The following is a 57,671-nucleotide window of genomic DNA, read 5'->3' as shown; positions in this document are numbered from 1 at the left end:
CTCCCCGGCGCCCGGCGGCTGCGGCGGTGCTGTGCGCCGACGAGCTGCCGGCGGTCCCGCAAAAGTGGCTCCGGGTGAAATCCGCCACTTCATTTCTGACCAACGTTTGCAGAACGAGCCCAACACCCGCTAGCGTCTGACCAACGTTTGCAGAACCATCCGCGACGCAGCGGGTGCGACGAAGGGGTTGCGCGAGTGGGCATCATGCCGAAGGTCGAGGGCGCGTCCGCCCGCACGGAGAGCGCCTGGCCTCCAGTGGTGCAGCTGGCGGCAGCGGGCGTGGCGGTCGTGCTCGCCCTGCCGCAGGACGCACTGCCGGTGGTCGTCCACTGGGGCGCGGACCCGGGCCCCCTCGACGAGCCAGGTCTGGCGGACCTCGAGGCGGCCGCCTCCCCTGCGTTGGCGACCAACGGCGTCGACGGCCACGTGCCCGTCGCGGTCCTGCCCGAGGCATGGACCGGATGGACCGGCGCCCCCGGGCTCGAAGGACACCGCGAAGGCACCGCCTGGACCCCGCGGTTCACGCCGGTGGCCACCGCCGTCCGGCACGACGACGCCGGGGGAGCGGTGACGACGACGGCGGTCGACGACCGCGCCGCGCTGCGCCTCGAGCTCGAGATCGAGCTCCTGCCGTCCGGCCTGCTGCGGCTGCGTGGAGCGGTGACGAACCTCGGCGAGGAGACCTACGTCGTCGACGCCCTGCGTCTGGCCCTCCCCGTGCCGACGTCGGCCGACGAGATCATGGACCTCGCCGGGCGCTGGGCCAAGGAGCGGGTGCCGCAGCGCCGCGCGATGACCGTCGGCACCCACCTGCGCGAGGGTCGCCACGGCCGGACCGGCGCGGACGCCGCGACCGTCCTGGTGGCCGGAGAGCCCGGCTTCGACTTCGACCGCGGCGAGGTCTGGGGCCTGCACGTCGCGTTCAGCGGCAACCATCAGGTGGCGGCCGAGCGCGCGTTCGACGGCCACCGGTTGCTCAGCGGCGGTGAGCTTCTCCTGCCGGGAGAGGTCGAGCTCGCCCCGGGCGAGACCTACTCCTCGCCGCGCCTCTTCGCCGGGCACGCCGTCGGCCTCGACGAGCTCGCCGGCCGGTTCCACACCTACCTGCGGTCGCGGCCGCACCACCCCCGCACGGCCCGGCCGGTGACGATGAACGTCTGGGAGGCCGTCTACTTCGACCACGACCTCGAACGGCTCACCGAGCTCGCGGACCGGGCCGCTGAGATCGGCGTCGAGCGGTACGTGCTCGACGACGGCTGGTTCGGCTCCCGCCGGGACGACTCCTCGGGCCTGGGCGACTGGCACGTCGCCGAGGACGTGTGGGGCGACGGCCGGCTCAAGAAGCTCGTCGAGCACGTCCGCGGGCTCGGGATGGAGTTCGGCCTCTGGTTCGAGCCGGAGATGGTCAACATCCGCTCCGAGGTCGCCTCCGCCCATCCCGAGTGGATCCTGCAGGTCCCCGGCCGCCTGCCGGTCGAGGCCCGCCGGCAGCAGGTCCTCGACCTGACCCACCCCGAAGCGTTCGAGCACGTGCTGACGAGCATGTCCGCCGTCCTGGCCGAGCTGAGCGTCGACTTCGTGAAGTGGGACCACAACCGGGACCTCGTCGACGCCGGCTCCACGCGCACGGGCCGCGCCGGGGTCCACGAGCAGACGCTCGCCGCCTACCAGCTCATGGACGCGATCCGCGCCGCCCACCCCGGGATCGAGATCGAGTCCTGCTCCTCGGGCGGCGCACGGATCGACCTGGAGGTCCTCGAACGCACCGACCGCGTCTGGGCCTCGGACTGCATCGACGCGCGCGAACGTCAGCAGATCCAGCGCTGGACGGCGCAGCTCCTTCCCCCGGAGCTGGTGGGCAGCCACGTCGGCGCCGACCGCGCCCACACGACGGGCCGGCGGCTCGACCTGTCGTTCCGTGCCGCGACCGCGCTGTTCGGGCACTTCGGTATCGAGTGGGACCTCTCGGCCGCCGACGCGACCGAACGCGCCGAGCTGCGCGCCTGGGTCGAGTACTACAAGGAGGTACGCGACCTCGTGCACACCGGCACCACCGTCCGGCGGTCCCTCGAGGCGGGCGACCTCTGGTTGCACGGGGCGGTCCGCCCGGACCGCTCGGAGGCCCTGTACTCCGTCACGGTGAACGAGCGTCACGTCACGTGGCCGCCGGGCCGGGTGCGCCTGCCCGGCCTGGACCGCGACCGCACCTACCACGTGCGGCCGTCCGGTCCCGACGTGGCGAGCCAGACCGGCCCCCGCGTCTATCCGGCGTGGTGGCAGTCCGGCCTCTGGCTGTCCGGCGCGGCGCTCGCGGACGCCGGGGTGAGCGTCCCGGCGCTGGACCCGGACCACAGCGCCCTGATCCACGTGGAGGCCGTGCGATGAGCGCCGTGACGGACGCACCGACCACGACGGCGGCACCCCGGAGCTCGGCCGGCCGACGCTCGCGCAACCTCGGCGACCTCCCCGCCGCGCTCGTGTTCATCCTGCCGGCGACCGTCGGGTTCGTCGTCTTCCTGCTGTGGCCGACCCTCCGCGGCATCTGGCTGAGCTTCACCGACACGACGGCCTTCCAGACCGGCGGGTTCATCGGCCTCGAGAACTACCGACGTCTCGCGGACGACCCGGTGTTCTGGAACGCCTTCGGGGTGACGCTGTGGTACGTCGTCCTCAACATCGGCATCCAGACCGTCCTGGCCGTCCTCGTCGCGGTCCTCATGCACCGGCTGACGAAGTCGATGGTGGTCCGGGGCATCGTCCTCACGCCGTACCTGGTGTCCAACGTGGTCGCCGCGATGCTGTTCCTGATGCTGCTCGACTACCAGCTCGGGTTCGTCAACGAGGTGATCGAGGCGCTGGGCTGGGACCGGGTGATGTTCTTCGGCGACCAGTCGCTGGTGATCCCGACCATCGCGCTCGTCAACGTGTGGCGGCACGCCGGGTACACGGCCCTGCTGGTGTTCGCCGGGCTGCAGACCATCCCCGAGAACCTCTACGAGGCGGGCCGGGTCGACGGCGCGTCCGAGCTGCGGATGTTCCGGTCGATCACGATGCCGCTGCTGCGCCCGTACCTGGGGCTGGTCCTCATCGTGACGATGATCGGGTCGTTCCAGGTCTTCGACACGGTCTCCGTCGCGACCCAGGGCGGCCCGGCCAACGCCTCGAACGTCATCCAGTACTACATCTACGAGGTCGCCTTCAGCCGCGGGTACGACTTCGGCTACGCCTCGGCGATGTCCGTGGCACTCATGGTCGTCCTCGCGACCATCTCGATCGTCCAGTTCCGGCTCACCCGGGCCAACCAGAACGACATGGCGTGAGGCACCGATGACCACCACCGCTCCGTCGCCCACCGCAACCACGGCCCCTGAGCCGTCGTCCGGCGAGGTCCGCCGGCGCCGTCGCCGGCCCTCCGCCGGCCGGTTCCTCGGCTGGCTCGTCCTGGCGCTCGTGATGCTCGCGACGCTCTTCCCCTTCTACTGGATGCTGCGCACAGCGCTGTCCACCAACGCCGCACTGCCCGGCGGCGCGGCCGACCCGCTGCCCGTCGGCCTCAGCGTCGAGGGGTTCCGCCGGGCGCTCGGGCTGGCCACGGCGGCCGAGTCGCTGGCCGACGGCGGCTCGGGGGCCTCGCTGGACTTCCCGCTCTACCTGATGAACTCGGTGATCGTGGCCACGCTGGTCACCGTCTTCCAGATCTTCTTCTCGGCGATGGCCGCGTACGCCTTCGCCCGCCTGCGCTGGCCGGGGAGGGACGTCGTCTTCGGCGTCTTCCTGGCCGGGCTCATGGTGCCGGTCATCTTCACGCTGCTGCCCAACTTCCTGCTGATCCGCGATCTCGGCCTGTTGGACACGCTGCCCGGCATCGCGCTGCCCACGATGATCATGACGCCGTTCGCGGTGTTCTTCCTGCGGCAGTTCTTCGCCGGCATCAGCGTCGAGATCGAGGAGGCGGCCCGGCTCGACGGTGCCGGGAGGTTCCGGACCTTCTTCACCATCATCCTGCCGATGGCGTCACCGGCCGTCGCCACCCTGGCGATCCTCACCTACATGACCGCGTGGAACGACTACCTGTGGCCGCTCCTCGTGAGCCAGTCGGACCAGTCGCGCGTCCTGACGCTGGCGCTGGGCATCTTCCGTGCCCAGGCGCCGCAGTCCGCACCCGACTGGGCGGGACTCATGGCAGCGACCCTGCTCGCCGCCCTGCCCATGCTCGTGCTCTTCGGCGCCTTCGCTCGCCGCATCGTCAACTCGATCGGCTTCACCGGGATCAAGTGATGCGGGCCACCGGGACGGCACCGTGCCGCCTCCCTGCGTCACACCACCACTCCGCACCATCGACGCGGATGACTGCGAAAAGGAGACATCAATGAAGCGCAAGACAGCACCGGCAGCGCTCGTGGGCGTGGTCGCTCTCGCCCTGAGCGCCTGCTCTTCGGGCGGGGGGTCGGGGTCGGGCGGCGACGGAGCCGGGGAGATCACCTACTGGCTGTGGGACTCCAACCAGCTCCCGGCCTATCAGGCGTGCGCGGACGCGTTCACCGAGGCGAACCCGGACACCACCGTGAAGATCGAGCAGTTCGCGTGGGACGACTACTGGACCAAGCTCACCGCCTCGTTCGTCGGCGGTTCTGGTCCGGACGTGTTCGTCGACCACCTGTCGAAGTACGGCGAGTTCGCCACCCAGGGCCAGGTCGTGGCCCTCGACGAGATGATCGAGCGGGACGGGTTCGACACGAGCGTCTACGCCGACGGCCTGCTCGACCCGTGGCAGTACGCCGACGGCTCCACGTACGGCCTGCCGAAGGACTGGGACACCACCGCCTTCTTCTACAACACCGCGATGCTGGACGAGGCGGGGATCACGTCGGAGGACCTGTGGGCCGCCGACTGGAACCCTGACGACGGCGGCACCTTCGAGGAGATCGTCGCCCACCTCACGGTCGACGCGAACGGGGTCCGCGGTGACGAGGAGGGTTTCGACCCCTCGGCGGTCGAGGTGTACGGGCTCGGCATCAACCCGAACTTCGAGGAGACGGGGCAGATGCAGTGGGCCAACTTCACCGGCACGCTCGACTGGGACTACCTCGACACGAACCCGTGGGGCACCCGCTACAACTTCGACGACCCCGAGTTCCAGAAGGCGATCGACTGGTTCTACGGCCTTGCCGAGAAGGGCTACGCGCCCGCCGCCGGCGTCTTCTCGGACGAGACGCCCACCCAGGTCGGCTCGGGCCAGGTCGCCATGGGCACCAACGGCTCCTGGGCGACCGGGTCCTTCATGGAGCTCGACGGCGTAGACGTCGGCATCGCGCCGGGCCCCGTCGGCCCTGAAGGGGAGCGCGCGTCCCTGTTCAACGGCGTCGCCGACTCCATCAGTGCCTCGTCGGACAACAAGGAGGGCGCCTGGAAGTGGGTCCAGTTCCTCGGCTCGACGGACTGCCAGGACATCGTCGCGGAGCACGCCGTGGTGTTCCCCGCGATCCCCGAGTCCTCGGAGAAGGCACTGGCCGCCTTCGACGAGAAGGGCTGGGACGTCTCGGCGTTCTTCAGCTACGAGGAGGAGGGCCGCACCTTCCTGCCGCCCATCACCCTGAACGCGGGTGACGTCAACGCGATCGCGTCCGTCGCCTTCGAGGACATCTATCTCGGCAACGCGGACGCGTCGTCTCTGACGGTCGCCGACGAGCAGATCGACGCCGTCCTCCAGCAGTAGACCGGCCACGACACCACCGGGGCGCGCCGGAACGGCGTGTCCCGGTGACGACAACCATCACGAAGGAGTGAGTTGCATGCATGACCGTTCGAGCAGGAGACGAAGCGACGGGGGCGTGGGCGACCGCGCCCGCAGGATGCGGCGGGGCGTCGCCGTGGCCGCGGCGGCGGCCGTCGGCGCCGCGGGCGCGGTGCTGCCGATGAGCGCGGCGGCGGCCGCCGACCCGGAGGTCATCGAGATCGACCTCGCCGCCACGACGGGGGACTTCCAGGGCGGGGCGTCGGGGATGCTCTACGGCCTGGGTGACGACGGCGTGCCGACCGACGCGATCGTCGCCGGTGCGCGCCCCACCAACGTCACCCAGAAGGCGCCCCACGGGGAGCAGCACCCGAACGGGGATCCGCTCGAGGTCGAGCGGTCGCTCTTCGAGAACGGGGGCGAGTACCTGATGGTCAACATCCAGGACTACTACCCCGACTGGCCCTACAACGGCGGCCAGCGCCCCGAGGACTTCGACACCTACCTCGAGATCGTGCGCACCGTGGTCACGAGCATCGTCGAGGAGTCCGCCTACCCCGAGCGCTACGTCTTCACTCCGTTCAACGAGCCCGACGGCATCAACTGGTACGGCGACTGGGACACCATGCGCGACACCTTCCTCGCCGACTGGGAGGCCGCCTACACCACGATCAAGGAGATCTACCCCGAGGCGCGGATCGCCGGCCCGGGCGACGCCTGGTGGCACGGGGGCAGCACGCGCGAGATCCTCGAGTCCGCGAAGGCCAACGGCACGCTGCCGGACATCTGGACCTGGCACGAGCTCGGGCGCGAGAACCTCGCGACGTTCCGGTCGCACCTCGCGGAGTTCCGGCAGATCGAGCAGGAGGTCGGCGTCGGGCCGCTCCCGGTGAACATCACCGAGTACGCGATGCGTCGTGACATGTCGGTGCCCGGTCAGCTGGTGCAGTGGCTGTCGATGTTCGAGGACGAGAAGGTCGACGCGCAGACCGCGTACTGGACCTTCGCCGGCAACCTGAACGACAACATGGCCAAGAACAACAGCGCCAACGGCGCGTGGTGGCTGCTCAAGTGGTATGCCGACCTCACCGGCGAGACCGTCGAGCTCACGCCGCCGGCGCTCGACGCCGTCGACACGCTGCAGGGCACGGCCACGATCGACACCGAGGGCCGGCAGGCGACCGCGATCTTCGGCGGCGGGAGCGAGGACGTCCGGGTCGAGATCGACGGGATCGACACCGAGGTCTTCGGGGACACGGTGGACGTGCAGGTGCGTGAGGCCGAGTGGTCCGGTCAGGAGGGCGCGGCGCTGAACCCGCCGGTCGTCGTCGCCGACCGCGTGGAGGTGGCGGACGGCTCGATCCAGGTCGACGTGCCGAACGACAACCGCCACTCGGCCTACCAGCTCGTCGTCACCCCGCCGCTCGCCGAGCAGCCTGAGGTCGACTCGACCTGGCGCGACGTCGTCGAGGCCGAGGACACGACCCTCCACAACGCGACCGTGGACCACCAGCCCGCCGACGACAACTGGACCTTCGCGGCGTCGAACCAGCACGACGTCAGTGGTCTGACGTCACCCGACTCGTCCTTGACCTGGCCGGTCGAGGTGCCCGAGTCCGGCACGTACCGGCTGCGTGTGGTGGCGGGGACCACCGTGGCGGGACGCCACGCGCTGTTCGTGGACGGCGAGCACGCCGCGACGGTGCAGTACGAGGCCGGCTTCAACGCCCGGTACCGCGGCAGCGCCGAGGTGCTCGTCGACCTCGAGGCCGGGACGCGGGAGCTGTCGCTGCGCACCAGCATCGACGGGTCCACCGTGCTGCCCGGGTCGAACGTCACCGTGGACAAGCTCGAGCTGTCCCGCGTGGCCGGACCGGACGCCGAGGTCTACCCGGCACACCTCGCCCGGATCGACGGCGGTTCGGTGCTGTTCGACGGGTCGGCCACCGCCGGCGACGTCCGCCTCGACGCCGACGGTGCGGCCACGTTCTACGTCGCCGCACGGGACACCGGCTACCACGACGTCACGCTCGACTATGCGGCGGCGCAGGCCACCGGGCTCGGGCTCGAGGTCAACGGCCGCCCGGTCGAGGGTCTCACGGCGGCCGACGCCGGGCGCTGGAGCTCGACGGTCCGCCTCCACCTGGCCCAGGGCATCACCGAGATCACGGTCCGGGCGCAGGACCAGGTCGACCTCACGTCGTTGCGCACCGTGCGTGCCGCGGAGGGCGACGAGGCCGTCGTCGAGGTCGAGGCGGAGGACGCCCTGGAGCTGCACGGCGGGGCACGGGTCGACGCCGTCGCAGAGCCGACCAACGTCTCGGGCGACAACGTGGGCTGGCTCGGCGGCGGCGCCGACAGCTACGCCGTCTGGCAGCGGCCGGAGGGCGTGCCCGCGGGTGCCTACAACTTCGTGGCCGACTACGCCAACGCCGAGAAGAACACCGGTCACGCCTACAACACCGACGTGGTCACGCGGTTCCTCGACATCACCGAGGAAGGCGGCACGACGACGCGGGGCGCCTACCGGCACAACTACTCGTGGCAGGGGTTCTGGACCCACACGGTCCCGCTCGATCTGACGACCGACGACGGTGCGCTCACCCTGGGGAACGCCTCCGGATGGGCACCGAACCTCGACAGGCTCGCGCTCGCCCCGCTGGTGCTCGACGTGGCCAACGAGTCGGCGGGCTCGCCGCCCGAGGTGTCGATCAAGGAGGGTGCGAGGTTCACGGTCGGCTCGGACGGCACGTACCGCAAGGTGTCGTTCACGCTGGTGGCCGGGGCGGCGGGCCTCGACCGCCTGACGCTGAACGGCGTCGAGCAGGATCTGGGCGGTGCCGAGCGCTTCGACCTGGACAAGGTCACGAGGGGGCGCTTCGGCGCCCAGCGCGGCGAGAACACGCTCGTCGTGTACGACATGCTCGGAAACACCACCGAGACGACGTTCACGCTCATCGGCTGACGACGTCGGATCCGGGCATGGCCACCACGACCGCCGTCGTGGTGGCCATGCCCCTTCCGCGGGCCGACTCGGCCGTGAACGCGAGCAGATCGGGCCACTCGTCGCGGATCGGCCGTACCCACCACGGCGCTCGGCACGGGATGATGGGGACCGTGCGTACCATCCGGCAGTCCCAGAAGCTCCGCGGAGTCCGCTACGACGTCCGCGGCCCGATCCTGACCGAGGCCCAGCGCCTCGAGGCAGAGGGCCACCGCATCCTCAAGCTGAACATCGGCAACACGGCGCCGTTCGGCTTCGAGGCACCGGAGGCGATCCTCGCCGACGTCGTGCACCACCTGCCCGAGGCGCAGGGGTACAGCGACTCGCGGGGGATCTACGCCGCACGCACCGCCGTCGCGCAGTACTACCAGTCCCGCGGGCTGCGCGACACGATGGTCGACGACGTGTTCATCGGCAACGGCGTCTCCGAGCTCATCTCCATGGTGCTGCAGGCGTTCGTCGACGACGGCAACGAGATCCTCGTGCCCGCGCCGGACTACCCGCTGTGGACGGGCGCCGTCACCCTGTGCGGCGGCACACCCGTGCACTACCGGTGCGACGAGGAGAACGGCTGGATGCCGGACCTCGAGGACCTCGAGTCGAAGATCACCGAGAACACGCACGCCATGGTGATCATCAACCCGAACAACCCCACGGGCGCCGTGTACAGCAAGGAGATGGTCGAGGCGATGGTGGACATCGCCCGCCGTCACGACCTCGTGGTCCTCACCGACGAGATCTACGAGAAGATCCTGTTCGACGGCGCCACCCACCACCACGCCGCGGCGGCCGCGGGCTCGGACGTGCTGTGCCTGACGTTCTCCGGGCTGTCCAAGGCGTACCGGGTGTGCGGCTACCGCGCCGGCTGGGTCATGGTCTCCGGCCCCAAGGAGACGGCGGGCGAGTTCCTCGAGGGCCTCACGCTGCTGGCCAACATGCGCATGTGCGCCAACGTGCCGGCGCAGCACGCCATCCAGACGGCGCTCGGCGGGTACCAGTCCATCGACGAGCTGATCGTGCCGGGCGGGCGGTTCTACGACCAGGCGATGCTCGCCGACAAGCTGCTCAACGAGATCCCCGGCGTGACGTCGGTGCGGCCGCGGGGTGCGCTGTACTGCTTCCCGCGCCTGGACCCCGAGATGTACCCCATCGAGGACGACGAGCAGTTCGTCATCGACCTGCTGCGGGCCAAGAAGATCCTCGTCACCCACGGCACCGGGTTCAACTGGTTCGCGCCCGACCACTTCCGTCTCGTCACCCTTCCGGACGAGGAGGTCCTCACCGAGGCCATCGGCCGGATCGCGGAGTTCCTCGCCACGCGTCGGCGATAGGCGGGCTGACCGCAGGCGGTGGGCGAACCGCCTCGTCTCGGGTCGTTGACCTTGACACCGTGTGATGCGGTCTGGTGGGGGTCGACATGTTGAGCATCGGAGAGATCGCGCACAGCACCGGTGTCTCGCGGCGAATGCTGCGGCACTGGGAGGACATGGGATTGCTGGCCCCGGCAGTCATCGAGCCCATGACCGGCTACCGGCGCTACCAGGAGAGCCAGCTGGGGCGTGTTCGAGCCATCACGGAGCTGCGCGCGCTCGGGTTCGGCCTGACCGAGATCGGTCAGCTGCTCGACCCGCAGATCGGGCAGCTCGCGCTGGAATCGCTTCTGGCTCACCAGGCGGATGTCCTGCAGCAGCAGATCACCGAGGCCTCGACGCGTCTGGTCCACGTCCAGCACCGCTTGGACGTCATCCGGAGCAAGTCCCAGGAGATCATCATGAACCTGTCCCTCACGACCCTGCCCAGCCTCGACCTCTGGGGGCTGAGCGCCACCGTCCTCGACGAGACCGAGATCGGTCATGCGGTGAGCGAGCTGTCCCGTCGCCTGCCACGGACCGATGGAGAGATCGTGCTGCTGTACGACGGTACGGAAGACGATCGCATCACTGTGTCGGCCGGGGTCGTCAGGCGCCCTGCCGTCTGACGACCCGCAGCTGCCAGCCGACGGCGCCTGCCGCGACCGCCAGCGCGAGCCACCCCAGGCCGTGGAGCAGCGCGCCGTGCGCCGAGGCCAGGAGGTCCGCGGCGTGGCCGGGGCTGCCCGCGTCGCCGAACGCCGTCGACAGGTACCAGCGGTTGCCCCACCGGAACCCGTCGGCCACCGCCAGCACCAGCGCGACGAGGGTGACGACCCGGGCGAGGGCGTGGAGACGGGGCGTGCGCACGGGTCGAGCGTAGGCGGCTGAGGCGGATCAGCCCTCCGGCACCGCCGCGACGGCCTCGACCTCGACAAGGGCTCCGGGGCGGGCGGGTGCGACGGCGAGCACGGTGACGGCGGTGCGGGAGCGCCAGACCTTCGCGGACGCGGCGTAGGCCGCGTTCGGGTCGACGGACGGGTCCAGGTAGATCGTCAGCTTGGCGACGTGCTCGGCGTCGGTGCCGGCCTCGGCGAGGACGGCGAGCACGTTGCGCAGGGCCTGCTCCGTCTGCGGGCCGAGCCCGCCGTCGACGATCGCGCCGTCAGGCCCGGTGCCGTTCTGGCCGCCGACGTACAGCGTGCGCCCGGCGGGCAGGATCATGCCCCAGGCGAAGGCGGGGTTCTGGTGCAGCTGCGGCGGGTTCACCGGCGTGGGTGCGGTCATGACGTGTCCCTTCGTCGTCGTCTTCACGAGCGTTCCGTGTGCCACCGACACGACCTCGGGGTCCGCGCCTCTCCGACCATTCGCAACTGATGGTTGACGGAGAAGACGCAGGGGACGCCGGCCTCGGCGGCTTCCTGGAGTTCCGGTTCCCGGACGGCGGCTTCGACATGGAGGTCATCCAGCTGCGGCCGCGGCAGCGGGTGGTGTGGCGGGAGCCGGTGTGATCCCTGAGCGAGTTGTCAGGCTCTGTGCGAGGTATACCTCGCGCAGAGCCTGACAACACGCGTCAGGTGCCACCCCTTGTCGTCTCCGGGATGCTCCTGCTATCTTGCTCAAGCGTTTGATCATGAAGATCAAGCGTTTGATCACGACCCGAGGAGTTTCGTTGTCGGAGACCACGTACTACCGCCCGGCCGGCGCCTGGGTCGGTGACGTCATCCCCGTCGGGCGCGACGACGCGTTCTGGCTGTACTACCTGCACGAGCGGCGCGAGACGCCGTCGGCGGGGATGCCGTGGCACCTCGTCGTCACCGACGACCTCGTGCGCTACGAGGACCGCGGCCTCGCCGTGCCGAGCGGAGGCCCGGACGCGCCGGACCTCAACGTCTACACCGGCAGCGTCGTCACCGACGACGACGGGACGCACCACCTGTTCTACACCGGCCAGAATCCGGACCGGTGCGGTGCCGACGGCCGGCCCCTCCAGCTCGTCATGCACGCCGTCAGCACGGACGACATGCGCACCTGGACCAAGCTGCCGGAGGACACGTTCGGCGCCGGGCCAGGGTACGAGACCGGCGACTGGCGCGACCCGTTCGTGCTCCGCGACGACGCGGCCGGCCTGTGGCGCATGATCGTCACCGCCCGCCACGACGCCGGTCCGCAGCGCCGCCGCGGCGTCCTCGCCCAGCTCACGTCCCACGACCTGCGGCACTGGGAGCCCGTGGGGCCCCTGTGGGACCCGGGCCGCCACGTGGCGCACGAGTGCCCCGACGTCTTCCGGTGGGGCGACTGGTGGTACCTCGTCTACTCCGAGTTCTCCGACGCCTTCGCCACGCGCTACCGGATGGCGCGCTCCCTCGCCGGCCCGTGGGTCGCGCCCGAGCGCGACACGATCGACGGCCGGTCCTTCTACGCCGCCAAGTCGGCCGAGCGCGACGGGCGGCGCGTCTTCTTCGGCTGGATCGCCACCCGTGAGGGCGGCCACGACGACGGCCCCTGGGAGTGGGCGGGCACGCTCGCCACGCTGGAGGCGCGCCGGCACGACGACGGCACGCTCGGGTTCGCGATCCCGGCCGAGGTGCTCGACTCGTTCGCCGAGCCTCTGCCGGTCACCCTCGGCGACGCGGGGGAGGCGGCGGTCGGGCGCCCCGACGGGTACGACGCGGTCCTCGCCGACGGCGACGTCCCCGACCGGTACCGCGTCCGCCTCGACGTCGAGATCCCCGCCGACGCCACCGGCCGCGCCGCGTGCGCGGAGACCGGGCTGCTGCTGCACGCGAGCGACGACGGCGACGAGGCCTGGGCGCTGCGCCTCGAACCCCGCCGCGGACGCCTGGTGCTCGACCGCTGGCCCCGCCGCCGGACCGGCGGCGAGCAGTGGCAGATCTCCGGCGACGTCCCGCATGCGGTCGAGCTCGAACGCCCCTGCGACCTGCGGGCCGGCCGCCACCGCCTCGACGTGGTCGTCGACGGCGAGATCCTCCAGGCGACGCTCGACGGTGACGTGTCGCTGAGCACCCGGGTCCACCGCCGCGCCGGCGACCGGATCGGCGTCTTCGCCGCCGACGGCGTCGTGCGCGCCGACCTCGCCGTCACGACCCGCGGCGACCGGCCGGCGCCGGAACCCGTCCCCGCGGCCGTTGCCGCCACGTCCTGATTGACCTGTTCACCCTGACCCCATCCGCTCGATCAACGGAGACGACGATGAACCCCACCCGACTCACGGTGGCCGCCGGTGCGGCCGCGACCGCCCTGCTCCTGGCCGGCTGCTCCGGAGGTGGTCTCGGCGGGGGCGGCACCGACCCCGCCGACGTCGCGCCCGCCGGGGAGGTGGAGCCCCGCGAGATCTCGTGGCTGCTCTCCCGACCTGCCGACGGCGGCGTGATCACCACCATGGAACAGCTCGCCGACGAGTACGCCGCCGAGCACCCGGGCTTCGAGCTCAACCTCATCACCACCCCGGACCGCCCGTCCTACATCCAGCGGCTCGAGACCCTCGCCGCCGCCAAGGAGCTGCCCGAGCTGTTCGACATCGACGCGACCCCCTTCGCCCAGAAGCTTGCCGACCAGGGGCGGATGATGGACGCGGAGGCGCTGCTGACGGACATCGGCGTCCACGACGACTACCGGCCGGCCGCGCTGAGCTACCAGCGATTCGACGACGGGTCGCTGTACATGGTGCCGTTCGAGTTCCAGGTGGAGCTGTTCTGGTACAACACCGCGCTGTTCGAGAAGGCGGGCGTCGAGGTGCCCGCTACCCTCGACGACTTCCCGGCGATGTGCGAGGACCTGCGCGCGGCGGGCACCACCCCGATCGCGCTGGACGGCCAGGACCAGTGGCCGCTCGAGCGGTACATGGCGTACCAGCCGTTCCGCGCGTCCGGCAACGACTTCGTCCGCGACCTCAAGCGCGCCGACGCGAGCCTCGCCGACCCCGTCGGCCGCGACGCCGTGGCGTGGATCGCCGCCCTCGGGGAGGCCGGCTGCTTCCAGGAGGGCTTCTCGTCCACCGGCTACGCCGACGCGCAGGCGCTGTTCACCTCCGGCAAGGCCGCCGTCTACAACATCGGCACCTGGGAGCTCGCGAACCTCGCCACGGACGCGCTCGACGCCGGCGTTCGGGACGACGTGGACTACTTCACGCTCCCGGTGACCGACGGCGCCGCGACCGCGGAGAACGAGTACGTCTCGCCGTCGGGCATCGGCATGGCCGTGAACGCCCGCACCTACGACCCGCTGGTGCGCGACTTCCTCGAGTTCGCCCTCACGCGCTACCCCGAGCTGTACGCGAAGACGGGCGCGATCTCGCCCACGACGACGGCGGAGACCACGATCCCCGACAACGCGACGCCGCTGTACGAGCGCGCGGTCGCCGAGGCCGACGCCGTGGGGGACGTGAGCGCGATGCCGTGGGACACGCAGCTCGACCCGACGTCCAACTCCCGGCTGCAGCAGGAGCTCACCCTCCTCGTCCAGGGTGACATCACCGCCGACGAGTTCGTCACCACCATGGACGCCACGATCGCCGAGCACGGCGCGGCCGCGTTCGAGTGACCGCCGCCCCCGACCGCCGTCCCCCGACCACCCCCTGAGGTCCCATGCTTCCGCACCGATCGAGAGTCGCGGTTCTCGTCTTCCTCCTGCCACCGCTGCTGCTCTACGGCGTCGCCGTGCTGCTGCCCATCCTGCAGTCGCTCGGTCTGAGCCTGTTCCGCTGGGACGGGATCACGCCGATGGAGTTCGTCGGCCTGGACAACTACGTCCGGATGCTCGGCCGCGACGACGTCTTCTGGCAGGCGTTCGCCAACACGCTCGGGTACCTGGCGATCTGCCTGGTGCTCCAGCTCGGCGGCGCGCTCGTCGTCGCGAGCCTGCTCGTCGCGCTGCGGCGGGGCCGCGAGCTGATCAAGACCCTGTACCTGCTGCCCGCGGTGATCTCCACCGTCGCGATCGCCTTCCTGTTCCGGCAGATCTACTCGCTCGACCCGGTGGGCCTGCTCAACCAGGCCCTCGACATGGTGGGGCTGGACGGGCTGCAGCAGGCGTGGCTGTCGAACGTGTCCACCGTGCTCGTGGCCGTCTCCGTCCCCGAAGGGTGGCGGTTCACCGGCCTGTACATGCTCATCATCTACGCGGCCCTCATGGCCGTGCCGGCCGAGCTGGAGGAGGCCGCGCGGCTCGACGGCGCGAGCCGCTGGCAGGTCTTCACCAAGATCCGCTTCCCGTACATCCGCCCGGTGTGGGTCACGACCGCGATCATGGCCACGACCTACGCGCTGCGCGGTTTCGACATCCCCTACCTGCTCACGAACGGCGGCCCGGGGCAGGCGTCCGAGCTCGTCACCACCTACATGTACAAGTCGGCGTTCAGCCACACCGACTACGGGTACGCCAGCGCCATCTCGGTCTTCATCGTCGTCGAGTGTCTCGTCGCCGTGGGCCTGATCATCGCGCTGCTGCGGCGGAAGGAGAACGCATGAGACGCGAGCGTCTCGACGTGCACCGGTCCCTCAACGGGGTGTTCGTCGGCCTCATCGTCGTCGCCCAGGTCTATCCCCTGGCCTGGCTCTTCCTCACGGCACTGCGCCCCGAGCAGGACTTCGCGTCGTCCAACCCGTTCTCGCTCCCGGGCGCGCTCACCCTGGACAACTTTGCGCGGGCGTTCGAGACCGGCAACCTCGGGCTGAACATCCTCAACAGCCTGGTCGTGACCTTCGGCGCGAACCTGCTCATCGTGGCCCTCGGCATGATGGCGGCGTACGCCCTGGAGGTGCTCGGGTTCCGCCTGCGCGGGTTCGTGCGGGGGCTGTTCCTCATCGGGATCATCGTGCCGGTGCAGATCGCGCTGGTGCCGCTGTTCATCGACTACGCGGCAGTCGGCCTGCTCGACACGTACGGCTCGATGATCATCCCGCTGGCCGGGTTCGCGCTGCCGATGTCGATCTACCTGTTCTCGTCCTTCTACCACTACATCCCGCCGGAGACGTACGAGGCGGCGTCGCTCGACGGCGCGGGCCCGTACCGCATCTTCGGGCAGATCACCCTGCCGCTGTCGCTCAACACGATCGTGACGATCGTCCTGGTCAACAGCATCTTCATCTGGAACGACTTCATCTTCGCGAACACGTTCGTGCTCTCCGACGGCCTGAAGACGATCCCGCTGGGGCTGCAGAACTACATCGGGGCGATGGGCAACGTCGACTGGACGGCGACGTTCGCCGCGGTCTGCGTCACGATCACCCCGCTCATGCTGGTATTCCTGGTGCTCAACAAGGCGATGATCCAGGGGCTCGAGAGCGGGGCGGCGAAGGGATGACGGCGATGTCTGGGAGCGAGGGGCGCCGGCGTCCGGTCACTCTGAAGGAGGTGGCGGCCCGGGCGGGCGTGTCGGTCTCGACGGTGTCCCTGGTGGCCAACGGCAAGAAGAACGCGCGCATCGGCGACGCGGCACGCGCGCGGGTCCTCGCCGCGATCGACGAGCTCGGCTACCGGCCGAACGCGCTCGCGAAGAACCTCGTGCACGGCGAGTCGCGGTTCATCGGGCTGGTCACCGACGGCATCGCCTCGACCCCGTTCGCCGGCCAGGTGGTGCACGGCGCCCAGGACGAGGCGTGGTCGCGCGGGTACATGCTCCTCATCGCGAACAGCGAGGGGAACCCCGAGGCAGAGGAGCGGGCGATCGCGATGCTCCTGGAGCACAAGGTGCACGGCATCCTCTACTCGACCTGGTACCACCGCGAGGTCGTGCCGCCCGCCGGCCTGTCGGAGACCGACACGGTGCTGGTGAACTGCTTCGCCGACGGCGGCCCGTTCGCCGTCGTGCCCGACGAGGTCGGCGGCGGGCTCGCCGCCGCGCGGATGCTCATCGCCGCCGGGCACCGCCGGATCGCGTTCATCAACACCACCACCGAGTCGCCCGCCAAGCAGGGCCGTCTCGCGGGCTACCGGCACGCCCTCGCCGAGGCGGGCATCCCCGAGGACCCGGCGCTGATCATGGAGGCCGAGTCCGCCCAGGAGGGCGGATACGCCTGCGTCGAGCGTGTCGTCGCCTCGGGCGCGACCGGGGTGTGCTGCCACAACGACCGCGTCGCGCAGGGGCTCTACGACGGGCTCAAGGAGCGCGGGCTGCGGATCCCCGACGACGTCTCGGTGGTGGGCTTCGACAACCAGGAGATCATCGCCGCGCACCTGCGGCCCGGGCTCAGCACCGTCGCCCTTCCGCACTACGAGCTCGGCGTCGCCGGTGTGCGGGCGTTGCTCGACGGCGTCCCGGCCGGGGCCGCGGACCGGCTGACGATCGAGTGCCCGCCGGTGGAGCGCGGGTCCGTGCTCACCGTGACCGCGTGAACCCGACGCTCCCGGGGCCGGTGCCCGGCACGACGGGCTGACGCCCCGACCGGCCCCGGTGCGTGGGACGCCGGTGTCCCACGCCTGTGATCAAGCGATTGATCACGTGTCCAGCGGCCGACCGGCCGCGATCCCCGACAAGAAAGGCCTTGTCATGACACACCTCTCCCGCCGCTCCCTGCTGCGCTCCGTGGGCGTCGGCGCCCTCGCCGCGGGCCTCGCCCCCGCGATGCACCTCGCCCCCGCGCCCCGGGCGAGCGCTGTGGGCTCGCTGCGCGCCCGCTACCACCTGACCCCGCCGGCCGGGTGGCTCTGCGACCCGCAGCGGCCGATCGACGTCGACGGCGCCTACCGCCTCTACTACCTGCACTCCGACACCAACAACGCCGACGGCGGCTGGGACCACGCCACGACCACGGACTGCGTGGCGTTCACGCATCACGGCGTCGCCATCCCGCTGGAGCCGGACTTCCCCGTCTGGTCCGGCTCCGCCGTGGTCGATGCGGCGAACACCGCGGGCTACGGCGCCGGGGCCGTCGTCGCGCTGGCCACCCAGCCCACCGACGGGGTGCGCCGCTACCAGGAGCAGTACCTCTACTGGTCCACGGACGGCGGAGCGACGTTCACCCGGCTGCCGGACCCCGTGATCGTCAACACCGACGGGCGCACCGCCGAGACCCCGGAGGAGATCGAGAACGCCGAGTGGTTCCGCGACCCGAAGGTCCATTGGGACGCCGTCCGCGGCGAGTGGGTCTGCGTCATCGGCCGGCGCAGGTACGCGTCGTTCTACACGTCGCCGAACCTGCGCGACTGGACCTGGACGTCGAACTTCGACTACATCGTCGACGCCGGCGACCCGGACCTCGGTGGCATCGAGTGCCCCGACCTGTTCGAGATCACCGCTGACGACGGCACCCACCACTGGGTGTTCGCCGCCAGCATGGACGCCTGGGGTGTCGGGCTGCCCATGACCTACGCGTACTGGACGGGCGCGTGGGACGGCACGACGTTCGTGGCGGACGACCTCACCCCCCAGTGGCTCGACCGCGGGTGGGACTGGTACGCCGCCGTCACCTGGCCGGACCGCACCGACCCCGACCACGTGCGGTACGCCGTCGCCTGGATGAACAACTGGAAGTACGCCGCCCGGGACGTGCCCACCGACGCCACCGACGGCTACAACGGGCAGAACTCCGTGGTCCGCGAGATCCGGCTCGTGCGCCAGCCCGGCGGCTGGTACTCGCTGCTCAGCGAGCCCGTGCCCGCACTGCGTGACCACGTCGCGTCGACGACGACCCTGCCCGACCAGGTCGTCGACGGCTCCGTCGTCCTGCCGTGGACCGGCCGGTCGTACGAGCTCGAGCTCGACATGTCGTGGGAGTCGCTGCAGAACATCGGCGTCTCCGTCGGCCGCTCCGCAGACGGGTCCCGGCACACCAACATCGGCGTCTTCGGGGACCGGCTCTACGTGGACCGCGGCCCGTCCGACCGGCCGGAGTACTCCTTCGGAGAGTTCACCCAGGCCGAGGCTCCGATCGACCCCGCCGCGCGCCTGGTCCACCTGCGGGTGCTCGTCGACATGCAGAGCGTGGAGGTGTTCGTCGACGCCGGCCACACCGTCCTGTCCCAGCAGGTGTACTTCGTCGACGGCGACGACGGGATCTCGCTGTACGCCGACGGCGGCACGGGCACGTTCTCCGGGATCACCGTCCGGGAGCTCTGAGCGCGGCCCGGACGTCGTGTGCCCGGCGGGCCGAGTCGCTCGCCGGGCACGCGACCCCGTCGCGCGGGACGCATGCCCTCGACCGCGACGAGAAAAGCCGGGACGGGCGGGGGCGGCGCTCCTACGCTCGTGGGGTGACCGCCACGTCCCTCGACCCGGCCGCGCTGCTGTCCGGGCCGCGCGGGCGCCGGCTGTGCCTGGAGCTCGCACAGCTGCTCGACGACGAGGTCTACCAGGCCGTGTTTCACGCCTCGTACGACCTCGACCCGGGCGCGGGCACGTCGGTCGTCATGTTCGGCCCGGGCACGGAGGCGCGGCCGCGGCTGACCCCGGCCGACGTCGTGCGCCGCCTCGACGCCGTGCCGCTCGCCGACCTCGACGAGCGGGTCGTGCTCGCGGCGCTGGTGGAGATGGTCGCGACGGCGCGCTACTGGCAGGAACCGGACGGCCCGGACGTGCTGGCCGCGATGCCGGAGGTCTCGGCGGCGCTTGGGCGCGTCGCGGAGCACCTGGTCTCGACGGCGTGCGTCGGGTGGTGGTCGGATCCGGTGCCCGCCGGCGCGGACCGCGAGGTGGTCTGGCACGAGGACGGGCGGCCGGACACCCCGAGCGGGATGCCCGACGACGTCGACGGGCTGCTGGCCGCGTGGCGCACCGACGCCGTCGAGGACGAACTGCGCGCGGTGTGGGAGCGCCCCGCCGACCCGACGGCCGGATGGGGCGGGATCTGGTGGTCCGCGCCGCCGCGGGAGCTGCAGCGCAGCACCCGCGACCTAGGCACCGCCGGCCCGGTGGGTCTGTGGCTGGTCGAGGACTCGTTCGGCTGGGAGCGGGCCACGGTCCGGCCGGTCGTGCCGGCGCCGGGCGCCCGGGTCCTGACGGTCGACGGCCCGGACGACTGGGCGGACCTGTGCCGCCGGCACCCGCTCGTCGTCACGGCGTCGCGCCGCCACGACTGGTACCGGACCACCGGCCGCGACGGCGCCTGGGTGCAGCCGGACTGGTCGGCGGTGGCCGGTGAGGCGGACGCCGTTCACCTCACCGTGCGCGGCTACGTCACGACGGCGGGCCTTCCTGTGCCCGTCGCCGACGGCGTCGCGTCCGTGCTCGCCGGATGGGACCCGGACGCGACGTACTGGTTCGCCGCCGCGTCGCCCGCGCCCGGCGCCGTCGAGGGCTGGTGGTACGACCAGGACGGCGACTCCTGGCGGCGGGACGGCACCTGAACCGCGAGGCCTCCGGTTGCGGCCAGGCGAGACCGGGGAAGACTTCACGCACATGGACGACGTGAACTACGACCAGCTCGCCGACGACTACGGGTGGCTCCTCGGCGGCGCCGCCGTCGCCGTGTACCTCACGTTCCTGGTCGTGATCCTGGTCGCGTACATCCGGATCATCCAGAAGGCGGGCTACTCGGGCTGGTGGGTGCTCGTCGGGATCGTCCCGATCCTCAACCTGGTGATGTTCCTGGTCTTCGCGTTCTCGCGCTGGCCCGTGCTGCGCGAGCGGGAGGCGCTGCGCGCCGGGCGGCCGCCCGTCGTCTGACCCGTCCGCGGGAAGGCCCGGAGGCCGGTCGTGTACCCTGGCTGTGCGCACGTCGTCGCGGCCCGGAGCTGCGACCCTCTTCGGTTCCTCAGCATCGAAGCGAGAACCCGCGCACCGACGGCCCGCCCGTCGCACCCGACGATCTCCGCCCACCGTGCGCGGAGCGAGAGCAGTGAGCATCACGACTTCCATCCTTGAACGTCCCGTGCCCGCACCCCGGTCCTCGACCGACCGCGGCACAGGACCGGCCCCCGTGTGGCGCCGCGCCGACGACGACCTCTGGGTCGCGACGGTCGCAGGCGAGTACGCCGGCCTGATCGCCCGACTTCCCGACGGCTTCCGCGCCCACGACCGCTACACGCGGCCGATCGGCGTGGCCGCCACCCTGGCCGAGGCCATGCGACTGCACACGCAGCCCCGCCCCGGCACGGCGTGCGCCCGACGCGCGCGCCGCACCCACCGTCCGCGCCCCTCGGGCGCGACGACCGGACCCACGTTCGCGGGTCCGTCGCATCAACGAGAGAAGACATCATGACCACCGGAACTGTGAAGTGGTTCAACGAGGAGAAGGGGTTCGGCTTCATCGCCCCCGAGGACGGCACGGCTGACGTGTTCGCGCACTACAGCGCGATCGCCGCCGACGGCTTCCGCACCCTCGCCGAGAACCAGAAGGTCGAGTTCGACGTCACCCAGGGGCCCAAGGGCCTGCAGGCGTCGAACATCCGCTCGATCTGACGAGCTTCCGGCCCTGTGCGTGACGCTCGGGGCCGACACCAGGAGGCAGGGCCGCGAATCGCGGCCCTGCCTTCTCGCTGTTCCGGGCCGGTCGGACGTCCCGACCCGACGTCACCGGCCGCGGCGCGGATTGGAGGATTCCTCCAATCCGAGCGGGGGGACATTGGCACCGACGCCGGGGGGTGCTCCCCATGGACCACAACCTACGCTGGCGTAGGCTACGAAGGCGTAGGTTCCTTCCGGGTGCACCCGCACCCGCCGGGAACCTCGCTCGTGCCGGAGCAGCCCAGCCCCGACCGGGGCCGCCAGCGAAGGAGAACGCGTGCCGAACCCCCAGCCCGGCGAGGCCCCCGCCGGGGCCGACGTCGCCCCCGTCGACGTCACGCCCCTCGTCCAGCTCGTCTCGCCCACCGGCGAGCGTGTCGTCGAACCCGACAACGCGACCTACCGTTCGCGAGTCGACCACCTCACCTCCGAGGACCTGCGTGCGATGTACCGCGACATGGTGCTGACGCGGCGGTTCGACGACGAGGCCACGGCCCTGCAGCGCCAGGGCGAGCTCGCGCTGTACGCGCAGGGCCGTGGCCAGGAGGCCGCCCAGGTGGGGTCGGCGTACGCGCTGGCCCCGCAGGACCACGTCTTCCCGTCCTACCGGGAGCAGGGCGTGCTGCACGTGCGCGGCGTCGACCCCGTGGACCGGCTGCGCCTGTTCCGCGGTGAGGACCACGGCGGCTGGGACCCGGCCGAGCACGGCGTCCAGCTGTACACGCTCGTCATCGGCTCTCACGTGCTGCACGCCACCGGCTACGCCATGGGGATGCAGCGTGACGGCGCCGTCGGCACGGGGGACCCCGCGCGAGACGGCGCGGTCGTGACCTACTTCGGCGACGGCGCCACCAGTCAGGGCGACGTCAGCGAGGGCCTCGTCTTCGCCGCCGTCAACGGCGCGCCCGTCGTGTTCTTCTGCCAGAACAACCAGTGGGCCATCTCCGAGCCGACGACGCGTCAGTCGCGGTCTCCGCTGTACCGGCGCGGCGAGGGGTTCGGCGTGCCGAGCGTGCGGGTGGACGGCAACGACGTCCTCGCCTGCTACGCCGTGACGGCCGAGGCCCTGGAGCGGGCGCGCTCCGGCGGCGGGCCGACGTTCATCGAGGCCTACACGTACCGCATGGGCGCGCACACGACGTCCGACGACCCCACGAAGTACCGCGACCGCGCCGAGGAGGAGCACTGGCGCCAGCGCGACCCGATCGACCGGGTGGCGGCGCTGCTGCGCGCGGAGGGCGACTGGGACGACGCGTGGGCCGCCGGCGTCGAGGAGGAGGCGGACGCGCTGGGCGAGCGGCTGCGCGCCGAGGTGCGCGAGCTCGGCGCCCCGCCGTCCACCGCGATGTTCGAGCACGTGTACGCCACCGAGCACGCGCAGGTCGCCGCCGAGCGGGCCTGGTACCAGCAGTACGAGCGCGAGACCGACCAGACGACGGAGGCGGCCCGATGAGCGAGACCCTCACCTTCGCCCGCGCCCTCACCGAGGGGCTGCGCTCCGCGCTGGAGTCCGACGAGAAGGTGCTCGTCATGGGCGAGGACGTCGGCCGCCTGGGCGGCGTCTTCCGCATCACCGAGGGGCTGCAGAAGGACTTCGGCGAGGACCGCGTCGTCGACACCCCGCTGGCGGAGTCCGGCATCGTCGGCACCGCCATCGGCCTCGCGCTGCGCGGGTACCGGCCGGTGTGCGAGATCCAGTTCGACGGCTTCGTCTTCCCCGCCTACGACCAGATCACCACCCAGCTGGCCAAGATGCACTACCGCTCGCGCGGCCGCCTGCAGGTGCCCGTGGTCATCCGCATCCCGTACGGCGGCGGCATCGGCGCGATCGAGCACCACTCGGAGAGCCCCGAGGCGCTGTTCGCCCACACCCCGGGTCTCCGCGTCGTGTCGCCGGGAACCCCGCAGGACGCGTACGACATGATCCGCGCCGCGGTGGCGTCCCCGGACCCGGTGCTGTTCTTCGAGCCCAAGGGCCGGTACTGGACCAAGGGCGAGGTCACGACGAGCCCCTACCCGTCGGCGCGGGACGCCGGGGCGGCGGATGTGCTGAACCGCGCGCGAGTCGCGCGCTCGGGCACCGACGTCACGCTCGTCGCCTACGGGCCGACCGTCGCGACGGCCCTCAAGGCCGCCGACGCGCTGAGCGCCGAGGGCACCAGCGCCGAGGTCGTCGACCTGAGGGCGATCTCGCCCCTCGACGTGCCCGCCGTCGCCGAGTCCGTGAAGCGGACCGGGCGCTGCGTCGTCGTGCACGAGGCCCCGTCGTTCCACGGCTCGGGTGCCGAGGTCGCGGCCCGCGTGAGCGAGGAGTGCTTCTACTCGCTGGAGGCCCCCGTGGTGCGCGTCGGCGGGTTCCACGCGCCCTACCCCGTGGCCAAGCTGGAGCACGAGTACCTGCCGAGCGTCGACCGCGTCCTGGACGCCGTCGACCGCGTGCTGGCCCACTGAGAGCGGACCGGAGGAGAACGATGACGACCCAGCGGTTCCCGCTGCCCGACGTGGGGGAGGGCCTCACCGAGGCCGAGATCGTGGAGTGGCGCGTCGCCGTCGGCGACACCGTCGCCGTCAACCAGGTGATCGTGGAGATCGAGAGCGCCAAGTCGCTCGTCGAGCTGCCGTCGCCGTGGGCCGGCACCGTCACGGCGCTGCTGGCCGAGGAGGGCACCACCGTCGACGTCGGCACCCCGATCATCGAGGTCGCCACCGGCGCGGAGGAACCGTCGGGCGGCACGCCAGCCCCTGAGTCCGACACCGCGGCCGGCGAGGGGTCCGGGTCCGTGCTCGTCGGGTACGGCACCGGCGACGGCGCGTCCTCCGGGCGGCGCCGCCGTCGGCGGGGTGGCGCGGACGCCGCCGCGACGGCCGCTCCGGCCCCGGCGCCGGCCGCACCGGTGGAGCCCACGCCGGTACCGGCTCCCGCACCTGTCGCGGCGCCGTCGGGCCCCGTCATCGAGAAGGCGATGGCGAGCGTCCCGGCCGCGCCGGACGGGTCGTCGTCGGCGCAGCGCGCCCGCGTGCTCGCGAAGCCGCCGGTACGCAAGCTCGCCAAGGACCTCGGCGTCGAGCTCGCGTCCGTGCACGCGACCGGCCCCGGCGGGATCGTCACGCGGGAGGACGTCGTCGCGTACCATGAGGCCGCCGCCCCCAAGGCCCTGGCCACGTACGCCGACGACGACCAGCCCTGGCTCGCGTCCGGCACGGTCACCCAGGACGGCCGCGAGACCCGCGTGCCGGTGAAGTCCGTGCGCAAGCGCACCGCCGAGGCGATGGTGGCCAGCGCGTTCACCGCACCGCACGTCACCGTCTTCCAGACCGTCGACGTGACCAGGACGATGAAGCTCGTCGCCCGGCTGAAGGAGGACCGCGACTTCGCCGACGTGCGGGTCACGCCGCTGCTCGTGGCGGTCAAGGCGATGCTGCTCGCCGTCAACCGGCACCCCGAGATCAACGCGAGCTGGGACGACTCCTCCCAGGAGATCGTCTACAAGCACTACGTGAACCTCGGCGTCGCAGCCGCGACCCCGCGCGGGCTGGTCGTGCCGAACATCAAGGACGCGCACACCCTCGACCTGCTCGGGCTGGCGTCGGCGATCGCCGACCTGACCGCCACCGCCCGTGCGGGCCGCACCTCGCCCGCCGCGATGTCGGACGGCACGATCACGATCACGAACGTCGGGATCTTCGGCACCGACACCGGCACGCCGATCCTCAACCCCGGCGAGGCCGCCATCCTCGCGTTCGGCGCCATCCGCAAGCAGCCGTGGGTGCACAAGGGCAAGATCAAGCCCCGCTGGGTCACCCAGCTCGCACTGTCCGTCGACCACCGCCTGGTCGACGGCGAGCTTGCCGCGCGCTACCTGGCAGACGTCGCGAGGGTGCTCGAGGAGCCGGCCCGCGGACTCGTCTGGGGCTGACCCCGGTTTCGTTCGGCAGTCCGGTACTCATTCGGTGCCCGCAGGTGCCGAGCGAGTACCGGACTGCCGAACGAAGCTCAGGGGCGGGCGAGCGGCACGACCATGGGCGTGCCGCTCTGCGGGTCCTTCGCGATCTCGCAGGGAAGGTCGAACACGTCGCGCACGAGCGCGGCGCCGGGCTCGCCGCCCAGCACGGCCTCGGGGGCGCCCTGCGCGTGCACGGCGCCGTCGCGCATCACGACGAGGTGGTCGGCGTAGCGGGCGGCCTGGTTGAGGTCGTGCAGCACGGCGACGACGGTCCGCCCCCGGTCGCGCATCTCCTGGCAGAGGTGCAGCACGTCGATCTGGTGCGACAGGTCGAGGAACGACGTCGGCTCGTCGAGCAGCACGTAGCGCGTGTCCTGCGCCAGGGTCATGGCGATCCACGCCCGCTGCCGCTGGCCGCCGGACAGGGAGTCGACCGGCACGTCCGGCCGCGCGTCGACGCCGGTGGCGGCCATCGCGGCGGCGACGGCCTCGTCGTCGCCGGGCGCCCACTGGCGCAGCGGCGAGTGGTACGGGTGGCGGCCGCGCGCGACCAGGCCGTGCACCGTGACGCCGTCGGGCACCACCGGGTCCTGCGGCAGGAACGCCAGGTGGCGGGCGAGGTGCTTGGGACGCCACTCGTCCAGCGGGCGGCCGTCGAGGGCCACGCGGCCGGCGGTGGGCCGCAGCGTCCGCGCGAGAGCCCGCACGAGGGTGGACTTGCCGCAGCCGTTGGGGCCGACGACGGCCGTGAACGCGCCGGCGGGGAGCTCCAGGTCCAGGCTGTCGAGCACCGTCGTCGCGCCGTACCCGACGGTGAGGCCGGTCGCGGTGATCCCGGGTCGGTGCTGCTCGGGTGCGGTCCGGTTCACCGTGTCCTCTTCCATCCGGTCGTCAGCAGGTAGCCCAGGTACAGGCCGCCGAGGCCGCCCGTGACGACGCCGACGGGCAGGCCCTCCAGGAACGGGACGTGCTGCACCAGCAGGTCCGCGCCGACCACCAGCACGGCGCCGGTGACGGCCGCGGCGGCGAGGTTCGGGCCGGGTGCCCGCGTGAGCATGCGGGCGACGTGCGGGGCGGCCAGCGCGACGAACGTGATCGGGCCGGACACCGCCACGGCGGCGGCGGACAGCAGCACCGACAGCACGATCGCCAGCGTACGGGTCTGCGCGGACCGGGCCCCCAGCGCGTCCGTGAGCGGGTCGCCCATGTCGGCGACGGCGAGCCGGTGGGCGAGCATCGCCACGCACGGGACGAGGACCACGAGGGCCACGGCGATCTGGGCCACGTGCTCCATGGAGCGCGAGCCGAGGGACCCGACGACGTAGGCGGCCAGCTCGGCGCCCTGGTCGCGCAGCATCACGGCGACGACGTACTGGGTGACGGCGGTGGCCATCGCCGCGACGCCGATACCGGTGACGATGAGGCGGGCGGGGGAGGAGAAGCCGGTACCGGTGGCCAGGTACACGAGCCCGATGGCGGCCACGGCACCGACCACCGCCCCGACCGGGGCCGGCACGGAGCCGGGGACCAGCAGGGTGAACACCGCGACGCCCGCCCCGGCGCCCGCGCCGAGGCCGATGACGTCGGGGCTGCCGAGCGGGTTCCGGGTCACCGTCTGGAACAGGGCACCGGACAGCCCGAGCGCCACGCCGACGCCCGCCCCGACGAGCAGCCGCGGGCCGCGGATCCGCTCGAGGACGAACGTGGTCTTCGTGCCGGCGTCACCGCGGAGCGCGGCGAGCGCGTCCGCCGGCGACAGCCCGAGGTCACCGAGCGCGAGCGTCGCCGCGGCCAGCGCGACCAGCACCAGGGCCAGCGCCGTCAGGACGCGCGCGGTGCGCACCTGGTACGGGACGGCGAGGACGGTGCCCGCGCGCACCCACCGGCGTCCCGACCTCAAGAGGTCACCTTGCCGCGGCGCACGGCCAGCAGCAGGAACGGGGCGCCGACGAACGCGGTGACCACTCCCACCATGAGCTCGTTGGGCCGTGCGACGACGCGCGCGAGCACGTCCGCCACGACGAGCAGCGCGGCGCCGAGCACGAGCGCCGTCGGCAGCTGCCAGCGGTGCGCGGTGCCGACGAGGGCGCGTACGACGTGCGGCACGGCCAGGCCGACGAAGGCGATCGGGCCCGCGGCCGCGGTCGCCGCGGCCGCGAGGAGCGTCGCCGCGGCGATGCCCAGACCCCGGACGAGCGGCACGCGCACGCCGAGCGACGTCGCGAGCTCGTCGCCGAGCGAGAGCGTGTCGAGCGACGACGACAGCGCGAGCGCGCCGAGGGCCCCGACCACGGCAGCGGGGGCCACAGCCTGCAGCGTCGCGAGGTCGGCGCCGGCCAGGGAGCCGACCACCCAGCGCCGGTAGGAGTCGAAGACGTCGGGCCGCGACAGCACCATCGCCTGGATGTACGCGTACAGGACGGCGGACAGCACGGCGCCGGCCAGCACCAGCGGCACGACGCTGTCGCTGCCGGAGCGCCGGCCGAGCGCGACCACCACGACGACGGCCGCGACCGCGCCCGGGAGGGCGACCCACACGGTGGCGCTGCCGCCCGTGAAGCCGAAGAACGCCGTCGCGGTGACGATCGCGGCCGACGCGCCGACGGTGACCCCCAGCAGCCCGGGCTCCCCGAGGGGGTTGCGGGTGATCCCCTGCACCACGACGCCGGAGGCGGCCAGCGCGGCCCCGACGAGCGCGCCGAGGGCCGTGCGCGCCACGCGCGAGTCGACCACGGCCCGCACGTACTCGTCCCCGCCGCCGGTCAGGACCGGCAGCACGTCGCCGAGGCCGGTGTCCTTGCTGCCGGCGAAGAGGCTGACGACGGCGACGACGGCCAGCAGCACGACGGACGCCGTCAGCACGGTGAGCGCGCGCGACGCCCGCACGCCGGTGCGGCGTGCGGGCGTGCGGGCGGGGGAGCCGGCCGGGCGGGCCGTCGTCGTCACCGGTCGAGCTTCGCCACGGCCTCGTCGATGAGCGGGACGTAGCGCTCCAGCGTCCACGGGACGGTGAGCGGGTTGATCATGGACGACGCCGTCACGAACGACTGGTCCTCGGCCGCGACGACGGAGTCGCGCTCGATCGCCGGGATCTGCTCGTACAGCTTCTGCGACTCGATCTGCTTCCGCGTCTCGGCGTCGGAGTAGAACGTGAAGATCAGGTCGGAGTCGGCGAGCATGTCGGCGTTCTCCAGGCCGATGACGGCGGAGTCGGTGCCCGCGACCTCGTACTCGCCGAGCTCGTCGACGACGGGGTCGATGGTGAGGCCGAGGGCGCTCACCATGGCGGCGCGCTGCTCGTCGGGCAGGAAGACGCCGAGGGTGCCGGGCCCGTCGGTGTAGATGTACGAGAACGTGATGCCGTCGTACTCGGGCTTCGCGGCGCCGTCGAGCTGGGTCTCGAGGTCGGTGACGAGCTGCTCCGCCTCGCCCTTCTGCCCCATGGCCTCGCCGATCGTGGTGATCTGCTCGTCCCACTCGATGGTCCACGGCTGCTCGGGGTACGCCACGGTGGGGGCGATGTCCGCCAGCAGGTCGTACTGGTCCTGGGTGATGCCGGACCAGGGGGCGAGGATCAGGTCGGGCTCGAGCTCGAGGATCGCCTCGACGTCGAGCTCGGTGCCTCCGGTGAACTGCTCCGGCAGGTCGGCGCCCTCGGCCTCGACGGCCTCGTGGATCCACGGCAGGTAGCCGGTGTCGTCGGCGCCCCACGGGTACTCCTCGATCCCGACGGGCACGGTGCCGAGCGCGATGGCGGTCTCCGTCGATCCCTGGCCGAGCGTGACGACGCGCTCCGGCTTCTCCGTGATCTCGGCCTCGCCGAGGGCGTGCGTGATGGTGACGGGCTCGAAGGCTGCTTCGGTGGCCGTGTCGGGGCTCGCGTCGCCCTCGCCGGGCGAGTCCGTCCCGCTCGCGCAGGAGGCGAGCAGCGTGGCGGCGGCCGCGGCCGCGGCGACGGTCGTCAGCGCACGACGGCGTGTGGTGGTCTGCACAGGTGTTCTCCGCAGGGTCGGTCGAGGGACGGGGCAGGGGGCTTAGGGGAGCCTAACCAAAGTGGGGGCCCAGGGGAAGTTCGTCCGCCCTCACCGCTCCGGGGCGAGTCGGTACCGATGAACGACCGGTTCGAGATGGTTCGCTAAGGTCACCGACCGGTTCCGCCTCCGACGTCGGGACTGACGCGACCGAAAGGCCTGCACGACCATGGAAAGCTTCAACGGCGCCCTTGCCGCGTTCAACAACGGGCTCTGGCTGTACCTCGTCATCCCGGTGCTCGCCGCGCTGTGCCTCTGGTTCACCGTCCGCTCCGGGGTGGTGCAGCTCCGGCTGCTTCCGGACATGTTCCGGTCGATCGTCGAGAAGCCGGACGGCACGCCAGGCCACCGGCCCGTCTCGCCCTTCAAGGCGTTCGCGATCTCGGCCGCCGCACGGATCGGGACGGGCAACATCGTGGGCGTGGCCACCGCGATCGCGCTCGGCGGCCCCGGCGCCGTCTTCTGGATGTGGGTGATGGGTCTCGTCGTAGGCTCGGCCAGCTTCGTCGAGTCGACGCTCGCCCAGCTCTACAAGGTCCGCGACGGCAAGATCTTCCGCGGCGGCCCCGCCTACTACATGGAGCGCGGCCTCGGGAAGCGGTGGATGGGCCTGCTGTTCGCCGTCGTGATCATCGTGACGTTCAGCTTCGTCTTCAACTCGGTGCAGGCGAACACGATCTCCGGCGCACTCGGCACGTCGGCCGAGCAGCTGTTCGGCGCGACGCCGAGCTGGCTCGCGCCCGTCACGGGCGCGGCGCTGGTGGTCCTGGTGGGTGTGATCATCTTCGGGGGCCTGCACCGGATCGCGAGCACGGCGCAGATGCTCGTGCCGCTCATGGTGGTGCTCTACATGCTCCTCGGCCTGCTGGTGATCGCGCTCAACCTCGACAAGGTGCCCGACGTCCTCGGGACCATCGTGGGCAGCGCGGTCGGGGTCCGGGAGTTCGCCGCCGCCGGCGTCGGCACCGCCATCTCCCAGGGCGTGCGCCGCGGGATGTTCTCCAACGAGGCCGGCCTCGGATCGGCGCCGAACGCGGCCGCCACCGCGAGCGTGAGCCACCCGGTGAAGCAGGGCCTGGTGCAGACCCTCGGCGTCTACATCGACACCCTGCTCGTCTGCTCGGTCACCGCGTTCATCGTGCTCGTGTCCGCCCCCACGTACGGGGAGAACGCCGGCCCGACCATGACGCAGGAGGCGTTGCAGTCGAGCCTCGGCACGTGGTCGCTGCACGTGCTGACGGCGATCCTGCTGCTGCTGGCGTTCACGTCGGTGCTGGGCAACTACTACTACGGCGAGGCGAACATCGCGTTCCTCACCCGCCGGCCCGAGGCGCTCACCGCGTTCCGGGTCGTCTTCCTGGTGATCGCGTTCCTCGGCTCCATCGGCTCGGTGCAGGTCGTCTGGACCCTCGCCGACACCACGATGGCGGTCATGGCGCTCGTCAACCTCGCGGCGATCGCCCCGCTGAGCGGCGTCGCCTTCCGCCTCATGCGCGACTACACCGCGCAGCGCAAGCAGGGGCTCGATCCGCGGTTCACCCGCGACCGGCTCCCTGGCGTCACCGGCATCGCGTGCTGGGAGCCCGAGCGGGAGCGGGAGCGGGTCAACGCCTGACAGCGGGTCGGGAACAACCTGGCGGTCGCCACCGGTGCCGGTGACGACCGCCAGGTTGTTCCCGACCCGCTGTCAGAGGGGCATACCGACGTACTGGACCTCCTGGTACTCGGCGAGACCCTCGAAGCCGCCCTCGCGGCCGGAGCCGGACTGCTTCATCCCGCCGAACGGGGCGGCGGCGTTGGAGATGACGCCGGCGTTGAGGCCCAGCAGCCCGAACTCGAGCCGCTCGGCGAACGCGAGGCCGCGGCGCACGTCCGTGGTGAACACGTAGGACGCGAGCCCGTACTCGGTGGAGTTGGCGAGCTCGGCGGCCTCGTCCTCGGTGCGGAACGTCGCCACGGGCGCCACGGGGCCGAAGATCTCCTCGCGCATGCAGCGGGCGTCGGCCGGGACGTCGGTCAGCAGTGTGGGCTGGAAGAAGTGCCCCGGCCCGTCGACGCGGGAGCCGCCGACGACGACGCGCGCGCCGCGCTCGACGGCGTCGTCCACCAGGGACGCCACCGAGTCGACCGCCTTGGCCTCGACCAGCGGGCCGAGGGTGACGCCGTCGTCCAGGCCGTTCCCCGTGACGACGGCGCGCATCCGCTCCGCCAGCCGCGAGACGAACTCCTCGGCCACGTCCTCGTGCACGTAGAACCGGTTGGCGGCGGTGCACGCCTCGCCGCCGTTGCGCAGCTTGGCCGCCATCGCGCCGTCGACGGCGACGTCCAGGTCGGCGTCGTCGAACACCACCAGCGGGGCGTTGCCGCCCAGCTCCATCGACGTGCGCAGCACGTTCTGCGTCGCGGAGCGCAGCAGCGACTGCCCGACGGGCGTCGACCCGGTGAAGGAGATCTTCCGCAGCCGCGGGTCGGCCATGACCGGCTCGCTCACGGACGACGCCGACGCCGACGGCACCACGTTGAGCACGCCGTCCGGCAGCCCGGCCTCGCCCATGAGCCGGGCGAAGTACATCGACGTGAGCGGGGTGAGGCGTGCCGGCTTGAGCACCATGGTGCAGCCCGCCGCCACGGCCGGAGCCACCTTGCGGGTCGCCATCGCGAGCGGGAAGTTCCACGGGGTGATCAGCAGGCAGGGGCCTACGGGGCGGCGCTGCACCAGCAGGCGCAGGGTGCCCTCCGGGGAGTGCGCGTACCGGCTCTCGTCGTGCGTGGCCTGCTCGGCGAACCAGCGCAGGAACTCCCCGCCGTAGGTGACCTCGCCGCGGGCCTCCGCCAGCGGCTTGCCCATCTCGAGCGTCATGAGCAGCGCCAGCTCCTCGCGGCGGGACTGCACGAGGTCGAACCCGCGGCGCAGGATCTCCGCGCGCTCGCGCGCCGGCGTCGCGCCCCAGGACGCCTGCGCCTGCGCGGCGGCGTCCATCGCGGCGCGGGCGTCGTCCGAGGTGGCGGACGCGACCTGGGCGAGCACCTCGCCGGTGGCCGGGTTCTCGACGGCGAACGTGCCGCCGTCGGACGCGGCGCGCCAGGTACCGCCGACCAGCAGGCCGGTCGGCGTGGTCGTCAGCAGCTCCGCCGCGCGCTCGCGCGGCCCGGTCCCCGTGGTCAGGGCTGTCGTGGTCATCGGGTCTCACCGTCCTTCGTCCGGGTGCTCACGCGCTCCGCGAGCCGTTCGGCGCCGCGCGCGAGCAGGGTCACGTCCGCGCCGGCGACGACGTACGACGCGCCGGCGTCCAGGTAGCGGTCCGCCATGGCGGGGTCGAACGCGTTGACGCCGACGGGCGTGCCGGCGCGCTTGCAGGCGTCGATCGCGCCGAGCACGGCGTCCACCACCTCGGGGTGGTCCTGCTGCCCGAGGTGGCCGAGCGACGCGGCGAGGTCGGCGGGGCCGACCAGGACCGCGTCGACGCCGTCCGTGGCCGCGATCGGCTCGGCGTCGGCGATCGCGGCGCGGGTCTCGAGCTGCACGACCAGGGTGACGTGCCGGTCGGCGTCGGACAGGTAGGCGGGCACGCGGTTCCACCGCGACGACCGGGCCAGGGCGCTGCCCACGCCCCGCACCCCGCGGGTCGGGTACCGCACCGCGCGCACGACCTCCTCGGCCTCGGCGGCCGAGTCGACCATCGGCACCAGCACGTTGGCGGCACCCAGGTCGAGCACCTGCTTGAGCCGCACGGCGTCGCCGGAAGGCACCCGCACCAGCGTCGCGACGGGGTACGCCGCGGTCGCCTGCAGCTGGCCGAGGATCGTCGTGAGGTCGTTGGGCCCGTGCTCGCCGTCCACGAGGACGACGTCGAGGCCGCTGCCGGCGAGGATCTCGGCGGCGAGCGGGCTGCCCATCGACGACCAGGCGCCCGTCACAGGGCGGCCGTCCGCGGCGGCCTCCGCGAGGACGGCGGCGAGGGAGCGGTCGGGCGTCACTCGAAGCGGCATGTCACGACCCCCAGGGTCCCATAGTCGGCGTGCACGGTGTCGCCCGGGTGCACCCACGTGGGGCGCGTGAACGACCCGGACAGGATCGTCTCACCCGCGGCGAGGGAGTCGCCGTGCGCGGCGAGCTTGTTCGCGAGCCAGGCGACGCCGGTCGCCGGGTGACCCAGCACGCCCGCGGCGACGCCGGTCTCCTCGATCGTCTCGTTGCGGTACAGGAGGGCGGAGGCCCAGCGCAGGTCGACGTCGTCGGGCCGCACCGGGCGCCCGCCGAGCACCATCGCGCCCATCGCCGCGTTGTCGCTGATGGTGTCGACGATGGTGCGCCCGGCCATCTCGACGCGCGCGTCGAGGATCTCCAGCGCCGGCACGACGCGCTCGGTGGCGCGCAGCACGTCCGTGACGGTGACGCCGGGGCCGGCGAGCGGCTCGGCCAGCACGAACGCGAGCTCCACCTCGACCCGCACGTTCGAGTACGCGGCGTGCTCCACGGCCGTGCCGGACTCGATCACCATGTCGTCGAAGATGACGCCGTAGTCCGGCTCGGTGATGCCGGTCGCGGCCTGCATGGCCTTCGACGTCAGGCCGATCTTGTGCCCGACGACGCGGCGGCCGCGGGCGACACCGCGCTCTCGCCAGGTGCGCTGCACGGCGTACGCGTCGGCGACGGTCATCCCCTCGTGCCGCGCGGTGAGCAGCGGCACGGGGGTGCGGGTGCGGTCCGCCTCGGCGAGCTCGTCCGCGATCGCGGTGACCGCGACGTCGTCGAGCGTGCGCTCGCCGTCGGTACCGGGCGTGCGCTCGCCGGCGCCGCTCACAGCGTCTCCCCGAGCTTGAAGCCCTGCAGGGCGCCGTCCTCGGCGTCCTCCTTGCGGGTGTAGGAGAACCCGTCGGCGCCGACCGTCACCTCCATCTCGGAGTCGTCCGTGCGGGCCACGACGGGCTGCGGGTTCCCGTCGAGGTCGAGCACGAGCGACGCCTCCGTGTACCAGCTCGGCACGACGGGGTTGCCCCACCAGTCGCGGCGCTGGTTGTCGTGCACGTCCCAGGTGACGACCGGGTTGTCCGGGTCGCCGGTGTAGTAGTCCTGCGTGTAGATCTCGACGCGGTGCCCGTCGGGGTCGCGCAGGTACAGGTAGAAGGCGTTCGAGACGCCGTGGCGGCCCGGGCCGCGCTCGATGCAGTCGGAGATCCGCAGGGCGCCGAGCTTGTCGCAGATCGCGAGGATGTTGTGCTTCTCGTGGGTCGACCAGGCCATGTGGTGCATGCGGGGGCCGTCGCCGCCGGTCATCGCCGTGTCGTGCACGGTGGGCTTGCGGCGCATCCAGGCGGCGTACACGGTGCCGGCGTCGTCCTGGATGTCCTCCGTGACGCGGAAGCCCAGGTCCTGCATGAACTTCACCGCCCGCGGCACGTCCGGCGTCACCTGGTTGAAGTGGTCCAGGCGCACGAGCTCGCCGGGCGTGTGCAGGTCGTATCGCCACGACAGCCGCTCCACGTGCTCCGTGGCGTGGAAGAACTCGTAGGGGAAGCCGAGCGGGTCGACGACGCGCACGGAGTCGCCGATGCCCTGGGTGAAGCCGCCCGGCTCGCGGCGCACCTCGCAGCCCAGCTCGGTGTAGAAGGCGACGGCCTTGTCGAGGTCCTCCGGCGTGCGCACCCGGTACGAGAACGCGGCGACGGCGGCGACCGGGCCCCGGCGCAGCACCAGGTTGTGGTGGATGAACTCCTCGGTCGAGCGCAGGTACACGCTCTCGGCGTCCTCGGAGGTGACGTACAGGCCGAGCACGTCGACGTAGAAGTTCCGCGAGCGCGCCAGGTCCTCCACGACGAGCTCCATGTACGCGCAGCGCAGGATGTCCGGCGGCGGGCTCTGCGGCGTCGGGACGGGGTTGTCGGAGTGGATCGGGGCCTCGGCGGAGACGTAGAAGCCCGAGGAGGTGAGGGTGCGGTCGTCGAGATGGGTCATGTCAGCGTCCTTGCTTCGGTCTCGGCCGGTCAGTTCTTGCCGAACGTGGGGTTGTGGACCTTGCCGAGCGTGATGTGCACGGCCTGCTGGTCGGTGTAGAAGTCGATCGAGCGGTAGCCGCCCTCGTGGCCGAGGCCGGAGGCCTTCACGCCGCCGAACGGGGTGCGCAGGTCGCGCACGTTGTTCGAGTTGAGCCACACCATCCCGGCCTCGACGGCCTGGGAGAAGTTGTGGGCCCGCTTGAGGTCGTTGGTCCAGACGTACGCGGCCAGGCCGTACTTGACGCCGTTGGCGAGCTCGAGGGCCTCCTCCTCCGTGTCGAACGGCGTGATCGCCACGACCGGGCCGAAGATCTCCTCCTGGAAGATCCGGGCGTCCGGCTTCACGTCGGCGAAGACCGTGGGGGCGACGAAGTTGCCCGTCTCGAAGCCCTCGGGGCGGCCGCCGCCGGCGACCAGGCGGCCCTCGGACCTGCCGAGCTCGACGTAGCTCATGACCTTCTCGAAGTGCTCCGGGTGCACGAGCGCGCCGACCTCGGTGGCCGGGTCGTGCGGCATCCCGACGCGCACGCGCTTCGCCTGGGCCGCGTAGCGCTCGACGAACTCGTCGTACACGGACCGCTCGACGAGGATCCGCGAGCCCGCGGTGCAGCGCTCCCCGTTGAGGGAGAAGACGCCGAAGATCGTCGCGTCGATCGCGGCGTCCAGGTCGGCGTCGGCGAAGACGACGGCGGGGGACTTGCCGCCCAGCTCCATCGACAGGCCCTTGAGGTGCGGGGCCGCGTTGCCGAAGATGATCTGCCCGGTGCGGCTCTCGCCGGTGAACGAGATGAGCGGGACGTCGGGGTGCTTGACCAGCGCGTCGCCGGCCTCCTCGCCCAGGCCGTTGACGAGGTTGAACACGCCCTGCGGGAGCCCGGCCTCGGAGAAGATTCCCGCCCACAGGGACGCCGACAGCGGCGTGAACTCGGCCGGCTTGAGCACCACGGTGTTGCCGGTGGCGATCGCGGGCGCGAGCTTCCACGACTCCAGCATGAACGGCGTGTTCCACGGCGTGATGAGGCCGGCGACGCCGATCGGCTTGCGGTTGACGTAGTTGATCTGGCGGCCGGGCACCTTGTAGGTGTCGTCGGCCTGCGCCACGATCAGGTCCGCGAAGAAGCGGAAGTTCTCGGCGGCGCGGCGGGCCTGGCCGAGGGCCTGGGTGATCGGCAGCCCGGAGTCGAACGACTCCAGCTCCGCCAGGCGCTGGTCGCGGGACTCGACGATGTCGGCGATGCGGTGCAGCACGCGGGAGCGCTCGCGCGGCAGCATCCGCGGCCACGGGCCCTCGGTGAACGCGCGGCGGGCGGACGCGACGGCGGCGTCGATGTCGGCCTGCTGGCCGGCGGCGGCCTGCACGTAGGTCTCGTTCGTCACCGGGTCGAGAACGTCGAACGTCTCGCCGCCGACGGAGCCGACGCGCTCGCCGTCGATGTAGTGATCGATGCGCTCCGGCAGGTCGTCGGGGCGCCGGGTGGTGGGGGTGCTCGTCATGTCGGTACTCCTCGGGACTTCTGTCGCTCAGCGCTCGTGAGCGTGGGGTCGGTGGTCCGCCTGGTAGGCGAGGACGGCGTCCAGGGTGGCGGTGCGGTGGCGGCGGGCCGCCAGCTCCAGGTCGAGGGCGGGGATGCGGCCGGCCTGCAGGTCGCCGATGAGGTCGAGCAGCTGGTCGTGCTCGGCGACGGACTCGTGCGCGCGGCCCGGGACGAACCCGAACGACGAGTCGCGCAGCACGCGCATGCGGTGCCAGCCCCGGTGCACCAGGTCGAGCACGTGCGGGTTGGGGCACGGCTCGAACAGGACGCTGTGGAACTCGAGGTTGAGCTCGGTGAACCGGTGCGGGTCGAAGTCCTCCAGGCAGCGGCGCATCCGGGCGTTGACGGCGCGTGCGGCGTCGAGCCGGTCGGCGGTGAGCAGCGGCGCGGACAGGCTGGTGGCGAAGCCCTCGACCAGCGCCAGCGTCTCCATCGTGTGCTGGTACTCGGTCTCCTGGATCAGGGCGACCTGGGCGCCGACGTTGCGCTCGTAGGTGACCAGGCCCTCGGCCTCCAGCCGGCGGATCGCCTCGCGCACCGGCACGACGGACACGCCGAGCTCGCCCGCGATCTGCGCGAGCACCAGTCGGTACCCGGGCACGTAGCGGCCGTCCTCGATGCGCTCGCGCACGAAGCGGTACGCCTGCTGGGACTTGCTCTCGGTGCGGGGCGCCCCGGCGGAGGTCGCGGTGGTCATCGGGCTCCCCCGGTCTCGGCCTCGTAGCGAGCCCGCCATCGCGCGTCCATCGGGAACAGCCCGTCCACCGGGTGGCCCTCGGCGACCCGGTCGGCCACCCACGCGTCGGCGGCCTCCTGGGCCTCGGCCTCGGCGAGGACCTCCTCGACGAGGGCGGGCGGGATGACCAGCACGCCGTCGCCGTCGCCCACGACCACGTCGCCGGGCTGGACGGCGGCGCCGCCGCACGCGACCGTCACGTCCGTCTCCCACGGCACGTGCCGGCGACCGAGGACGGACGGGTGCGGGCCGGCGGAGAAGACGGGGATGCCGATCTCCGCGACGGCGTCGGCGTCGCGGACGCCGCCGTCGGTGACGACCGCCGCCGCGCCGCGGACCTTCGCGCGCAGGGCGAGCACGTCGCCGACGGTGCCGGTGCCGCGCTCGCCGCGCGCCTCGACGACGATCACCTCGCCGGGCTCGACGGCGTCGAACGCGCGCTTCTGCGCGTTGAAGCCGCCGCCGTGGGAGGCGAACAGGTCGGGCCGGAACGGGATCAGCCGCAGCGTGCGGGCGGTGCCGACGAACCGGTCTCCGGGGTGGTTGCCGTGCACGCCCTCGACGAAGACGTCGGTGTACCCGCGCTTGCGCAGGGCGGCCGAGACGGTCGCGACGGCGACCTCGGCGAAGCGCTCGCGGTGCTCGTCGGTGAGGACGAACGCCGGTTCCGTCGCGGGCGGTTCGGTGCCGTACGCCTCGGCCCGCTGCCGGTCGTCCACCGACGGCTTCGAGCCGAAGTCGCCGAACTCGCGGGTGCCGGCGGTGACGGTCGTGACCAGCCGGCCGCTCGAGGGGGCGCCGGGGGCGTCCGGGGCGTCCACCTCGACCTCGACGACCTGCCCGGGCTCCACGATGCTCGACCCGGCGGGCGTGCCGGTGAGGACGACGTCGCCGGGCTCCAGGGTGAGGTGCTGGGAGAGGTCGGCGACGAGGCGGCCGAAGTCGAACAGCAGCGTGCCGGTGGTGTCGTCCTGCACCAGCGCGCCGTCCACCCAGGTGCGCACCCGCAGGCCCGCAGGGTCGACGTCGGCCGCCGGGATCCAGCGGGGGCCGAGCGGCGTGTAGCCGTCGCCGCCCTTGTTGCGCAGGTTGGAGCCCTTGTCGGCGGCGCGCAGGTCGTAGAGGCCGAAGTCGTTGGCCGCGGTGACGGCGTCGACGTGCGACCAGCCGTCCGCGGGGGAGACCCACCGGGCGGGCGTGCCGATGCGGATGGCGACCTCGCCCTCGAACGCGAGCAGCTCGGTGCCGAGCGGACGCTCGATCGTGCTCCCCGTCGGCGCGAGCGACGACGCGGGCTTGAGGAAGTAGGACGGCTGGCCCGGCGTCCGGCCCCGCTGCGCGGCGCGCGAGGGGTAGTTGAGGTGGACGGCGATGATCTTGCCGGGTCTCCGCTGGTCGTCGGTGGCCATGTGCTCCCTCGCGTGGAGTCGGACGGGGCCTCGTCCCTGAGGCTCCCGGGGGTCGTTCATGGAATATCTCAAATCGTATATCATCATCGGGACACGTGCAGACCGTACGAGCCTGCCCCACCGACAACGACGTCATCCGGAGACTCCATGCACAGCCCAGAGCCCGCAGCACCGGCAGGGACGCCCGCCCCTCTGACCGATCGACGACGCGTCGTGTTCGCGACCGTCGTCGGGACCACCGTCGAGTGGTACGACTTCTTCATCTACGCCTTCGCCGCCGGCCTCGTCTTCGGTGAGCTGTTCTTCGCTCCCGCGGGCCCCGCGCTGGCGACGCTCCTGTCCTTCGCCACGGTCGGCATCAGCTTCCTGTTCCGTCCGCTCGGGGCGTTCCTCGCCGGCCACTTCGGCGACAAGCACGGCCGCCGCGTCGTGCTCGTGGTCACGCTCGTCCTCATGGGCGCCGCGACAGCCCTCGTCGGCGTCCTCCCGACGTACGACAGCATCGGCGTCGCCGCGCCGGTCCTGCTCATCCTGCTGCGCGTGCTGCAGGGCGTCTCGGCCGGCGGCGAGTGGGGCGGCGCGGTCCTCATGGCCGTCGAGCACGCCCCCGCGCGGCGGCGCGGTCTCTTCGGCGCCTCGCCGCAGATCGGCGTACCGATCGGCCTCCTGCTCGCCTCGGGCGTCATGGCGCTCATGGCAGCGATCGCGCCCGGGGACGCGTTCCTCGACTGGGGCTGGCGGGTGCCGTTCCTGCTCTCGGTCGTCCTGATCCTCGTGGGGTACTACGTGCGCCGGAAGGTCGAGGAGAGCCCGGTGTTCGCCGAGATCGCGCAGCGCAAGGAGCAGACCCGCCTGCCGGTCGTCCAGCTGTTCCGCAAGCACGCCCTTCTGGTGGTCGTCGCCGCGTTCGTCTTCGCGGGGAACAGCGCCGTCGGCTACATGACCACCGGCGGGTACATCCAGAACTACGCGACGGACCCCGACGGCCCGCTCGCGCTCGATCGCGGCCCGGTCCTGTGGGCGGTCGCGGGGTCGGCCGTGACCTGGCTGGTCTCGACCTGGGTGGCCGGCGGCGTCTCGGACCGCCTCGGGCGCCGCACCACCTACGTCGTGGGCTGGATGCTGCAGCTCGTCGGCGTCCTCACGCTCTTCCCGCTCGTGAACGCCGGCAGCATCGGGACACTCTTCGCCGGTCTGGCGATCCTCACGGTCGGCCTCGGCTTCACCTACGGTCCGCAGCCCGCGCTCTACTCGGAGCTGTTCCCCGCGTCCGTCCGGTTCTCGGGCGTGTCGATCTCGTACGCGATCGGTGCCATCATCGGTGGCGCCTTCGCACCGACGATCGCCACGTGGCTCGTGCAGACCACGGGGTCGACGTCGGCGGTCACCGTGTACCTGGCGGTCATGACGCTCCTGGGGCTGGCTGGGACCCTCATGCTGCGCGACCGCACCGGCATCCCCCTCGGCCCGGAGCACGAGGACGAGCAGACCGCGAGCCCGCTCCACCTGGTCTCGCGGGCCTGACGGCCGTTCCCGCCGGGACACGAACGGTGCGCTGCGAGACAACTCCGCGGTGGTGGTGCGTCCCCAGAATGGCCTGGCGCGGTGCGAGACCGCGCGCCACGACAGCCGAGGGAGACGCTGATGTCCGCACCCACCCAGACTCTCGACGAGCGCACGCTGCTCGACCGCGTCCAGGCGCCCGCCGGCGAGGGGCGCGAGATCCTCGACGCCGCCACGCGCGAGGTGTTCGGCCGGGCGCCCGTCCACACGGTCGCGGACCTCGACGCCGCGGTCGCGGCCGCCCGCGCCGCGCAGCCCGGCTGGGCGGCCCTCGGGCACGAGCGTCGCAGCGCGCTGCTGCACCGGGCCGCCGACGCGGTCGAGGCGCAGGCCGAGCCGCTGGCCCGGCTGCTCTCGCGCGAGCAGGGCAAGCCGCTGAACGGCCCGAACGCCCGGTTCGAGCTCGGCGCCTGCGCCACCTGGCTGCGCACCGCGGCCGACACCCCGCTGGAGCCCGAGGTGCTCGTCGACGACGAGACCGGCCACGCGGAGCTCGTCTACAGGCCGGTCGGGGTCGTCGGCGCCATCGGTCCGTGGAACTGGCCGCTGATGATCGGCATCTGGCAGATCGCGCCGTCGCTGCGCATGGGCAACACCGTGGTGGTGAAGCCCAGCGAGCACACGCCGCTGAGCGTGCTGGCCATGGTCGCCGTGCTGAACGACGTCCTGCCCGACGGCGTGCTCACCGCCGTCTCCGGGGAGCGCGAGGTCGGCGCCGGGCTGGCCGCCCACCCCGACGTCGACAAGATCATGTTCACCGGCTCCACGGCCACGGGCCGCAAGATCATCGAGTCCTCCGCCGGCAACCTCGCCCGCCTCACCCTCGAGCTGGGCGGCAACGACGCGGGCATCGTCCTTCCCGACGCCGACCCGCAGGCCATCGCGCAGGACCTGTTCTGGGGAGCGTTCATCAACACCGGGCAGACGTGCGCGGCGCTCAAGCGCCTCTACGTGCACGACTCGATCCACGACGACGTCGTCGCAGCGCTCGCCGAGATCGCGGAGGCCACGCCCATGGGGCGCGGACTCGACGAGGACTCCGTGCTCGGCCCGCTGCAGAACGCCCAGCAGTACGACATCGTGCGCCGGCTGGTGGACGACGCGAAGGCGCGCGGCGGCCGGGTCGTCACCGGCGGCGAGCCCGCGCCCGAGCTGGGCGAGCTGTTCTACCGGACCACCATCGTCACGGACGTCACTGACGGCGTGCCGCTGGTGGACTCCGAGCAGTTCGGCCCCGCGCTGCCCGTCATCCGCTACACGGACGTGGACGACGCCGTCGCGAGCGCCAACCGGCTCGACGCCGGGCTCGGGGCGTCGGTGTGGTCGTCCGACCGGGACGAGGCGCGCCGCGTCGCCGCCCGGCTGGAGGCGGGCACCGTCTGGATCAACCAGCACGGCGGCCTGCACCCCATGGTCCCGTTCGGCGGCGTCAAGGGCTCCGGCTACGGCCTGGAGTTCGGCGTCGAGGGTCTGAAGTCCGTCGCCGTGCCGCAGGTGATCAGCGGCTGAGCCCCCCGGGCCCCCTCGCCCCGGGCGACGCAACGGCGTCGCCCGGGGTGTTCTCGTTCTGGGGTGAGGCGGCGGACGAAGAAGCCGTCCGCAGCGGGAAGCCCGACCGCGGCTGACGCGCCATACGTTTCAAAAGTTATGGTTCCGTGCGCCGACAAGATTGTGCGGCCCATAGTTATGCGCAACTATGGGCTCGTGGACACACGAGCTCTGGTCGCTGCAGGCGAGACACTGATGACCGAGTTCAAGTCCGACTACAGCGACCCGGACCTGACGAAGGCCGTGGCATGTCTTGCGAACGGTGACGGCGGCGTGCTGTTGCTCGGGGTGGACAACGCCGGCCGCATCGTGGGGGCGAGGCATCGGCACCGCGATCACACCGACCCTGCCAGGGTCGCCGCGCTCATTCAGAACAACACCGAGCCGCCTCTCGCCGTGCAGGTCACCGTCGAGTGGATCGATGAGCGCGAGGTCGTTCGCATCGACGTACCGAGGGCCGACCCCGGACCGGTCGGCACCAAGAAGGGGACCTTCACCAGGCGGGCGCTCGACTCGACAGGCGAACCGGGATGCGTGCCGATGACGGCGCACGAGATCGTCTCGTTGGGCATGGTCACGCGGGGCCAGGACTTCGCGTCCGCGACCGCACGAGGCGCGACGATGGACGACCTCGACCCGGCCGAGTTCGACCGGTTCCGGTCGCGGTGTCGGGCGAACGGTGACGACCTCGGCACGCTGTCCGACGATGACATCCTCAAGGCCTTGGGACTCGTGCCGCGGGACGCCCCCGTGAGCCTGGGTGCGATCCTGCTCTTCGGTCATGACGACGCCGTGGCACGGTGGGTCCCGAACGCGGAGTTCCTCTTCCAAGACATGAGCGTCGGGCAGCAGGCCGCGAACGTGCGGATCGTCGGACCTCTGCAGCGGGTGGCCGAAGAGCTCTGGAGTCTGATCGATCAGCGCAACGACACGACGGAGCTGGTCGTGGGGCTGCACCGGATCGAGGTGGATCTCATCCCTGAGAAGACACGTCGCGAATCGGTGGCCAACGCGCTGGTGCACCGTGACTACGCGGCGCTCGGCCCGACAAGCGTGCGGATCTCTGACAGCGAGTTCGTCGTCGGGAACCCCGGCGGCTTCCCGCCGGGCGTCACCGTAGCGAACGTCCTCGAGCAGTCACGACCGCGAAGCCCGATCCTCGCGGGCGCCTTCAAGCGGGCGGGCCTTGTCGATCGCAAGGGCAAGGGCGTGAACGAGATGTTCGAACAGCAGCTCCGCGCCGGGCGTGAGGTACCCGACTACTCGCGGACGACGTCGGACACCGTCGTCCTGAGCGTCCCTCTGGGCGCTGCCGACCTCGACCTGGTGCGCTTCCTGCAGGTCTGGGAGAACGACCGCCAACGACCGCTGACCCTCGACGAACTGCGGGTGGTGCACGAGATCAAGGCTTGGGGATCCGCGACGAGTACCGAGATCGCGGAGAGCCTCGGGCTGCTCCCCCCGACGGTGCGGACCATCACGACCCGGCTCATCGAGCTCGGCATCTTGGAGGCTCGCGGAACAGGCCGGAGTCGTCGGGTGCACCTCACCGCACGGTTCTACGACCTGGCGCAGGACCGGAACGCCTACGTCCGTGTGAAGGGCGCCGATGCACTCCAACAGCAGCGCATGATCCTCGACTACGTGGACGCCTATGGATCGATCCGCCGAGGGCAGGCGGCTGAGCTGTGCCAGACGAGTCCGGAGCAGGCGCGAGCGACGCTGAAGCGGCTTGTCGAGGCCGGCGACCTGACGCTCGTCGGCCAGAGACGAGGGGCTCGATACGAGCGACCCCGGTGAACAGCTCACCGATCCTCGTCGAACACTGCATCCCGTCTGGTCGATGCACGTCGCCCGGCCCGGGCCTCGTCGTCGCCCCGGTCAGTGCGCGTGCACGTTGAACCGCTCGAGGTCGTCGGACAGCCCCTGGTAGACCTCCGGGCGCCGGCGCCGCAGGTAGGCGGCGTAGGCGACGCCACCCACGAGCGCGACGACCAGCAGCAGCGGCAGCATCCGGACGGCGAGGGCGTCGGAGCCCGCCACGATGTCGAAGTTCGCGATCGCCATCACGACGATCCACAGCAGCCCGAGGAAGCCGATGCCCGGCGCCACCAGCGTGCTCCAGACGCGCGGGTCGCGGGCCCGGCGGAAGTGCACCACGATCGACAGCGCCGCGAGTCCCTGGAGCACGAGCACGCTGAGGGTGCCGAACCCGATCATGGAGGGCACGAGGGACCCGATCGGGTCGGCGCCGGAGACGGCGAACAGCCCGGCCACCGCCGCGGCGAAGACCGCCTGCACCGCACCCGCGAGCTGCGGTGAACCGTTGTCGCGGGTGCGCGCGAGCACGCGGGGCAGCACCCGGGCGCGGCCGAGGGAGTAGAGGTAGCGGGTGGCGGAGTTGTGGAACGCGAGCATGGCCGCGAAGAGGCTGACCAGCAGCAGCACCTCCATCAGCGTGGTGAGCGGGCCGCCCAGGTAGGTCTGCGACAGGGAGAACACGAGGTCGCCGGCCGCGAGGTGGTCGAGGGCGGACTGCTGCGCCTGCTCGACGCCGGTGGCGCTCACCACGGCCCAGGTGGTGACGCCCAGGATGACGCCGATCGCGGTGATCGCGGTGTAGGTGGCGCGGGGGATGGTGCGCTTCGGGTCGCGCGCCTCCTCGCTGAACAGCGCCGTCGCCTCGAACCCGAGGAACCCGGTGGCGGCCAGCAGCAGGCCGATCGGCAGGGAGCCGGAGAACACCGACTCGGCGCTGAACGCGCTCGTGTCGTAGCCGGTCTGCACCAGCACGGAGATGTCGAAGACCACGAGCATGAGCACCTCGAGCACCAGGGCGACCCCGAGGATCTTGGAGCTGAAGTCGACGCCGGTCCGCGCCATGACGAAGCAGGCCACGATGGAGACGAGCCCCCACACGTACCAGTGCAGGTCGATGCCCGTGAGGTCGGCCATGATCGTCTGCGTGAAGAAGCCGCTGGTGCCGATGGTGCCGGCCACGAAGAAGTTGTAGCCGATCGTCGCGACGAAGCCGGCGACGAGCCCGCCGGTGCGGCCGAGGCCCTTGACGACGAACGCGTAGAAGCCGCCCGCGCTGACCAGCAGCTTGGACATCTGCGCGTACCCGACGGCGAACAGCAGCAGGATGAGCGCGACGAAGAAGAACGACATCGGCGTGCCGCCGCCGTTGCCGAGCGCGATCGCGAGCGAGGCGACCACGACGATGCCGGTCAGCGGCGCGACCGCCGCCAGCACGAGGAACACGATGGCGGCGACGCCGAGCGCGTTGCGCCGCAGGCCGGTGGTCTCGGCTGTTGCGGTACTCATAGTGGTGGCCCCTTCGCCAGCGGTGGTCCAACGATCGAGTCGATTGTTCGCCGGGCCGACCGGGGCGGGCTTGCTGCACAGCGCACGGCCCTGTTGCGCGAGCGCAGGCCCGCCGGCGGGCCGCTCCGTCCGGGCAGGGCGGTGGCGCACGATGGCGGCAGGGCTGCACCGAGGCCGCCCGCGGACACGGGGAGGCGCACGCATGGACCTGGGGCTCGCGGGACGCACCGCGCTCGTCACGGGAGCGGCCGGCGGCATCGGGCGCGCCGTCGCGGCGACGCTCCTGGCCGAGGGCTGCGACGTCGTCCTCGTCGACCGGCACCTGCCGGACGTCGAAGGGCTGCCCGTCGACCACGTGCTCGCGGTCGAGGCCGACGTCACCGACGCGGACGCCGTGGCGGCCGCGGTGGCGGCCGGCGCCCGGCGCTTCGGCGGCCTCGACGTCGTCGTCGGCTGCGCCGGGGTGTCGGGGCCGGTCGGCTCGCTCGTCGACGAGGTGACGCCCGCGCAGTGGCGCGAGGTGCTCGACGTCAACGCGACCGGTAGCTTCCTGCTGCTGCGCGCGACGGTGCCGCTGCTGCGCGCCGGCCGGGACCCGGCCGTCGTGCTCGTCGCCAGCGACTCGGCGCTGGTCGCCGCCCCGGGAATGGCGCCGTACTGCGCGTCCAAGGCCGCGGTGCTCCAGCTGGCGCGGGCGGCCGCCGTCGACCTCGCGCCGGACGGCGTGCGGGTGACGGCCGTGTGCCCGTCCGTCGTCGACACCCCGATGAGCCGGGGCGACCTCGGCGTCGGCGGGTTCGACGACGCCGGCTACCCGGTCCAGACGCCCGACGAGGCGGCCGCGATCGTCGCGTTCCTGTGCTCGCCGCGGGCCCGCGCCATCAACGGCACGGCGCTCCTCAGCGACTTCGGGTACGGGGCGCGGTCCGGGTTCCCGGCCTGACACGACGAGAGAGGATGACGCATGGGATTCGCAGGAGCGAGCGTGGAGGGCAGGGTCGTCGTCGTCACCGGCGGCGGCACCGGCATCGGGGCGGCGGTGGCGGAGCGGTTCGCCGCGGAGGGCGCGCACGTCGCGGTGCTCGGCCGCCGGCCGGAGCCGCTGGAGCGGGTCGCGGAGGCCACGGGTGCGCTGCCCGTCGTCGCCGACGCGGCGGACGCGGCCTCGGTGCGCGCGGCGGTGAGCAAGGTCCGCGAGCGCTTCGGGCGCCTCGACGTGCTCGTCGCCAACGCCGGCGGGCACGGCTTCGCCGCCGTGCTGGACACGGACGACGCCGCGTGGGACGCGTCGCTGCGCGCCAACCTCACCACCGCGTTCACCACGGCGCGCGAGTGCCTGCCGGACCTGATGGAGACGCGGGGGCAGATCGTCGTCGTGTCGTCGCTGGCCGGGCTGGCCGCCGGCCCGGCCGTGGCCGGGTACACGGTGGGCAAGCACGCGCTCATCGGCCTCACCCGCACTCTCGCCCGCGACTACGGCACGCGCGGCGTGCGGGTCAACGCCGTCTGCCCGGGGTGGGTGCGCACGCCCATGGCCGACGGCGAGATGGACGAGCTGGCCGAGCAGGCCGGTCTCGCCTCCCGCGAGGACGGGTACGCCACCGTGACGCGCGACGTGCCGCTGCGCCGGCCCGCCGAGCCGGCGGAGATCGCGTCGATCGTGCGGTTCCTCGGCTCGGCGGAGTCGGCGTACGTCACGGGCGCGGTGCTCGTCGCCGACGGCGGGGCGCACGTCGTCGACCTGCCCACGCTCGCGTTCGACCACGCCGCGGACGGGTAGGCCCCGCCCGGGGCTCAGTGCGTGGTGCGGTACCGGCTGGGCGAGACGCCGTACGCGGCCTTGAACGTGCGGCTGAAGTGGGCGGCGTCGACGAACCCCCAGCGGGCGGCGATCGCGGCCACCGGCCGGTCCTGCTGGGACGGGTCGGCGAGGGAGCGGCGGCACTGCTCCAGCCGGCGCTCGCGGATCCAGGTCGAGACGGTCGTGCCGCGGTCGTGGAACAGCCCGTGCAGGTGCCGCGTCGAGATGAAGTGCGCCGCGGCGATCGTCCCCGGCGAGAGGTCGGGGGAGGCGAGGTTCCGGTCGATGTACCGGTGGATGCGCTGCACGAGCACGCGGTGCGGGTCCTCGGCGTCCGCCTCCAGGCCGAGCTCGCCCATGAGGACGGTCGAGACGAGGTCCACGGCCGAGCGCACGAGCCGCTCGCCGGTGGTCCCGCCGAGCTGGTCGAGGTTTGCCGCCAGGTGGGCGAGGTAGGGCGAGACCATCGAGCCGGGTCCGTGCGACCCGGGCACCCGGACGGCGGTGAGGCCGTCGACGAGGCCGGGCGGGACGCCGAGGGCGTGCCGCGGGAACATCAGGACGGTGGTGCGGATGTTCTCGTCGAACTCGAGCGAGTAGGGCCGGCCCGTGTCGTACACGGCGAGGTCGCCGGGGGAGAGCACGGCCTCCCGTCCGTCCTGGACGAGGAGGGCGCTGCCGGCCAGCATGAGGCTGACCTTGAGGAAGGGGCGGTCGTCGCGGGCCACGAGCTCGGGGGTGCGCTCGACGGCGTGCGGCGTGGCGCGCAGCTCGGTGACGTGGACGTCGTCGACGACCGTCGCGCGCAGGACGCCGCGGAAGTGGTCGGGCCGGTGGCTCGTGACGTGCAGGGGCACGAAGGACGCGTCCACGGCAGCACGGAACTCGCTGATGCCGTGGGCGGCGGTCTGCACAGGCTGCGCCGGCGCCGTGGCGGCGCCGTCGGGTCGGAGGAGGGCCGGCATGGCTTCACCCCACTTCTCGGATTCGTCGACGTCTTCGTATACGATCCGCCTCAGCGTACTACGCCGTCGCCGCGCCGGGGAGGGGTGTCCGGCGCTCCGGGAGGGCGTTCAGCCGCCGAGCGCGTCCCGCACGGCGCGGGCCGACCGGGTGAGGCGCTCCGCGATCCGGGCGTCGTCGGCGTCCCCCGACACGTGCACGACGGCGAGCGCCGCGGGGCCCCGTCCGCGCACCGCCAGCGGCACGGCGACGGACCGCAGGCTCGGGATCACCTCGTCGTGGCTGGTTGCGTAGCCGCGTGCCGCCGCCTCGGCCACGGCGCGGGCGGCGTCCGGCGACGCCGCCGGCCACTGCGCCGGGGGCAGCAGGGACAGGATCGCCTTGCCCGGTGCGCCGGCCGTGACCGGGTGGCGGGTGCCCGGCCGCTGCGCCACGGGCGCGACGGCGTGCCGCGGCTCGACGCTCACCAGGGTCACGCACTCGTCGTGGTCGAGCACCGCCAGGAAGCACGTCATCCCCAGCTCGTTGGCGACGGCGGTCAGCTCCGGCAGCGCCTCGGCCTGCAGGTCGTGCGCGACGCCGGCGGCGAGCGCGGCCATGCGCGGGCCGAGCGTCACGCGCCCGTTCGCGTCGCGCACGACGAGCCCGTGGTGCTCGAGGGTCCGCAGGAGCCGGTACGCGATCGACCGGTGGACGCCCAGGGCCTGCGCCACGCCGTCGATGGTCAGCGGCTCGCCTGCGTCGGCCAGGATCTCGAGCACGCGGATGCCGCGGCTGAGCGTCTGGGACACGGCGCCTCCACGGGCCTGCTCGGTCATCGTCGTCCTCCGGTGGGGGCATCCATCCCGGAGGCACCGTTGAGGGATTCCCCGGACATGGGCTACATTGAACAATAGTAGAACGCCTCGTTCGAATATAGAACGACGCACCGTGACGTGCAAGGCCTCGACGGCGGAGTCGGGGAGCGCATCGACGACGATGAGGAGTACCCGTGCAGTTCCACCACCACGGTTACGTGTCGGGAGACCCGCGGGTCGCCCCGGCTGCCGGCACCGGGATCGACCGGCCCGACGAGCTGCCCGACGTCGTCGACGTCCTGATCGTGGGCTCCGGCCCCGCGGGGATGCTGCTGGCGGCCCAGATGTCCCAGTACCCCGACGTCACCACGCGGATCGTCGAGCGGCGCGAGGGGCGGCTCGAGCTCGGCCAGGCCGACGGCATCCAGCCCCGCAGCGTCGAGACGTTCCAGGCGTTCGGGTTCGCGGAGCGGATCACCGCCGAGGCGTACAACATCGGCTGGATGAACTTCTGGGGCCCTGACCCCCAGGACCCGAAGCACATCGTCCGCACCTCGCGCACCGAGGACTACGGCCTCAAGATCAGCGAGTTCCCGCACCTCATCGTCAACCAGGCGCGCGTGCTCGACTACTTCGCCGAGGCCGCCGCGCTCGGGCCGGGCCGGATCGTGCCCGACTACGGGATCGAGTTCCTCGGGCTCACCGTGCACGACGGCGACGACGCGGGCGAGCACCCCGTCGAGGTGCGCCTGCGGCACGTCGCGGGCGACCGCGCCGGCGAGGAACGCTCCGTGCGGGCCAAGTACGTCGCCGGGTGCGACGGCGCCCGCAGCGCGGTGCGCGAGGCGATCGGGCGCAAGCACGTCGGCGAGTTCGCGGCGCACGCCTGGGGCGTCATGGACGTGCTCGTCAACACGGACTTCCCGGACTGGCGCATCAAGTGCGCGATCAACGCCGAGGCGGGAAACATCCTGCACATCCCCCGCGAGGGCGGGTACCTCAGCCGCATGTACATCGACCTGGGCGAGGTCCCCCCGGACGACCACCACCGTGTGCGCAGCACGCCGATCGAGGAGATCGTCCGCCGGGCCAACGAGATCCTCGCGCCCTACACGCTCGACGTGAAGGAGGTCGCCTGGCACAGCGTGTACGAGGTCGGCCACCGCGTCACCGACAAGTTCGACGACGTCCCCGAGGGCTCCGAGCACCGCACCCCGCGCGTCTTCCTCACCGGCGACGCCTGCCACACCCACAGCGCCAAGGCCGGCCAGGGGATGAACGTCTCGATGCAGGACGGCTTCAACCTGGGCTGGAAGCTCGGGTCCGTGCTCTCCGGTCTCGCGCCCGAGCCGCTGCTGGCCACGTACTCGGCCGAGCGCCAGCCCGTCGCGCAGCAGCTCATCGACTTCGACCGGGAGTGGTCGAGCCTCATGGCCCGCAAGCCCGAGGAGATCTCCGACCCGCAGGAGCTCGCCGACCACTACCTGGCCACGTCCGAGTTCCCGTCGGGGTTCATGACGCAGTACGGGCCGTCGTCGATCGTGGCGGGCGACGCCCACCAGGGGCTCGCCGGCGGCTTCCCCGTCGGCAAGCGGTTCAAGTCCGCCGAGGTGACGCGCGTGTGCGACGGCAACGCCGTCCACCTGGGGCACCACGCCAAGGCCGACGGGCGGTGGCGCGTCTACGCGTTCGCGGACGCGCCCCGGGCGGGCGAGGAGTCGGCGCTCGCCGCGTGGGCGGCGTGGCTCGCCTCGCCGGAGTCCCCCGTGGCCCGGTTCACCCCGGCCGGGGCCGACGTCGACGCCGTGTTCGACGTCAAGGTGGTCTACCAGCAGGGCTTCGAGGACGTGGACCTCGCCGAGGTGCCCGAGGTGTTCCGGCCGAGGACCGGCCCGCTCGGGCTCACCGACTGGGAGAAGGTCTACGCCGCCGGGCCCACCGTGTGGACCGCCACCGACATCTTCGCGGAGCGCGAGCTGTCGCGCGACGGCGTGGTCGTCGTCGTCCGCCCCGACCAGTACGTGGCCCACGTGCTGCCGCTCACCGCGACCGACGAGCTGGGGGAGTTCCTCGCGGGGGTGTTCGGGGGCTGAGCCCTCGATCAGGAGGCGGCTCGGTGCTCAGCCGACGAGGCGACGCGCGACGGTCATGCCGCTCTCGATCGCCCCGTCGATGAAGCCGCCCCAGCCGTCGGCCACGTCGGATCCCGCGAGGTGGACGCGGCCGTGCAGCGGGGACCGGAGCGCTTCCAGCGAAGTGGTCAGGAAGCCGGCGCGGTGCATCGGCCAGGTCTCGCCGGCGTACTCGTCCGCGACCCAGTCGTGGCCCGTGCTCTCGCTGACGGCCAATCCGGGGACGAGCCGGTCGGCCGCGGCCTGGACGGTGCGCCGGTCGGTCGGGTCGAGTCGGCCCGCGTCCGGGCCGAAGCCGATGACGAAGGTCCTGCCGTCGTGGACGTACTCGGACTGGAGGAAGGTGAGCGGCCAGTCGGCGGCTCCCAGGGCGACGAACGGGTCGAGCTCGCCGTCGACGGTGAACCACACCTTGGTGCCGAGCCCGACCTGCCCGCGGGTCACGGCCGCGTCCACGGGTGCGGGTACCGGCCGGGGGAGTTCGATGCGGGCGAGCGCGTGCAGGGGCGCCGTGATGACGACGTCGTGAGCCGTCAGCATCGTCCCGTCCGCCATGACGACGCGGGCGACGTCGCCACGGGTGTCCACGGCTCGCACGTCGGCGCCGAACCGGAGCTCCGCGTCCGTGTCGGCGCGCATCGCCGAGGCGAGGGTCCGGGTCCCGCCGGCGATCCTGTAGCTGGCGCAGGCCTCGAACGCGACCTTCCAGTCCCCGTTGGTGAGCGCCACCCATCGCAGGGCCTGGGTCAGGGCGGCGTCGTCAAGGTGCCCGTTGAAGTTCAGCGTCCAGAAGGCGGCCAGGAGCGATCGCTCCTCAGCCGTGACCGGTAGGGCGTCGATGGCGTCCCGCAGCGTGACGTGGTCCAACCCGTCGGGCAGGGGGAGGTCCAGCGGTGCGAACGGCAGGGGGAAGACCTCCCTGCTGCGGGCGGTGAGCAGGGAGTTGGGCCGGTCGAGCAGGGCGATCAGGTCGTCGGGGGAACCGGTGACGACGCGCGTGCCGTCCCACCAGTGCGCGCGCCGGGGTCGGGGGCTCGGGACGACGCCGATGCCGTACCGGCGCAGCTCCGCCCAGACGTGGGGCTGGGTCCAGTGCACCCAGGTGCCGCCGAGCTCCAGGTCGAGCCCCAGTCGTTCGTCCAGCCACGTGCGGCCGCCGTGGCGGTCCCGTGCCTCGAGCACGACGACGCGGCGGCCGGCACGGGAAAGCTCGCGGGCGGCGGTGAGCCCCGCGAAGCCCGCGCCGACCACGACGACGTCGGTGTCAGGTCGTGGACCGGCGCTGCGGTCGGGCGTGTTGTTCATGATGCGTCCTCCTCGACGGTGCGGCGACGGTGCCTCGTCGCCCTAACTAAGCAACTGCTTAGTTTTTCGTCAAGGGCGTGGCGCCGAGGGGTGGCCGGGTCAGTCCGCGACGACCCGCTCGTGTCCCATGTTGACGGCGTCGGCGAGCGCGTCGACGGCGTCCGCCAGCTGGTCGGCGGTGATGGCCCGGCTCAGGAACTGCAGCATGAGCCCGTCGAGCGCGGCGAAGAGGGCGAGGTCGAGCGCGTCGGTCCCCGGCTGTCGCAGCAGCGCGCGACCGGCGGCGAGGTCGGCCACGTAGCGACGATAAAGGCCTCGGATGGCCGGCTGCAGCTCCGGGCGACGGCTGGACTCGAGGATCATCTCGAACTGGAAGATCTCGACGTCCGGGTCCGACAGCACGTTCTCGACGAGCGCCGCGCGGTACGCCGCGGCGTCGGTCGCGTACTCCGACAGGTCGGCGGCGGCGATCGAGCGGTCTGCGCTCCAGTCGAGCGCCGCGGCCAGGAGGTTGTCGCGCGAGCCGAAGTGGTGGGCGATCAGCGTGTTCGTGACCCCGGCCTCCTCCGCCACGGCCCGGAACGTGAGGCCTCGCAGCCCTTTCGTCGCGACGACCCGGACCGTCGCCCTCAGGAGTGCCTCCTTGCCCTCGCCGTATCCGAGGGTTCTCCCTGCTCCTGCCACGTCCGCAGCATAGTCGCCGCGCGGCGGTCGCTGCGGAGGTGTTGACACCAGAACTGAGCAAGTGCTTAGGTGTGGGTCGCAGCACATTCTCGTGGCGCCCCGGCACGACGCCGGTGGGAGGGACGACGGCGTCCATGCGCCGTCCCGGGCATCGACCCGCAGCATCGTCCGTCGGTCCGAAGGAGGGCCCCGTGAGCAAGACGACAGAGCAGCCGAGAACCGACAGCGCGAGGACCGGGACGGGGCTGGCGCCGAACAGCCTCGGCTTCGTCGGGATCGCGTTCTTCGTGATCGCGGCTGCGGCGCCGATGGCGGCGTTCGTCGGAGCCGGCCCCGTGCTCTTCTCGATCCTGGGCCCCGGCGTCCCGCTCGTCTACGTGCTGGTCGCCCTCGTCATCGGGGTCTTCTCGGTCGGCTACCTGCGGATGAGCCGGCACGTGGTGAGCGCCGGAGGATTCGTCGCGTACATCGCCCGGGGGCTCGGCCCCCACGCCGCGACCGGGGCAGCCGGCATCGTGATCGTCACCTACGTCGCGCTCCAGGTGGGTCTCTGGGCGCAGTTCGGCGTGTTCGCGCAGCAGCTCGCCACCCAGTGGCTCGGTCTCGAGCTGCCGGTCTGGGCCTGGGTCCTCGGCGCGCTCGGCGTGACCACCGTGCTGACCATGCGGGGCGTCACCCTGAACCTCCGCGTCCTCGGCGTCCTCCTGGTGCTCGAGATCGCCGCAGTCGCGACGCTCGTCGTCGGCATCCTCGCGGGCGCGCCCGGCGACGACCCGTCCCTCGTGAGCTTCCAGCCCGCACAGCTCGCCAGCCCGGGGTTCGGGGTCGCGGTGCTGTTCGTCTTCGCCTGCTTCACGACGTTCGAGGCGACGACCGTCTTCAGCGAGGAGGCCCGCGCACCGCGCCGCACGATCCCGCGGGCCCTGTACGCCGTGATCCTCTTCGTCGGCGTCTTCTACACGTCCGCGACGTGGGCCGTGAGCTACGCCGTCGGGCCGGGAGCGGTCCAGGAGGCCGCGACGGACGACCTCGCCGGCATCGTCTTCACCCTCGCCGCTCAGTACGTCGGCCCGTGGCTCGACGTCACCATGCAGGTCCTCGTCGTCTCGAGCTTCGTCGCGATGCTCATCGGGATGCAGAACATGTTCGCGCGCTACTGCTTCGCGCTCGCCCGGGCGCGGGTGCTGCCGCGGGGCCTGGCCGTCGTGTCCTCGCGGTCCCGAACCCCGGCCAGGGCGGCTCTGGCCGGCGGCCTCCTCGTCGCGGCCGTCGTGACCGCGTTCCTGTGGGCGGGGGCGGCCCCGATCGAGGTCGTGTACGCGTGGTTCGTCGCCCTCGGCACCACCGGCTTCATCGTCATGATGGCGCTCGCCTCGCTCGCCATCCTCGCCTTCTTCCTCCGCGAGGACGTCGAGCGCGGGTTCTGGGCGACTCGCGTCGCCCCCGTCGTCGCCCTCGCCCTCATGGCCACGATGCTCGGCATCGCACTGGCGAACTACGACGCGCTGCTCTTCAGCGACGGCGCCACGGCGAAGCAGCTTCTCTGGCTGATCCCGCTCGCCTTCGCGGGCGGGGCCCTCCTGCCGCGGTTCCGCAAGGGCATCGACTACCAGACCGTCGTGGCGGCCGCCGGGTGACCGGCCGGCACGACCCCGCACCACCGTCCCCGCAGAGAGGAACCACCATGACCACGTCCGCCCGGAGCCCCCGCGCCCCCGAGGACCAGGGCTTCGTGCCCACCGACGAGTGGCCCGACGTCACCGTCATGGTCGACGGCTTCGGCGAGCCGAGCCTGCCCGCCAGCGAGGCCCTGGAGGGCCCTCCGATCGACGTCCGGTTCGAGAACGGTTGGACGATCAGCCACCTGTTCGACCAGGGCGAGGTGACGTGGACCATCACGGAGGGCGACGGTGCCGGTGCGACCGGCACGCACGAGTACCGGGCGGTAGAGGTGCGTCCGGGCATCTTCTTCGTCGACTTCGTCAAGGGTGAGGGCACCAGGGCGAGCGACGTCTCGATGATCCTCGACCGCAACGACGGGAAGGTGACCGTCGCCGACTCCTCGTTCCGCGACCGCGACGGCGCCGTCCGGATGCGCACCGACATCCTCGCGGGCCGGGTCGTCGGCACGGGGGAGATCGACGGCCGCGACCGGACGAGCGCACTGGTCGGCAAGCGAATCTACTACCGCTACAGCCCGACCGAGCACTACGAGCACGTGTACCTCAACTCCGGCACCTTCGTCTGGCACTGCGTGCGAGGCGGCGAGGCCGGTCTGGCGGACGTGGACCCGATCCAGGTCTTCGAGCTCGCGGACGACATCGTCATCCTGCACTGGAGCGAGACGGTGATGCCGGTCGAGTCGATCGTGACCATCGACCTCGCCAACAAGCGCTCGGTCGGGCGCATGTACTGCTGGGACGGGCCGACGCTCGCGCCGGTCCACATCCCGTTCGACAGCCGGTTCACGATTCTGAGCGACACGCCCTACCCCGAGGGATGACCGGGTGTGCCGGGCGGCGTCCGCCGCCCGGCACACCCGCACCCCGAACCTGCGAAGGAGACGACGATGACTCGCACGACAGGAATGGTCCGATGACGACGATCTACCGCGACGGGCGCATCTTCACCGCTGTACCCGGGGCACCGTTCGCCGAGGCGCTCGTCGTCGACGGTGCTCGGATCGTGTTCGCCGGGCCGCTGGAGGAGGCGCGGGCCACTGCGGGCCGCGGGGCCCGAGAGGTCGACCTCGCCGGCAGGATGCTCATGCCCGGCCTGCACGACGCGCACACCCACCTCCTCGCGGCCGGGATGAAGTACCGCCACGAGGTCCGGCTCCCCGCCTTCGCACCGCCGGGGCAGGTCGTCGACGAGCTGGTCGCCGCACGGCCGCCGGGCCACGTGTGTGGCGGCCACGACGCGTGGGTGGTCGGGGGCGAGGTGTTCTCAGCCGACGACGACCCGGGGCGGTTGACGCGCAGGCAGCTCGACGAGCAGTACCCGGACACGCCGCTCTTCCTGTACGACTACTCGATCCACCACGGCGTCGCGAACTCGGAGGCGCTGCGCCGTGCCGGCGTCGACGAGGGCGACGAGTACGGGCACGGCGGTCGCTACCGGCGTGACGCCGATGGCGTGATGACGGGTGAGCTGATCGAGGAGGCGACATGGAAGGTGCTCCGCGCCGTGCCCGAGCCCGGGGCCGACGTCTACCGCGACGCCGTCGAGTGGGCCGTCGGGATGTGCCACCGCTACGGCATCACGTCGGTGCAGGAGGCCTCGGCCTCCCGCCAGGCGCTGGAGGCGTACCAGGAGCTCGACCGGCAGGGCCGCCTGCGGCTGCGGGTCGCCGCCCACCTCGTCTGGCGCAACGAGGGCTTCGGGATGGCGAGCGCGGAGGCACTCGACCGCCTGCTCGACGACCCCGGACGCTGGTCCACGGACCTCGTCGACACCCGCTTCGTCAAGGTGTGGATGGACGGCGCGCCCCTGCCTCCCGTCCCGACGCACGCCCCGATCTCCGCGGACGGTGAGGTCGAGGACGAGTGGCTCCTCGTCCAGGAGCAGGAGCTGTTCGACGTCGTGCGGAGGTTCGACGCTGACGGCCGGACGGTCAAGGTGCACTGCGCCGGGGCCGGAGCGGTGCGGGTCGCGCTCGACGCGGTGGAGCGGGTCCGGGCGGTCAACGGCCCGGGACGCCCGCACGAGATCGCCCATGCGGGATTCGTCTCCGAGCCGGACTACCGGCGCATCGCCGAGCTCGACATGACCGCGGAGATGTCCCCAGCGCTGTGGCACGTCCCCGAGTACGGGCTGAGCGAGGGCTTCTGGTTCTCCCGGATGATCGACGAGGGCGTCCGCATGACCATCGGCTCGGACTGGATCATCACCCCGGACCCCAACCTCTTCCCCGGCGTCCAGGGCGCGGTGCAGCACGCGACGCACCCGGTGCCGCTCGAGACGGCGCTCGCCGCGGTGACCCGCGTCGGCGCGCAGGCGGTCGGCAGGGGCTCCGAGCGGGGGACGCTCGAGGCGGGCAAGGCCGCCGACTACATCGTCCTCGACCGCGACCTGTTCACCGTCCCGGAGGACCGGATCGGGGAGGCCGTCGTCACCGAGACGTACGTCGCCGGCGAGCTCGTCCACGCGGTCACCGGGGCGGAGACGTGACCGTGCCGTCCCGGTGCGACGACCCGTGCCCTGAGACCCAGCCGTACCACGCGAGGAGGCGACCATGACGGCACCGACCGGCTCCCTGACCACGGGAAGCCCCACCCAGGACGAGACGCACGACCGCAGCAGACAGATCTACGTGTTCGTCGGCGTCGTGTCGGCCATCGTGAACGCCGTGCTGCTGGTCGCACCGGTCATCGCGGGCCCGCTCGTCGCCAAGTACCAGATCGACCCG

General features: G+C 72.2%; 48 protein-coding genes. 30 read left to right on the top strand and 18 right to left on the bottom strand.

Going from position 1 to position 57,671, the window contains the following annotated elements; genetic code table 11:
- Positions 1 to 204: 204 nt before the first annotated feature.
- The 7 genes from EYB28_RS11930 (at position 205) to EYB28_RS11900 (ending at position 10,716) form a co-directional block, all read left to right on the top strand.
- Positions 205 to 2,385 (top strand): alpha-galactosidase, encoded by a 2,181-nt coding sequence (locus tag EYB28_RS11930; protein WP_166848119.1) that lies wholly within the window; start codon positions 205 to 207, stop codon positions 2,383 to 2,385.
- Complete coding sequence (locus EYB28_RS11925) at positions 2,382 to 3,320, top strand: carbohydrate ABC transporter permease (RefSeq protein ID WP_166848117.1); 939 nt, start codon at positions 2,382 to 2,384, stop codon at positions 3,318 to 3,320. The genes EYB28_RS11930 and EYB28_RS11925 overlap by 4 nt, the downstream gene beginning before the upstream one ends.
- A 7-nt stretch (positions 3,321 to 3,327) precedes the next feature.
- Positions 3,328 to 4,278, top strand: coding sequence for a carbohydrate ABC transporter permease (locus EYB28_RS11920; protein WP_166848115.1), 951 nt, complete (start codon positions 3,328 to 3,330; stop codon positions 4,276 to 4,278).
- A 91-nt stretch (positions 4,279 to 4,369) separates the two neighbouring features.
- The gene (locus EYB28_RS11915; RefSeq protein WP_166848113.1) at positions 4,370 to 5,716 is read left to right on the top strand and encodes a sugar ABC transporter substrate-binding protein; all 1,347 of its coding nucleotides are present in this window, start codon (positions 4,370 to 4,372) and stop codon (positions 5,714 to 5,716) included.
- A gap of 76 nt (positions 5,717 to 5,792) precedes the next feature.
- Positions 5,793 to 8,699: a hypothetical protein gene (locus tag EYB28_RS11910; protein ID WP_205710904.1), complete on the top strand. Its 2,907-nt coding sequence runs from the start codon at positions 5,793 to 5,795 to the stop codon at positions 8,697 to 8,699.
- Positions 8,700 to 8,851: 152 nt separating this feature from the next.
- Positions 8,852 to 10,069, top strand: a complete 1,218-nt coding sequence (locus tag EYB28_RS11905) for a pyridoxal phosphate-dependent aminotransferase (protein ID WP_166848110.1) — start codon at positions 8,852 to 8,854, stop codon at positions 10,067 to 10,069.
- 74 nt (positions 10,070 to 10,143) lie between these two features.
- On the top strand, positions 10,144 to 10,716 hold the full coding sequence (locus tag EYB28_RS11900; RefSeq protein ID WP_166848107.1) for a MerR family transcriptional regulator: 573 nt from the start codon (positions 10,144 to 10,146) through the stop codon (positions 10,714 to 10,716).
- On the opposite strand, the gene EYB28_RS11895 is transcribed toward EYB28_RS11900, so the two are convergent.
- Positions 10,697 to 10,957, bottom strand: a complete 261-nt coding sequence (locus tag EYB28_RS11895) for a hypothetical protein (protein ID WP_166848104.1) — start codon at positions 10,955 to 10,957, stop codon at positions 10,697 to 10,699. The two genes, EYB28_RS11900 and EYB28_RS11895, sit on opposite strands and share 20 nt — an antisense overlap.
- Positions 10,958 to 10,984: 27 nt before the next feature.
- The gene (locus EYB28_RS11890; RefSeq protein ID WP_166848101.1) at positions 10,985 to 11,374 is read right to left on the bottom strand and encodes a RidA family protein; all 390 of its coding nucleotides are present in this window, start codon (positions 11,372 to 11,374) and stop codon (positions 10,985 to 10,987) included.
- An 89-nt stretch (positions 11,375 to 11,463) separates the two neighbouring features.
- Here EYB28_RS11890 and EYB28_RS20495 point away from each other — a divergent pair, with 89 nt between their 5' ends.
- From EYB28_RS20495 to EYB28_RS11825, 13 genes are all read left to right on the top strand, one after another.
- Positions 11,464 to 11,598 (top strand): hypothetical protein, encoded by a 135-nt coding sequence (locus tag EYB28_RS20495; protein WP_255461515.1) that lies wholly within the window; start codon positions 11,464 to 11,466, stop codon positions 11,596 to 11,598.
- Between the two features lie 161 nt (positions 11,599 to 11,759).
- Positions 11,760 to 13,253, top strand: coding sequence for a GH32 C-terminal domain-containing protein (locus EYB28_RS11880; RefSeq protein ID WP_166848098.1), 1,494 nt, complete (start codon positions 11,760 to 11,762; stop codon positions 13,251 to 13,253).
- Between the two features lie 47 nt (positions 13,254 to 13,300).
- Positions 13,301 to 14,650: an ABC transporter substrate-binding protein gene (locus tag EYB28_RS11875; protein ID WP_166848095.1), complete on the top strand. Its 1,350-nt coding sequence runs from the start codon at positions 13,301 to 13,303 to the stop codon at positions 14,648 to 14,650.
- Between the two features lie 44 nt (positions 14,651 to 14,694).
- The gene (locus tag EYB28_RS11870; RefSeq protein ID WP_166848092.1) at positions 14,695 to 15,576 is read left to right on the top strand and encodes a carbohydrate ABC transporter permease; all 882 of its coding nucleotides are present in this window, start codon (positions 14,695 to 14,697) and stop codon (positions 15,574 to 15,576) included.
- Entirely contained in the window at positions 15,573 to 16,412 is an 840-nt protein-coding gene (locus EYB28_RS11865) for a carbohydrate ABC transporter permease (RefSeq protein WP_166848089.1), read from the top strand. Before EYB28_RS11870 ends, EYB28_RS11865 begins: the two co-directional genes overlap by 4 nt.
- 5 nt (positions 16,413 to 16,417) lie before the next feature.
- Positions 16,418 to 17,443 (top strand): LacI family DNA-binding transcriptional regulator, encoded by a 1,026-nt coding sequence (locus EYB28_RS11860; protein ID WP_370459473.1) that lies wholly within the window; start codon positions 16,418 to 16,420, stop codon positions 17,441 to 17,443.
- 154 nt (positions 17,444 to 17,597) lie between these two features.
- The gene (locus tag EYB28_RS11855) at positions 17,598 to 19,166 is read left to right on the top strand and encodes a glycoside hydrolase family 32 protein (protein ID WP_166848083.1); all 1,569 of its coding nucleotides are present in this window, start codon (positions 17,598 to 17,600) and stop codon (positions 19,164 to 19,166) included.
- A gap of 134 nt (positions 19,167 to 19,300) precedes the next feature.
- Positions 19,301 to 20,392 carry a hypothetical protein gene (locus EYB28_RS11850; RefSeq protein WP_166848080.1) on the top strand — a complete coding sequence of 364 codons (1,092 nt, stop codon included), beginning with the start codon at positions 19,301 to 19,303 and terminating at the stop codon, positions 20,390 to 20,392.
- A 52-nt stretch (positions 20,393 to 20,444) separates the two neighbouring features.
- Positions 20,445 to 20,711 carry a hypothetical protein gene (locus tag EYB28_RS11845; protein ID WP_205710903.1) on the top strand — a complete coding sequence of 89 codons (267 nt, stop codon included), beginning with the start codon at positions 20,445 to 20,447 and terminating at the stop codon, positions 20,709 to 20,711.
- 531 nt (positions 20,712 to 21,242) lie between these two features.
- A complete protein-coding gene (locus EYB28_RS11840) occupies positions 21,243 to 21,446 on the top strand; it encodes a cold-shock protein (RefSeq protein ID WP_166848077.1) in 204 nt (67 codons plus the stop codon).
- Positions 21,447 to 21,768: 322 nt separating this feature from the next.
- Positions 21,769 to 22,944 (top strand): pyruvate dehydrogenase (acetyl-transferring) E1 component subunit alpha, encoded by a 1,176-nt coding sequence (gene pdhA / locus EYB28_RS11835; RefSeq protein ID WP_166848074.1) that lies wholly within the window; start codon positions 21,769 to 21,771, stop codon positions 22,942 to 22,944.
- Positions 22,941 to 23,942, top strand: coding sequence for an alpha-ketoacid dehydrogenase subunit beta (locus tag EYB28_RS11830; RefSeq protein WP_166848070.1), 1,002 nt, complete (start codon positions 22,941 to 22,943; stop codon positions 23,940 to 23,942). The genes pdhA and EYB28_RS11830 overlap by 4 nt, the downstream gene beginning before the upstream one ends.
- 20 nt (positions 23,943 to 23,962) lie before the next feature.
- A complete protein-coding gene (locus tag EYB28_RS11825) occupies positions 23,963 to 25,408 on the top strand; it encodes a dihydrolipoamide acetyltransferase family protein (protein WP_166848068.1) in 1,446 nt (481 codons plus the stop codon).
- A 77-nt stretch (positions 25,409 to 25,485) separates the two neighbouring features.
- On the opposite strand, the gene EYB28_RS11820 is transcribed toward EYB28_RS11825, so the two are convergent.
- From EYB28_RS11820 to EYB28_RS11805, 4 genes are read right to left on the bottom strand one after another with little or no spacing between them, the layout of a single operon-like run.
- Positions 25,486 to 26,304 carry an ABC transporter ATP-binding protein gene (locus tag EYB28_RS11820; RefSeq protein WP_240930524.1) on the bottom strand — a complete coding sequence of 273 codons (819 nt, stop codon included), beginning with the start codon at positions 26,302 to 26,304 and terminating at the stop codon, positions 25,486 to 25,488.
- Positions 26,301 to 27,335 carry an iron chelate uptake ABC transporter family permease subunit gene (locus EYB28_RS11815; RefSeq protein WP_240930523.1) on the bottom strand — a complete coding sequence of 345 codons (1,035 nt, stop codon included), beginning with the start codon at positions 27,333 to 27,335 and terminating at the stop codon, positions 26,301 to 26,303. Before EYB28_RS11815 ends, EYB28_RS11820 begins: the two co-directional genes overlap by 4 nt.
- Entirely contained in the window at positions 27,332 to 28,381 is a 1,050-nt protein-coding gene (locus EYB28_RS11810; RefSeq protein ID WP_166848062.1) for an iron ABC transporter permease, read from the bottom strand. Before EYB28_RS11810 ends, EYB28_RS11815 begins: the two co-directional genes overlap by 4 nt.
- Entirely contained in the window at positions 28,378 to 29,427 is a 1,050-nt protein-coding gene (locus tag EYB28_RS11805) for an iron-siderophore ABC transporter substrate-binding protein (RefSeq protein ID WP_240930522.1), read from the bottom strand. The genes EYB28_RS11810 and EYB28_RS11805 overlap by 4 nt, the downstream gene beginning before the upstream one ends.
- 208 nt (positions 29,428 to 29,635) lie before the next feature.
- Between EYB28_RS11805 and EYB28_RS11800 the strand changes: the two genes are divergently transcribed.
- Positions 29,636 to 31,081, top strand: coding sequence for a sodium:alanine symporter family protein (locus tag EYB28_RS11800; RefSeq protein WP_166848059.1), 1,446 nt, complete (start codon positions 29,636 to 29,638; stop codon positions 31,079 to 31,081).
- 72 nt (positions 31,082 to 31,153) lie between these two features.
- Here the strand turns inward: EYB28_RS11800 and EYB28_RS11795 are convergent, their stop codons facing one another.
- The 7 genes from EYB28_RS11795 to EYB28_RS11765 form a co-directional block, all read right to left on the bottom strand.
- Complete coding sequence (locus tag EYB28_RS11795; protein ID WP_166848056.1) at positions 31,154 to 32,647, bottom strand: NAD-dependent succinate-semialdehyde dehydrogenase; 1,494 nt, start codon at positions 32,645 to 32,647, stop codon at positions 31,154 to 31,156.
- Positions 32,644 to 33,456, bottom strand: coding sequence for an HpcH/HpaI aldolase/citrate lyase family protein (locus EYB28_RS11790; protein ID WP_166848053.1), 813 nt, complete (start codon positions 33,454 to 33,456; stop codon positions 32,644 to 32,646). Before EYB28_RS11790 ends, EYB28_RS11795 begins: the two co-directional genes overlap by 4 nt.
- Entirely contained in the window at positions 33,441 to 34,199 is a 759-nt protein-coding gene (locus tag EYB28_RS11785) for a fumarylacetoacetate hydrolase family protein (protein WP_166852264.1), read from the bottom strand. The genes EYB28_RS11790 and EYB28_RS11785 overlap by 16 nt, the downstream gene beginning before the upstream one ends.
- A gap of 68 nt (positions 34,200 to 34,267) precedes the next feature.
- A complete protein-coding gene (gene hpaD / locus EYB28_RS11780) occupies positions 34,268 to 35,422 on the bottom strand; it encodes a 3,4-dihydroxyphenylacetate 2,3-dioxygenase (RefSeq protein ID WP_166848050.1) in 1,155 nt (384 codons plus the stop codon).
- A 29-nt stretch (positions 35,423 to 35,451) separates the two neighbouring features.
- Positions 35,452 to 36,957: a 5-carboxymethyl-2-hydroxymuconate semialdehyde dehydrogenase gene (hpaE, locus tag EYB28_RS11775; RefSeq protein ID WP_166848047.1), complete on the bottom strand. Its 1,506-nt coding sequence runs from the start codon at positions 36,955 to 36,957 to the stop codon at positions 35,452 to 35,454.
- 27 nt (positions 36,958 to 36,984) lie between these two features.
- On the bottom strand, positions 36,985 to 37,695 hold the full coding sequence (locus tag EYB28_RS11770) for a GntR family transcriptional regulator (protein ID WP_166848044.1): 711 nt from the start codon (positions 37,693 to 37,695) through the stop codon (positions 36,985 to 36,987).
- Entirely contained in the window at positions 37,692 to 39,143 is a 1,452-nt protein-coding gene (locus EYB28_RS11765) for a fumarylacetoacetate hydrolase family protein (protein ID WP_166848041.1), read from the bottom strand. The genes EYB28_RS11770 and EYB28_RS11765 overlap by 4 nt, the downstream gene beginning before the upstream one ends.
- 147 nt (positions 39,144 to 39,290) lie before the next feature.
- On the opposite strand from EYB28_RS11765, the gene EYB28_RS11760 reads away from it, so the two are divergent.
- The 3 genes from EYB28_RS11760 to EYB28_RS11750 all read left to right on the top strand — a co-directional run bounded on the left by EYB28_RS11760 (position 39,291) and on the right by EYB28_RS11750 (position 44,054).
- Positions 39,291 to 40,667 carry an MFS transporter gene (locus EYB28_RS11760; protein ID WP_166848038.1) on the top strand — a complete coding sequence of 459 codons (1,377 nt, stop codon included), beginning with the start codon at positions 39,291 to 39,293 and terminating at the stop codon, positions 40,665 to 40,667.
- Positions 40,668 to 40,787: 120 nt separating this feature from the next.
- On the top strand, positions 40,788 to 42,215 hold the full coding sequence (locus EYB28_RS11755) for an aldehyde dehydrogenase family protein (protein WP_166848035.1): 1,428 nt from the start codon (positions 40,788 to 40,790) through the stop codon (positions 42,213 to 42,215).
- Between the two features lie 234 nt (positions 42,216 to 42,449).
- Positions 42,450 to 44,054 (top strand): RNA-binding domain-containing protein, encoded by a 1,605-nt coding sequence (locus tag EYB28_RS11750; protein ID WP_240930521.1) that lies wholly within the window; start codon positions 42,450 to 42,452, stop codon positions 44,052 to 44,054.
- Between the two features lie 81 nt (positions 44,055 to 44,135).
- Here the strand turns inward: EYB28_RS11750 and EYB28_RS11745 are convergent, their stop codons facing one another.
- Positions 44,136 to 45,581 carry an APC family permease gene (locus EYB28_RS11745; RefSeq protein WP_166848029.1) on the bottom strand — a complete coding sequence of 482 codons (1,446 nt, stop codon included), beginning with the start codon at positions 45,579 to 45,581 and terminating at the stop codon, positions 44,136 to 44,138.
- A 202-nt stretch (positions 45,582 to 45,783) separates the two neighbouring features.
- On the opposite strand from EYB28_RS11745, the gene EYB28_RS11740 reads away from it, so the two are divergent.
- Both EYB28_RS11740 and EYB28_RS11735 read left to right on the top strand, forming a co-directional pair.
- Positions 45,784 to 46,524: an SDR family NAD(P)-dependent oxidoreductase gene (locus EYB28_RS11740; RefSeq protein WP_166848026.1), complete on the top strand. Its 741-nt coding sequence runs from the start codon at positions 45,784 to 45,786 to the stop codon at positions 46,522 to 46,524.
- A 21-nt stretch (positions 46,525 to 46,545) separates the two neighbouring features.
- A complete protein-coding gene (locus EYB28_RS11735; protein WP_166848023.1) occupies positions 46,546 to 47,361 on the top strand; it encodes an SDR family NAD(P)-dependent oxidoreductase in 816 nt (271 codons plus the stop codon).
- Between the two features lie 14 nt (positions 47,362 to 47,375).
- Here the strand turns inward: EYB28_RS11735 and EYB28_RS11730 are convergent, their stop codons facing one another.
- Both EYB28_RS11730 and EYB28_RS11725 read right to left on the bottom strand, forming a co-directional pair.
- Complete coding sequence (locus EYB28_RS11730; RefSeq protein WP_166848020.1) at positions 47,376 to 48,347, bottom strand: helix-turn-helix domain-containing protein; 972 nt, start codon at positions 48,345 to 48,347, stop codon at positions 47,376 to 47,378.
- Positions 48,348 to 48,455: 108 nt separating this feature from the next.
- Positions 48,456 to 49,163: an IclR family transcriptional regulator gene (locus tag EYB28_RS11725; RefSeq protein ID WP_166848017.1), complete on the bottom strand. Its 708-nt coding sequence runs from the start codon at positions 49,161 to 49,163 to the stop codon at positions 48,456 to 48,458.
- 173 nt (positions 49,164 to 49,336) lie between these two features.
- Between EYB28_RS11725 and EYB28_RS11720 the strand changes: the two genes are divergently transcribed.
- Complete coding sequence (locus EYB28_RS11720) at positions 49,337 to 51,235, top strand: FAD-dependent monooxygenase (RefSeq protein ID WP_166848015.1); 1,899 nt, start codon at positions 49,337 to 49,339, stop codon at positions 51,233 to 51,235.
- 27 nt (positions 51,236 to 51,262) lie between these two features.
- Here EYB28_RS11720 and EYB28_RS11715 read toward each other — a convergent pair whose 3' ends face one another.
- Together EYB28_RS11715 and EYB28_RS11710 are read right to left on the bottom strand one after the other, a co-directional pair.
- Positions 51,263 to 52,579 (bottom strand): NAD(P)/FAD-dependent oxidoreductase, encoded by a 1,317-nt coding sequence (locus tag EYB28_RS11715; protein ID WP_166848012.1) that lies wholly within the window; start codon positions 52,577 to 52,579, stop codon positions 51,263 to 51,265.
- 99 nt (positions 52,580 to 52,678) lie between these two features.
- Entirely contained in the window at positions 52,679 to 53,263 is a 585-nt protein-coding gene (locus EYB28_RS11710) for a TetR/AcrR family transcriptional regulator (RefSeq protein WP_240930520.1), read from the bottom strand.
- A gap of 191 nt (positions 53,264 to 53,454) precedes the next feature.
- Here EYB28_RS11710 and EYB28_RS11705 point away from each other — a divergent pair, with 191 nt between their 5' ends.
- The 3 genes from EYB28_RS11705 (at position 53,455) to EYB28_RS11695 (ending at position 57,433) form a co-directional block, all read left to right on the top strand.
- Positions 53,455 to 54,900 carry an APC family permease gene (locus tag EYB28_RS11705; protein WP_205710902.1) on the top strand — a complete coding sequence of 482 codons (1,446 nt, stop codon included), beginning with the start codon at positions 53,455 to 53,457 and terminating at the stop codon, positions 54,898 to 54,900.
- 47 nt (positions 54,901 to 54,947) lie between these two features.
- Positions 54,948 to 55,766 (top strand): MoaF C-terminal domain-containing protein, encoded by an 819-nt coding sequence (locus EYB28_RS11700; protein WP_166848006.1) that lies wholly within the window; start codon positions 54,948 to 54,950, stop codon positions 55,764 to 55,766.
- A 92-nt stretch (positions 55,767 to 55,858) separates the two neighbouring features.
- Positions 55,859 to 57,433, top strand: a complete 1,575-nt coding sequence (locus EYB28_RS11695; protein WP_166848003.1) for an amidohydrolase — start codon at positions 55,859 to 55,861, stop codon at positions 57,431 to 57,433.
- The last annotated feature ends 238 nt before the right edge of the window (positions 57,434 to 57,671 follow it).

The organism is Isoptericola sp. BMS4, assembly GCF_011634835.1.
Taxonomy (GTDB): domain Bacteria; phylum Actinomycetota; class Actinomycetes; order Actinomycetales; family Cellulomonadaceae; genus Isoptericola.
This window is presented reverse-complemented; position numbering and strand designations above follow the sequence as displayed.

Bases quoted from the DNA above. Each gene is read 5' to 3' on its own strand.
- EYB28_RS11930 (WP_166848119.1), top strand. From the start codon at position 205: ATGCCGAAGGTCGAGGGCGCGTCCGCCCGCACGGAGAGCGCCTGGCCT.
- EYB28_RS11925 (WP_166848117.1), top strand. From the start codon at position 2,382: ATGAGCGCCGTGACGGACGCACCGACCACGACGGCGGCACCCCGGAGC.
- EYB28_RS11920 (WP_166848115.1), top strand. From the start codon at position 3,328: ATGACCACCACCGCTCCGTCGCCCACCGCAACCACGGCCCCTGAGCCG.
- EYB28_RS11915 (WP_166848113.1), top strand. From the start codon at position 4,370: ATGAAGCGCAAGACAGCACCGGCAGCGCTCGTGGGCGTGGTCGCTCTC.
- EYB28_RS11910 (WP_205710904.1), top strand. From the start codon at position 5,793: ATGCATGACCGTTCGAGCAGGAGACGAAGCGACGGGGGCGTGGGCGAC.
- EYB28_RS11890 (WP_166848101.1), bottom strand. From the start codon at position 11,374: ATGACCGCACCCACGCCGGTGAACCCGCCGCAGCTGCACCAGAACCCC.
- EYB28_RS20495 (WP_255461515.1), top strand. From the start codon at position 11,464: ATGGTTGACGGAGAAGACGCAGGGGACGCCGGCCTCGGCGGCTTCCTG.
- EYB28_RS11875 (WP_166848095.1), top strand. From the start codon at position 13,301: ATGAACCCCACCCGACTCACGGTGGCCGCCGGTGCGGCCGCGACCGCC.
- EYB28_RS11870 (WP_166848092.1), top strand. From the start codon at position 14,695: ATGCTTCCGCACCGATCGAGAGTCGCGGTTCTCGTCTTCCTCCTGCCA.
- EYB28_RS11865 (WP_166848089.1), top strand. From the start codon at position 15,573: ATGAGACGCGAGCGTCTCGACGTGCACCGGTCCCTCAACGGGGTGTTC.
- EYB28_RS11860 (WP_370459473.1), top strand. From the start codon at position 16,418: ATGTCTGGGAGCGAGGGGCGCCGGCGTCCGGTCACTCTGAAGGAGGTG.
- EYB28_RS11855 (WP_166848083.1), top strand. From the start codon at position 17,598: ATGACACACCTCTCCCGCCGCTCCCTGCTGCGCTCCGTGGGCGTCGGC.
- EYB28_RS11845 (WP_205710903.1), top strand. From the start codon at position 20,445: ATGGACGACGTGAACTACGACCAGCTCGCCGACGACTACGGGTGGCTC.
- EYB28_RS11840 (WP_166848077.1), top strand. From the start codon at position 21,243: ATGACCACCGGAACTGTGAAGTGGTTCAACGAGGAGAAGGGGTTCGGC.
- EYB28_RS11830 (WP_166848070.1), top strand. From the start codon at position 22,941: ATGAGCGAGACCCTCACCTTCGCCCGCGCCCTCACCGAGGGGCTGCGC.
- EYB28_RS11825 (WP_166848068.1), top strand. From the start codon at position 23,963: ATGACGACCCAGCGGTTCCCGCTGCCCGACGTGGGGGAGGGCCTCACC.
- EYB28_RS11800 (WP_166848059.1), top strand. From the start codon at position 29,636: ATGGAAAGCTTCAACGGCGCCCTTGCCGCGTTCAACAACGGGCTCTGG.
- EYB28_RS11795 (WP_166848056.1), bottom strand. From the start codon at position 32,647: ATGACCACGACAGCCCTGACCACGGGGACCGGGCCGCGCGAGCGCGCG.
- EYB28_RS11790 (WP_166848053.1), bottom strand. From the start codon at position 33,456: ATGCCGCTTCGAGTGACGCCCGACCGCTCCCTCGCCGCCGTCCTCGCG.
- hpaD (WP_166848050.1), bottom strand. From the start codon at position 35,422: ATGACCCATCTCGACGACCGCACCCTCACCTCCTCGGGCTTCTACGTC.
- hpaE (WP_166848047.1), bottom strand. From the start codon at position 36,957: ATGACGAGCACCCCCACCACCCGGCGCCCCGACGACCTGCCGGAGCGC.
- EYB28_RS11770 (WP_166848044.1), bottom strand. From the start codon at position 37,695: ATGACCACCGCGACCTCCGCCGGGGCGCCCCGCACCGAGAGCAAGTCC.
- EYB28_RS11765 (WP_166848041.1), bottom strand. From the start codon at position 39,143: ATGGCCACCGACGACCAGCGGAGACCCGGCAAGATCATCGCCGTCCAC.
- EYB28_RS11760 (WP_166848038.1), top strand. From the start codon at position 39,291: ATGCACAGCCCAGAGCCCGCAGCACCGGCAGGGACGCCCGCCCCTCTG.
- EYB28_RS11755 (WP_166848035.1), top strand. From the start codon at position 40,788: ATGTCCGCACCCACCCAGACTCTCGACGAGCGCACGCTGCTCGACCGC.
- EYB28_RS11750 (WP_240930521.1), top strand. From the start codon at position 42,450: ATGACCGAGTTCAAGTCCGACTACAGCGACCCGGACCTGACGAAGGCC.
- EYB28_RS11745 (WP_166848029.1), bottom strand. From the start codon at position 45,581: ATGAGTACCGCAACAGCCGAGACCACCGGCCTGCGGCGCAACGCGCTC.
- EYB28_RS11740 (WP_166848026.1), top strand. From the start codon at position 45,784: ATGGACCTGGGGCTCGCGGGACGCACCGCGCTCGTCACGGGAGCGGCC.
- EYB28_RS11735 (WP_166848023.1), top strand. From the start codon at position 46,546: ATGGGATTCGCAGGAGCGAGCGTGGAGGGCAGGGTCGTCGTCGTCACC.
- EYB28_RS11730 (WP_166848020.1), bottom strand. From the start codon at position 48,347: ATGCCGGCCCTCCTCCGACCCGACGGCGCCGCCACGGCGCCGGCGCAG.
- EYB28_RS11725 (WP_166848017.1), bottom strand. From the start codon at position 49,163: ATGACCGAGCAGGCCCGTGGAGGCGCCGTGTCCCAGACGCTCAGCCGC.
- EYB28_RS11715 (WP_166848012.1), bottom strand. From the start codon at position 52,579: ATGAACAACACGCCCGACCGCAGCGCCGGTCCACGACCTGACACCGAC.
- EYB28_RS11700 (WP_166848006.1), top strand. From the start codon at position 54,948: ATGACCACGTCCGCCCGGAGCCCCCGCGCCCCCGAGGACCAGGGCTTC.
- EYB28_RS11695 (WP_166848003.1), top strand. From the start codon at position 55,859: ATGACGACGATCTACCGCGACGGGCGCATCTTCACCGCTGTACCCGGG.